At 70.2% G+C, this 55,925-nt stretch carries 53 protein-coding genes, 1 tRNA gene and 1 pseudogene (2 of these 55 cut by a window edge); 27 read left to right on the top strand and 28 right to left on the bottom strand.

Annotation, left to right across the window (positions count from 1 at the left end; all coding sequences use genetic code 11):
• Positions 1–122 carry the 3' end of an alpha/beta hydrolase family protein gene (locus tag IEW13_RS04470; RefSeq protein WP_229744930.1) on the top strand. It extends 1,111 nt beyond the left edge of the window, so only the last 122 of its 1,233 coding nucleotides appear in the window; its start codon lies off the left edge, out of view; its stop codon occupies positions 120–122.
• Between the two features lie 11 nt (positions 123–133).
• Positions 134–748, top strand: coding sequence for an NAD(P)-dependent oxidoreductase (locus IEW13_RS04475; protein ID WP_188549733.1), 615 nt, complete (start codon positions 134–136; stop codon positions 746–748).
• 22 nt (positions 749–770) lie between these two features.
• Here the strand turns inward: IEW13_RS04475 and IEW13_RS04480 are convergent, their stop codons facing one another.
• From IEW13_RS04480 to IEW13_RS04520, 9 genes and pseudogenes are all read right to left on the bottom strand, one after another.
• The gene (locus IEW13_RS04480; protein WP_188549734.1) at positions 771–1,394 is read right to left on the bottom strand and encodes a dihydrofolate reductase family protein; all 624 of its coding nucleotides are present in this window, start codon (positions 1,392–1,394) and stop codon (positions 771–773) included.
• Complete coding sequence (locus IEW13_RS04485; protein WP_188549735.1) at positions 1,378–2,196, bottom strand: L,D-transpeptidase family protein; 819 nt, start codon at positions 2,194–2,196, stop codon at positions 1,378–1,380. The genes IEW13_RS04480 and IEW13_RS04485 overlap by 17 nt, the downstream gene beginning before the upstream one ends.
• A 150-nt stretch (positions 2,197–2,346) precedes the next feature.
• The gene (locus tag IEW13_RS04490; RefSeq protein ID WP_188549736.1) at positions 2,347–2,769 is read right to left on the bottom strand and encodes a RidA family protein; all 423 of its coding nucleotides are present in this window, start codon (positions 2,767–2,769) and stop codon (positions 2,347–2,349) included.
• On the bottom strand, positions 2,766–3,125 hold the full coding sequence (locus tag IEW13_RS04495) for a MerR family transcriptional regulator (RefSeq protein ID WP_188549737.1): 360 nt from the start codon (positions 3,123–3,125) through the stop codon (positions 2,766–2,768). The genes IEW13_RS04490 and IEW13_RS04495 overlap by 4 nt, the downstream gene beginning before the upstream one ends.
• Before the next feature lie 62 nt (positions 3,126–3,187).
• Positions 3,188–5,323, bottom strand: coding sequence for a heavy metal translocating P-type ATPase (locus IEW13_RS04500; protein ID WP_188549738.1), 2,136 nt, complete (start codon positions 5,321–5,323; stop codon positions 3,188–3,190).
• A 59-nt stretch (positions 5,324–5,382) separates the two neighbouring features.
• Positions 5,383–5,978 (bottom strand): annotated as a pseudogene (locus tag IEW13_RS04505) (YdhK family protein).
• Between the two features lie 28 nt (positions 5,979–6,006).
• The gene (locus tag IEW13_RS04510; protein ID WP_188549740.1) at positions 6,007–6,282 is read right to left on the bottom strand and encodes a hypothetical protein; all 276 of its coding nucleotides are present in this window, start codon (positions 6,280–6,282) and stop codon (positions 6,007–6,009) included.
• Positions 6,283–6,327: 45 nt separating this feature from the next.
• Complete coding sequence (locus tag IEW13_RS04515; protein ID WP_229744945.1) at positions 6,328–8,607, bottom strand: heavy metal translocating P-type ATPase; 2,280 nt, start codon at positions 8,605–8,607, stop codon at positions 6,328–6,330.
• 100 nt (positions 8,608–8,707) lie between these two features.
• On the bottom strand, positions 8,708–8,944 hold the full coding sequence (locus IEW13_RS04520; protein ID WP_188549742.1) for a hypothetical protein: 237 nt from the start codon (positions 8,942–8,944) through the stop codon (positions 8,708–8,710).
• Between the two features lie 256 nt (positions 8,945–9,200).
• On the opposite strand from IEW13_RS04520, the gene IEW13_RS17755 reads away from it, so the two are divergent.
• The gene (locus IEW13_RS17755) at positions 9,201–9,461 is read left to right on the top strand and encodes a sigma factor-like helix-turn-helix DNA-binding protein (RefSeq protein WP_272905542.1); all 261 of its coding nucleotides are present in this window, start codon (positions 9,201–9,203) and stop codon (positions 9,459–9,461) included.
• 46 nt (positions 9,462–9,507) lie between these two features.
• Here the strand turns inward: IEW13_RS17755 and IEW13_RS04530 are convergent, their stop codons facing one another.
• Both IEW13_RS04530 and IEW13_RS04535 read right to left on the bottom strand, forming a co-directional pair.
• On the bottom strand, positions 9,508–10,143 hold the full coding sequence (locus tag IEW13_RS04530) for an alpha/beta fold hydrolase (protein WP_188549744.1): 636 nt from the start codon (positions 10,141–10,143) through the stop codon (positions 9,508–9,510).
• Between the two features lie 117 nt (positions 10,144–10,260).
• Positions 10,261–11,262, bottom strand: coding sequence for a redoxin family protein (locus IEW13_RS04535; RefSeq protein WP_188549745.1), 1,002 nt, complete (start codon positions 11,260–11,262; stop codon positions 10,261–10,263).
• 70 nt (positions 11,263–11,332) lie between these two features.
• Here IEW13_RS04535 and IEW13_RS04540 point away from each other — a divergent pair, with 70 nt between their 5' ends.
• Positions 11,333–12,580, top strand: a complete 1,248-nt coding sequence (locus IEW13_RS04540) for a glycosyltransferase (protein ID WP_229744931.1) — start codon at positions 11,333–11,335, stop codon at positions 12,578–12,580.
• Positions 12,581–12,651: 71 nt separating this feature from the next.
• On the opposite strand, the gene IEW13_RS04545 is transcribed toward IEW13_RS04540, so the two are convergent.
• Entirely contained in the window at positions 12,652–13,470 is an 819-nt protein-coding gene (locus tag IEW13_RS04545; protein ID WP_188549746.1) for an SDR family oxidoreductase, read from the bottom strand.
• Between the two features lie 213 nt (positions 13,471–13,683).
• Here IEW13_RS04545 and IEW13_RS04550 point away from each other — a divergent pair, with 213 nt between their 5' ends.
• From IEW13_RS04550 to IEW13_RS04560, 3 genes are read left to right on the top strand one after another with little or no spacing between them, the layout of a single operon-like run.
• Entirely contained in the window at positions 13,684–13,827 is a 144-nt protein-coding gene (locus tag IEW13_RS04550; protein WP_188549747.1) for a hypothetical protein, read from the top strand.
• A complete protein-coding gene (locus IEW13_RS04555; protein WP_188549748.1) occupies positions 13,824–15,191 on the top strand; it encodes a hemolysin family protein in 1,368 nt (455 codons plus the stop codon). The genes IEW13_RS04550 and IEW13_RS04555 overlap by 4 nt, the downstream gene beginning before the upstream one ends.
• Positions 15,188–16,216: a CNNM domain-containing protein gene (locus tag IEW13_RS04560; RefSeq protein ID WP_188549749.1), complete on the top strand. Its 1,029-nt coding sequence runs from the start codon at positions 15,188–15,190 to the stop codon at positions 16,214–16,216. Before IEW13_RS04555 ends, IEW13_RS04560 begins: the two co-directional genes overlap by 4 nt.
• Before the next feature lie 43 nt (positions 16,217–16,259).
• Here the strand turns inward: IEW13_RS04560 and IEW13_RS04565 are convergent, their stop codons facing one another.
• Positions 16,260–16,859: a class I SAM-dependent methyltransferase gene (locus IEW13_RS04565; RefSeq protein ID WP_188549750.1), complete on the bottom strand. Its 600-nt coding sequence runs from the start codon at positions 16,857–16,859 to the stop codon at positions 16,260–16,262.
• Positions 16,860–16,913: 54 nt separating this feature from the next.
• Here IEW13_RS04565 and IEW13_RS04570 point away from each other — a divergent pair, with 54 nt between their 5' ends.
• The 4 genes from IEW13_RS04570 to IEW13_RS04585 all read left to right on the top strand — a co-directional run bounded on the left by IEW13_RS04570 (position 16,914) and on the right by IEW13_RS04585 (position 21,448).
• Positions 16,914–17,963: a DUF6479 family protein gene (locus IEW13_RS04570; protein ID WP_188549751.1), complete on the top strand. Its 1,050-nt coding sequence runs from the start codon at positions 16,914–16,916 to the stop codon at positions 17,961–17,963.
• Positions 17,964–18,112: 149 nt separating this feature from the next.
• On the top strand, positions 18,113–19,885 hold the full coding sequence (gene leuA / locus IEW13_RS04575) for a 2-isopropylmalate synthase (RefSeq protein ID WP_188549752.1): 1,773 nt from the start codon (positions 18,113–18,115) through the stop codon (positions 19,883–19,885).
• A gap of 22 nt (positions 19,886–19,907) precedes the next feature.
• Positions 19,908–20,663 carry a DNA repair protein RecO gene (gene recO / locus IEW13_RS04580; RefSeq protein ID WP_188549753.1) on the top strand — a complete coding sequence of 252 codons (756 nt, stop codon included), beginning with the start codon at positions 19,908–19,910 and terminating at the stop codon, positions 20,661–20,663.
• Positions 20,660–21,448 (top strand): isoprenyl transferase, encoded by a 789-nt coding sequence (locus IEW13_RS04585; protein ID WP_188549754.1) that lies wholly within the window; start codon positions 20,660–20,662, stop codon positions 21,446–21,448. The genes recO and IEW13_RS04585 overlap by 4 nt, the downstream gene beginning before the upstream one ends.
• Before the next feature lie 73 nt (positions 21,449–21,521).
• Here IEW13_RS04585 and IEW13_RS04590 read toward each other — a convergent pair whose 3' ends face one another.
• On the bottom strand, positions 21,522–23,315 hold the full coding sequence (locus IEW13_RS04590) for a DEAD/DEAH box helicase (RefSeq protein WP_188549755.1): 1,794 nt from the start codon (positions 23,313–23,315) through the stop codon (positions 21,522–21,524).
• 296 nt (positions 23,316–23,611) lie between these two features.
• Between IEW13_RS04590 and IEW13_RS04595 the strand changes: the two genes are divergently transcribed.
• The 7 genes from IEW13_RS04595 to metX all read left to right on the top strand — a co-directional run bounded on the left by IEW13_RS04595 (position 23,612) and on the right by metX (position 33,326).
• Positions 23,612–24,991, top strand: coding sequence for a glycine--tRNA ligase (locus IEW13_RS04595; RefSeq protein WP_188549756.1), 1,380 nt, complete (start codon positions 23,612–23,614; stop codon positions 24,989–24,991).
• Between the two features lie 44 nt (positions 24,992–25,035).
• Positions 25,036–26,310, top strand: coding sequence for a YibE/F family protein (locus IEW13_RS04600; RefSeq protein ID WP_188549757.1), 1,275 nt, complete (start codon positions 25,036–25,038; stop codon positions 26,308–26,310).
• Between the two features lie 49 nt (positions 26,311–26,359).
• Complete coding sequence (dusB, locus tag IEW13_RS04605; protein WP_373283544.1) at positions 26,360–27,550, top strand: tRNA dihydrouridine synthase DusB; 1,191 nt, start codon at positions 26,360–26,362, stop codon at positions 27,548–27,550.
• A gap of 4 nt (positions 27,551–27,554) precedes the next feature.
• Positions 27,555–28,838 (top strand): deoxyguanosinetriphosphate triphosphohydrolase, encoded by a 1,284-nt coding sequence (locus IEW13_RS04610; RefSeq protein WP_188549759.1) that lies wholly within the window; start codon positions 27,555–27,557, stop codon positions 28,836–28,838.
• 12 nt (positions 28,839–28,850) lie between these two features.
• Positions 28,851–30,758, top strand: a complete 1,908-nt coding sequence (gene dnaG / locus IEW13_RS04615) for a DNA primase (RefSeq protein ID WP_188549760.1) — start codon at positions 28,851–28,853, stop codon at positions 30,756–30,758.
• Between the two features lie 146 nt (positions 30,759–30,904).
• The gene (locus IEW13_RS04620) at positions 30,905–32,218 is read left to right on the top strand and encodes a bifunctional o-acetylhomoserine/o-acetylserine sulfhydrylase (RefSeq protein ID WP_188549761.1); all 1,314 of its coding nucleotides are present in this window, start codon (positions 30,905–30,907) and stop codon (positions 32,216–32,218) included.
• Positions 32,219–32,234: 16 nt separating this feature from the next.
• Positions 32,235–33,326, top strand: a complete 1,092-nt coding sequence (gene metX / locus IEW13_RS04625; RefSeq protein WP_229744933.1) for a homoserine O-acetyltransferase MetX — start codon at positions 32,235–32,237, stop codon at positions 33,324–33,326.
• A gap of 33 nt (positions 33,327–33,359) precedes the next feature.
• Here metX and IEW13_RS04630 read toward each other — a convergent pair whose 3' ends face one another.
• Entirely contained in the window at positions 33,360–35,372 is a 2,013-nt protein-coding gene (locus IEW13_RS04630) for an acyl-CoA dehydrogenase family protein (RefSeq protein ID WP_188549762.1), read from the bottom strand.
• Positions 35,369–36,091: a TetR/AcrR family transcriptional regulator gene (locus IEW13_RS04635; RefSeq protein ID WP_188549763.1), complete on the bottom strand. Its 723-nt coding sequence runs from the start codon at positions 36,089–36,091 to the stop codon at positions 35,369–35,371. The genes IEW13_RS04630 and IEW13_RS04635 overlap by 4 nt, the downstream gene beginning before the upstream one ends.
• 95 nt (positions 36,092–36,186) lie before the next feature.
• On the opposite strand from IEW13_RS04635, the gene IEW13_RS04640 reads away from it, so the two are divergent.
• From IEW13_RS04640 to IEW13_RS04650, 3 genes are read left to right on the top strand one after another with little or no spacing between them, the layout of a single operon-like run.
• Positions 36,187–37,497 carry an acetyl-CoA C-acetyltransferase gene (locus IEW13_RS04640; protein WP_188549764.1) on the top strand — a complete coding sequence of 437 codons (1,311 nt, stop codon included), beginning with the start codon at positions 36,187–36,189 and terminating at the stop codon, positions 37,495–37,497.
• A complete protein-coding gene (locus IEW13_RS04645; RefSeq protein ID WP_188549765.1) occupies positions 37,494–38,825 on the top strand; it encodes a 3-oxoacyl-ACP reductase in 1,332 nt (443 codons plus the stop codon). The genes IEW13_RS04640 and IEW13_RS04645 overlap by 4 nt, the downstream gene beginning before the upstream one ends.
• Before the next feature lie 5 nt (positions 38,826–38,830).
• Positions 38,831–39,796, top strand: a complete 966-nt coding sequence (locus tag IEW13_RS04650) for a MaoC family dehydratase (protein WP_229744946.1) — start codon at positions 38,831–38,833, stop codon at positions 39,794–39,796.
• Between the two features lie 78 nt (positions 39,797–39,874).
• Here IEW13_RS04650 and IEW13_RS04655 read toward each other — a convergent pair whose 3' ends face one another.
• From IEW13_RS04655 to IEW13_RS04675, 5 genes are all read right to left on the bottom strand, one after another.
• Complete coding sequence (locus IEW13_RS04655; protein WP_188549767.1) at positions 39,875–40,429, bottom strand: phospholipase A2 family protein; 555 nt, start codon at positions 40,427–40,429, stop codon at positions 39,875–39,877.
• Positions 40,430–40,576: 147 nt separating this feature from the next.
• Positions 40,577–41,659, bottom strand: coding sequence for a helix-turn-helix domain-containing protein (locus IEW13_RS04660; RefSeq protein WP_188549768.1), 1,083 nt, complete (start codon positions 41,657–41,659; stop codon positions 40,577–40,579).
• Between the two features lie 116 nt (positions 41,660–41,775).
• A complete protein-coding gene (locus IEW13_RS04665) occupies positions 41,776–42,756 on the bottom strand; it encodes an alpha/beta hydrolase (protein WP_229744934.1) in 981 nt (326 codons plus the stop codon).
• Between the two features lie 500 nt (positions 42,757–43,256).
• Positions 43,257–43,342, bottom strand: a tRNA-Leu gene (locus IEW13_RS04670).
• 130 nt (positions 43,343–43,472) lie between these two features.
• Positions 43,473–43,775, bottom strand: coding sequence for a hypothetical protein (locus IEW13_RS04675; protein WP_188549769.1), 303 nt, complete (start codon positions 43,773–43,775; stop codon positions 43,473–43,475).
• Between the two features lie 230 nt (positions 43,776–44,005).
• Here IEW13_RS04675 and IEW13_RS04680 point away from each other — a divergent pair, with 230 nt between their 5' ends.
• Positions 44,006–47,461 carry a VWA domain-containing protein gene (locus IEW13_RS04680; protein ID WP_188549770.1) on the top strand — a complete coding sequence of 1,152 codons (3,456 nt, stop codon included), beginning with the start codon at positions 44,006–44,008 and terminating at the stop codon, positions 47,459–47,461.
• A gap of 3 nt (positions 47,462–47,464) precedes the next feature.
• On the opposite strand, the gene IEW13_RS04685 is transcribed toward IEW13_RS04680, so the two are convergent.
• From IEW13_RS04685 to IEW13_RS04705, 5 genes are all read right to left on the bottom strand, one after another.
• A complete protein-coding gene (locus IEW13_RS04685; RefSeq protein WP_188549771.1) occupies positions 47,465–48,151 on the bottom strand; it encodes an HAD family hydrolase in 687 nt (228 codons plus the stop codon).
• Positions 48,148–48,474 carry a divalent-cation tolerance protein CutA gene (cutA, locus tag IEW13_RS04690; protein WP_188549772.1) on the bottom strand — a complete coding sequence of 109 codons (327 nt, stop codon included), beginning with the start codon at positions 48,472–48,474 and terminating at the stop codon, positions 48,148–48,150. The genes IEW13_RS04685 and cutA overlap by 4 nt, the downstream gene beginning before the upstream one ends.
• 103 nt (positions 48,475–48,577) lie before the next feature.
• Positions 48,578–49,390 (bottom strand): siderophore-interacting protein, encoded by an 813-nt coding sequence (locus tag IEW13_RS04695; RefSeq protein ID WP_188549773.1) that lies wholly within the window; start codon positions 49,388–49,390, stop codon positions 48,578–48,580.
• 83 nt (positions 49,391–49,473) lie between these two features.
• Positions 49,474–50,454 carry a DMT family transporter gene (locus IEW13_RS04700; protein WP_188549774.1) on the bottom strand — a complete coding sequence of 327 codons (981 nt, stop codon included), beginning with the start codon at positions 50,452–50,454 and terminating at the stop codon, positions 49,474–49,476.
• Positions 50,451–50,648 carry a DUF5703 family protein gene (locus tag IEW13_RS04705; protein ID WP_229744935.1) on the bottom strand — a complete coding sequence of 66 codons (198 nt, stop codon included), beginning with the start codon at positions 50,646–50,648 and terminating at the stop codon, positions 50,451–50,453. Before IEW13_RS04705 ends, IEW13_RS04700 begins: the two co-directional genes overlap by 4 nt.
• 84 nt (positions 50,649–50,732) lie before the next feature.
• On the opposite strand from IEW13_RS04705, the gene IEW13_RS04710 reads away from it, so the two are divergent.
• The gene (locus IEW13_RS04710) at positions 50,733–51,089 is read left to right on the top strand and encodes a hypothetical protein (RefSeq protein WP_188549776.1); all 357 of its coding nucleotides are present in this window, start codon (positions 50,733–50,735) and stop codon (positions 51,087–51,089) included.
• 69 nt (positions 51,090–51,158) lie between these two features.
• Here the strand turns inward: IEW13_RS04710 and IEW13_RS04715 are convergent, their stop codons facing one another.
• The gene (locus tag IEW13_RS04715; protein ID WP_188549777.1) at positions 51,159–52,091 is read right to left on the bottom strand and encodes an aldo/keto reductase; all 933 of its coding nucleotides are present in this window, start codon (positions 52,089–52,091) and stop codon (positions 51,159–51,161) included.
• Positions 52,092–52,212: 121 nt separating this feature from the next.
• Here IEW13_RS04715 and IEW13_RS04720 point away from each other — a divergent pair, with 121 nt between their 5' ends.
• Positions 52,213–53,040, top strand: a complete 828-nt coding sequence (locus IEW13_RS04720; RefSeq protein ID WP_188549778.1) for an undecaprenyl-diphosphate phosphatase — start codon at positions 52,213–52,215, stop codon at positions 53,038–53,040.
• A 21-nt stretch (positions 53,041–53,061) separates the two neighbouring features.
• Here the strand turns inward: IEW13_RS04720 and IEW13_RS04725 are convergent, their stop codons facing one another.
• Positions 53,062–53,736, bottom strand: coding sequence for a histidine phosphatase family protein (locus tag IEW13_RS04725; RefSeq protein WP_188549779.1), 675 nt, complete (start codon positions 53,734–53,736; stop codon positions 53,062–53,064).
• A 40-nt stretch (positions 53,737–53,776) separates the two neighbouring features.
• Here IEW13_RS04725 and IEW13_RS04730 point away from each other — a divergent pair, with 40 nt between their 5' ends.
• The 3 genes in view from IEW13_RS04730 to mshC are tightly spaced (at most 10 nt apart) and all read left to right on the top strand, a layout consistent with a single transcriptional unit that may run on beyond the window.
• Complete coding sequence (locus IEW13_RS04730; protein ID WP_188549780.1) at positions 53,777–54,346, top strand: DUF3090 domain-containing protein; 570 nt, start codon at positions 53,777–53,779, stop codon at positions 54,344–54,346.
• A 7-nt stretch (positions 54,347–54,353) separates the two neighbouring features.
• Positions 54,354–55,250 carry an SCO1664 family protein gene (locus IEW13_RS04735; protein ID WP_188549781.1) on the top strand — a complete coding sequence of 299 codons (897 nt, stop codon included), beginning with the start codon at positions 54,354–54,356 and terminating at the stop codon, positions 55,248–55,250.
• Positions 55,251–55,260: 10 nt separating this feature from the next.
• Positions 55,261–55,925: the 5' portion of a cysteine--1-D-myo-inosityl 2-amino-2-deoxy-alpha-D-glucopyranoside ligase gene (gene mshC, locus IEW13_RS04740; RefSeq protein WP_188549782.1), read on the top strand. It continues 571 nt past the right edge of the window; the window shows 665 of its 1,236 coding nt (coding positions 1–665); it begins with the start codon at positions 55,261–55,263; the stop codon falls past the right edge of the window.

The following is a 55,925-nucleotide window of genomic DNA, read 5'->3' on the forward strand; positions in this document are numbered from 1 at the left end:
TCACGATGCCCGAGTACGACCGGGCGATGCACACCAAGGAGTGGAACGTCGACCCCGAGCGGTGGTCCGATGACGTGGCCAACTTCCTGGAGAGCAAGATCCTCCGCCGGCAGGACGGCTAGGCCGGTACCTCATGGTCCTCGTGCTGTTCGGTGCCTCCGGGCACGTCGGGCGGGCGCTCACCGAGCTGCTGTCGGACCGGTACGAGGTGGTCGGCGTCTCCCGGGCCGAGTATGGCGACTGGACCGCTGAGCCCGGGCCGCTGCTGGACGCGCTGGCGGGCCGGGAGGTGCATGGCGCCGTCGCGGCACTGGGCGGCTGGTTCGTCGGCGCGCCGCTGCTGGACGCCGGGCCGCGCAGCCTGGATCACGAGTACGGCAGCCACCTGGCCTCGCACGCCGCCGCCTGCTGGGTGAGCCGAGAGCTGGCGCGCAGACAGGACCGCGGGACGCCGCTCGTGCACATCGCCCTCGGGGGGATCGCCGGGATCGAACCGTGCGTGGGATCCGGCGCCATCTCGGTGTTCGGCGCCGCGCAGGAGATGCTCATCCGGGTGACGGAGGCCGAGGCCCGCGCCGCGGGGGAGCCGGTGGCGTTCCGCGAGCTGAAGATCCTCGCCCCGGTGCGGGGAGACGAGCGCAATGATGTCGCCGCAGGCCAGCGCGTGGTCGAGCCGGAGGAGATCGCAGGCCGGGTGCGGGCGCTGCTGCAGGAGCCGGGCGGCGACTGGTCGAGCGTCCTGGAGTGAGGCGAACGCCGGCAGGCAGGGCTCAGCGGTGCCGGTAGCGCAGGATCATCTGGTTGCCCCGGCGTTCCGTTCCGGTCAGCCGCAGCGGGATGCGCGCCTGGAGGCTGCTGGCCTGGGTGCCGGGTCCGTGCAGGTACAGCGGGCTGATGCTCAGATGGAGTTCGGCACCGGGGTAGGCGGCGAGCAGGCGGTACGCCAGGTGGGGCCCGGCCTCGCACAGGAGCGGTGCCGCCGGGTCCTTCCGGGCGAGGGCGGGGACGACCGCCCGGATCCGTTCGGGTTCGCGTCCCTGTGCGCCGCCGATGCCGTGGGCGCGGTAGCCGAGCCCGGTACGGTCGAGTTCGGCCTGCAACCGGGCGGGGTCGGTCCGGCTCAGGACGTGCACGGGGGTGCGCTCAAGCGCTTTCCCCGGCGCGTTGATGCGTGGCAGCTGGGGGTTCAGGGCGGTCCGGCGATCGATGATGACGGCGCCGGCCGCGCGGCGGAGTTCGCGGAAGTAGCCGAAGTCGTCGTCATTGGAGATGGCGGTGGTCCACCCGTCGGCGGCATAGCTGCCGTTGAGGGACTGGACGAGCGAGATCAGCAGCGGTGGCTGGTCCGCGGCGCCGCTGCTGGCCGGCCCGGGCTGCTCAGCGGGCGAGGTCATCGAAGGACCCCATGACCATGAGGGGGTGCTGCTCGGGATCGAGTTCCCGCAGCAGGAACTCCATGCCCTCCTGCGGGATGGTCACGCAGCCGCGGGTGCCCTTGCCGTGGTCCACATGCAGCCAGATGCCGCCGCCGCGCTCCCAGCCTTCGGGCCGTTCGCTGTCGGTGGGCGGGGTGCCCTCGACACGGTTGTAGTTGATGGCGATGACGTAGTTGAAGACGTTCTCCATGTCGTCGCCGTACACGGTCGTGGCCGCCTCACGGTAGCCGCTCTCCTGGGTGTAGGGCAGCTTGGCGCCGGGGTCCTCCAGGTATCCGCCGGCGTCGGTCAGGGCGAACACGCCCACGGGCGTCGTCCGGTCTCCCTCGCGCCGGTCCTCCAGCCACCCGGCGGAACCGTTGTGGCCGCGCCAGTGCGCGCGCTGGACCCAGCCGTCCTCATGACGCTCGTAATAGGTGGTGGAGGCGTTGTCGCTGTGCTGCTCGGCGGAGGAGGAGACCAGGACCTGGCGGGTCTCCTCGCCGATCTGCCCCAGGGTCTCCGGACCCAGGCCCGGGATCGTGCTCAGGACCTGACCGTCGGCGCCCAGCTGGGCGGGGGCGCTCAGCGAAGCGCCCGCCTGGGCGGGCGCGCCGGTGCCATCCTGTCCCGCGGAACCCTGCGGTGCCGTCGTGGGCACCGGCGCCGGGGTCAGCGGCGTGGCCTCCGCCTCCGCGGTGCCGCAGCCGGCCAGCCCAGCCAGCGTGGCGAGGAGGAGGGCGGCCAGGGTACCTCCGCTGTTCCGTGTGAAGCCAGTCATGGTCTTTCCCACTTTTCCAGTTCACCCGGGCTTTGTCATGCCGACAGGCGCGTGCACCGCCGGCTGATCTGAGCTGCCGCCTTCAGCCGTCACCATCGTCACAGCTGCACAGCCGCACAGCCGCACAGCCGCACAGCCGCACAGCTGTCGTTATTCGCGGAGTGCGGCGACCGCCTCGATCTCGACGAGCTGATCGTCGTACCCGAGTGCGGCGACTCCCAGCAGGGTGCTCGGCGGGCGGTGCGGAGCGAGGGCATCGCGGATGACCTCCCACGCCGCCACCAGATCGGCCTGATCCGAGGAGGCGACGTACACCGTGGTCTTGACCAGGTCCGCCAGCGTGGCGCCGGCGGCGAGCAGGGATTGCTCGAGATTCTGAACGCACAGAGCGGCCTGGCCGCAGACGTCTCCGATGGGAGTCGTGGCCCCGTCCGGGTCGAGCGGGCATGCGCCGGCGGCGTGGATGAGCGTCGTGCCTGGCGGGGTGATGGCGGCGTAGGCGTATTCGGCGGCATCGGACAGCGGGGGACGGGAGCCGATGGCGGTCTCGGCGGCTTCGAGGAAACGGGTCATGCCTCCACGGTAGGCGACTGCCTGTACGCGCCGATGACCTGGTCGAGGATGCGGACCGTCTCCTGCTGCCGGCGGATCTCGCGTTCGAGCCGGTCCCGGTGCGCACGCAGATCCTCGATCAGCAGCGGCGTGCGGAGGGAGGCGTCCACCATGCACGGCAGCATCGGCGCGATGGTGCGGCTGCTGAGCCCGGCGGCGAAGAGGTGCTGGATGAGGATGACGCGCTCGGCGGATCCGGGTGCGAAGCGCCGGTGCCCGGCCGCGCTCCGCTCGGATTCCAGCAGGCCCTGCTGCTCGTAGTAGCGGAGCGAGCGCACGCTCACCCCGGTGGCGGCGGCCAGAGCGCCGATGCTCATCGCCGCCGGGCGATCCTCCGGCGCGTTCGTACCGGGCCCTCCGGTTGCCTCAGCGGCGCCCGTCATCGCCGGCCCCGGAGGAACGTGCCGGTGCTGGTCTCAGGCCGCAGGTCGAGGCGGCGTAGCAGCTGGGCGTTGAGCGCGACGACGACGGTGGAGGCCGACATCAGGATCGCGCCGACGCTCATCGGCAGCACGAATCCGACCGGCGCGAGGATGCCCGCGGCCAGGGGTACGGACACCAGGTTGTACCCGGCGGCCCACCACAGGTTCTGCTTCATCTTGCGATAGCTGGCGCGGGAGAGGTCGATGACCGAGAGCACCGAACGCGGATCGGAGGAGGCGAGGATGACCCCGGCCGAGCCGATGGCGACATCGGTGCCGGCGCCGATGGCGATGCCGACATCTGCCTGCGCGAGGGCGGGAGCGTCGTTGACGCCGTCACCGACCATGGCGACCTTCTTCCCTTCGTGCTGGAGTTCGGCAACCTTCGCGGCCTTGTCCTCGGGGCGGACTCCGGCGAACACGCGGTCGATGCCGAGCTCGGCAGCGACGGTGTCGGCGACGGCCCGGGCGTCGCCGGTGATCATCACGACCTGCGCGCCGGCGGCGTGGAGCGCATCGACGGCGTCCCTGGACTCCGGGCGGATCTCATCGGCCAGCCGCAGGGCGCCGATGACCTCGCCGTCGGCGAGGACATGCAGGATGATCGCTCCCTCGGATCGCCACTGCTCGGCAACCGGCAGCTCGCCGAGCTGGTGCTGCTCCAGCAGGTAGGGGCCGCCGACCTCAACCGCGGTGTCTCCGTGTTCATCGGTGACGGTTGCCTTGACTCCCACGGCGGGAGACGAGGAGAAGTCGCGGGCATGGGGGACGGCGAGGCCGCGTTCCTTCGCGGCCCCGGTGATGGCGCGAGCCAGGGGGTGCTCGCTGCCGGCCTCGGCGGCCGCGGCCAGCGCCAGCACCTCGTCGTCGGTCCGGCCAGCGACCGGGTCGGTGCTGGTGACGGTGGGCTCGCCCTTGGTGAGAGTGCCGGTCTTGTCGAACAGCACCGCGTCGACGGTGCGCATCGACTCCAGGGCGAGGCGGTCCTTGATGAGTACGCCGCCGCGGGCGGCGCGCTCGGTCGCGATGGAGACCACCAGCGGGATCGCCAGCCCCAGCGCGTGGGGGCAGGCGATGACCAGCACCGTGATGGTGCGCACCACCGCGGTGTCCGGCAGGCCGAGGATGGACCAGACCACGGCGGTGATCGCGGCGGCGCCGAGCGCGAACCAGAACAGCCACGCCGCGGCGACGTCGGCGATCCGCTGCGCGCGGGAGGAGGATGCCTGGGCATCGGCGACCAGCTTCTGAATGCCCGCCAGAGCGGTGTCGTCACCGGTCGCGGTGACCTCGACCCGTAGTCCCGAGTCGGTGGCGACAGTGCCGGCGACCACCGAGTCACCCACCTCACGGCGCACGGTCTTGGATTCGCCGGTGACCATCGACTCGTCCATCGAGGCTGACCCGTCGACGATCCGTCCATCGGCGGGCACCGCCGATCCGGGACGCACGATGATGAGATCGCCGACGGCGAGGTGGGCGGGAGCGATTTTCACGACGTCGTCGCCGGTGATTTTCTCGGCCTCATCGGGCAGCAGGGCAGCCAGGGAGTCCAGGGCTGAGGTCGTCTGGGCCAGCGATCGCATCTCGACCCAGTGACCGAGCAGCATGATCACCACCAGCAGGGCCAGTTCCCACCAGAAGTTCAGCTCATGGTCCAGCAGGCGCAGGCTCGCACCCCAGGAGGCGAGGAACGCCACCGTGATGGCCAGCCCGATGAGCAGCATCATGCCGGGCTTGCCGGAGCGGATCTCGCCGAGCGCGCCGGTCAGGAACGGCCAGCCTCCCCAGGCGTAGATCACGGTCCCCAGGACGGGCGAGATCCACCAGATCCATCCCGCCTCGGGCAGGTGGTAGCCGATGAGGTGGGCGAACATGTCGTTGAAGCCGACCACCGGCACCGCCAAGGCGAGCATGATCCAGAACAGCCGCCGGAACTGCCCGACGTGATCGCCATGACCCGCATGGCCGTCATGGCCGCCGTGGTGGTCGTGACCGTGAGGTGTGCCCTCGGCTCCGCGGTGATCCGCGTGATCCGCGTGATGGGCGTGGCCGGTGTGGTCCCCGCCGTGGCGGGTGGCGTGTTCGTTCATGTTCGTCTCTCCGATGTGCCGGCGCTTGGCGGCGGCGCTGGTGGCGTGGCTGCCGCGTCTCAGGGCGCGGGCTGTATCTCGCTCTCGACGACCCACTTGTGGTTGGTCATGGTCATGCCGCCGGCTTCGACGTCGACGACGTAGACGGTCTCCTCGGTCGAGGAGACGATCGTGGCCCTCGCCCCGTCCATGCCCTCCATGTGCGCGGCGGCAAGGGTGACCTCGGTGCCATCGGGCAGGCGGCCGTCGCCAGCATCGGCGAGTTCTTCCTGGACGACCCAGCGATGATCGGTAATGGGGTCGCCACCGGTGGTGGGGGTGTAGTCAACCGCGTACGTGTAGGTGTCGTAAGCGCCCGCGATCGTCGCCGCCGCCCCGTCCATGCCCGCCATGTGGTCCGCGGTCAGGGTGACCTCGGTGCCGATGGGGTAGGTGGGGTCTGTGGCCTCGGTCATGCCCTCGGGCACCGGGCCGCCGTCGGCCGGGTGATCCATCCCGCCATGCTCGCCGTGATCCTGGGAGGTGCCTGGGGCGAGTCCTCGTCGGCGTCGTCAGCAACACAGCCGGTGAGCAGAACGGTGATGCTGAGCAGTCCTGCGCCCACGACGGCACCCAGACGCCTGGGCGAGCGCTGGTCAGTTCGTCGTGTCATCATGTGTGTCCTTCCACCCTGCGACCCGGTCTCAGGCCGCGTTCGCATAGCGGTCGGGATCGGCGTCGAACAGGGGCCCGCAGGAGGCGCAGCAGAGCCAGTAGCGCTGTCCGTTGTGGTCGCGGACCAGGCCGGCGGCTTCCGCCTCGGCTTTGACGACCGGGCTGCCGGCCATGACGGGGCACTCGGCCATCTCGGCCGCGGGCGTCTGGGCGAGTGCCTCGGCGCTTGGACCGTGGCCGCTGCATCCGCCTCCGGACGCGGAAGTGCTCCCGGTGCCGGTGTGGTGGTGGTCGTGTGCGGTCATCGGAGGTGTCCTCTCGGTAGCGGTGATGACGATGAGGTGGCCGGGTCAGGCGTTCACCGGTTCGCGTGCCGGTGCAGGAGCGTCACCGGCGGGCGCGGCCTCGTCGTCGGCTTTGGCCTTGAAGGTCCGCAGCCTGAGGCTGTTGGTGACGACGAATACGCTGGACAGGGCCATCGCGGCCCCGGCGAGCATCGGGTTCAGCAGCCCGAACGCCGCCAGCGGGATGGCCGCGGTGTTGTAGGCGAAGGCCCAGAACAGATTCGTCTTGATCGTGCCCAGGGTGCGTCTCGACAGCCTGATGGCGTCCGCGGCCGCGCGCAGGTCCCCGCGCACGAGGGTGATGTCGGCAGCTTCGATGGCGACGTCGGTGCCAGTGCCCATCGCCAGGCCGAGGTCGGCCTGGGCCAGGGCGGGGGCGTCGTTGACGCCGTCACCGACCATCGCGACCGCCTTGCCCTCGGCTTGCAGCCGGGTGATCACGTCCACCTTGTCCTTGGGCAGGACCTCTGCGATCACCTGCTCGATGCCGGCCTCGGCGGCGACCTGCTCGGCCACCGCCTGGTTGTCACCGGTCAGCAGCACCGGCGTCAGGCCGAGCTCCCTGAACTGGCGAATCGCTTCGGCGGACGTGAGCTTGATCTGGTCGGAGACCACAAGCACGCCACACGCGGCGCCGTCCCAGCCGACAGCGATCGCGGTCTTGCCCTGTGACTCGGCAGCCTGCTTGGCAGTCTTGAGGTCGTCATCGAGGCACTGGGACCACTCGGCCAGCAGCGACTCACGCCCGGCGAGCACGGTGTGACCGTCGACGACCCCTGTGACGCCCTTGCCCTCGATGTTCTCGAACGACTCCGGGGTGGGCAGTTCGCCGACCTCGGCGGTGGCGCCAGTGGCGATGGCCTGGGCGATCGGGTGCTCGGAGTAGTCCTCCAGGCCCCCGGCGAGGCGCAGCAGCTCAGCCCGGTCCACCCCAGCAGCGGGGATCACGTCGGTGAGGGTCATCTTGCCGGTGGTGACGGTGCCGGTCTTGTCCAGCACGATCGTGTCCACGCGCCTGGTGGATTCCAGGACCTCCGGCCCCTTGATGAGCACGCCCATCTGCGCGCCGCGGCCGGTGCCGACCAACAGCGCCGTCGGGGTGGCGAGCCCCAGGGCGCAGGGGCAGGCGATGATCAGCACCGCCACGGCGGCGGTGAACCCGGCGGAGAGCGGGAATCCGGCGCCGATCCACGCCCCGAGCGCCGCGACGGCGATGGCGATCGCGATCGGTACGAACACTCCGGACACGCGGTCCGCCAGACGCTGGATCTCCGCTTTCCCGGACTGCGCGTCCTCGACCATCCTGGCCATCTGCGCCAGCTGCGTGTCCGCGCCGATCCGGGTGGCCCGGACCACCAGACGCCCGCCGGCATTGACGGTCGCACCGGTGACGGCGTCACCCTCGCCGACGTCGGCCGGCATCGATTCACCGGTCAGCATGGAAGCGTCGACGGCGCTGCTGCCGGCGACGACGACGCCGTCGGCCGCGATCTTCTCCCCGGGGCGGACGACGAACTTATCACCGACCTGAAGATCCTCCACGGGGACGCGTTCTTCCAGCTGTTCCCTGCCGGGTCCCCTCCGCAGCAGTGAGACCTCCTTGGCGCCGAGCTCCAGGAGCGCGCGCAGCGCAGCGCCGGCCCGGCGCTTGGAGCGCTTCTCGATGTAGCGGCCGAGCAGGATGAAGGTGATCACGCCCGCCGCGACTTCGAGGTAGATGTGCCCGAGCCCGTCGGACCGGGAAATGGTCAGCTCGAAGGGATGGACTACGCCGGGCTGGCCGGCGGTTCCGAAGAACAACGCGACGATGGACCAGAGCAGCGCGGAGACGGTGCCCACGGAGATCAGGGTGTCCATGCTGGCGGCGCCGTGCCGGAGATTCGTCCAGGCGGCCCGGTGGAACGGCCAGCCGGCCCACACCACGACCGGGGCGGCCAGGACGAGGGAGGCGAAGCCCCAGTAGTCGAACTGCAGGGCGGGAACCATCGCCATCGCGATCACCGGCACCGACAGCAGCGCTGAGACCAGCAGCCGCTGCCGCAGCGCCTCCAGCTCGGGATCGCTGTCTCGGTCGGCCTCCTGTCCGCGATTCTCGGCGATGGCTGGGGGAGCGGGCAGCTGCGCGGTGTATCCGGCCTTCTGGACTTCGGTGATGAGCGTCTGCGGATCGATGTCCGGGGGAGCCAGGACTCGCGCCTTCTCGGTCGCGTAGTTCACGCTGGCGCTGACGCCGAGGAGTTTGTTCAGTTTCTTCTCCACGCGCATCGCGCAGGAGGCGCAGGTCATCCCGCCGATGAGGAGCTCGATGGCGGTGTTCTCCTGCGCGGCCGTGTTCTCCTGCGCGGCGGCGTTGCCGGCCGGGCGGGCTGGACTGCCGTGCTGGGGCTCAGTGCTGGTCATGATCGTCCTCTCCGGCCGGGTGGGGCCGTGCCGGGGAGTGGTCGTCGCCGCCGTCCGGTTCCGCACTGGGATCTGCGGGTCCGCTCGGGTGGGCCGGCACGTCCTCGTCCATCCAGTCACGCACGGCCTCCGGCGGCACGACGGCCCCGGCGACGGCGTAGCTGCAGACGAAGACGACGACCAGGCCGGCGAAGTACAGCGCGAGCTTCACGGGTGCGCGCATCGCCGGCGGAGTTCCGCCTGTCCGGTCACCCTGACGCCGCCCCTGCGGGCGCCGGCCGTTGGCCATCGCTGTGCCCCTCTCCCGTGTCCGGAATGTCGATGTGTACCCCCTGGGGGTATCAATGCAGTCGACGATACCCCCGGTGGGTAGGCATGTCAACGATGCCCGGAAAGGGCGGGGTGGGGCCGAGCCCTGCTGGCAAGGCGTCGGCGGTGGAGCCAAGGGTGCAGATGTCAGCGTCAGGCGCGCCACCGCGATGTCACGGCTGTGCCTGGATCGGCTCCGGGCCAGGGGACGCCGTGAGGAGATCGCCCTGCAGGACGAGGAGGTTCCGGATGCCCGGCTGATGCCGGGGGAGGAGCTGCTCAGGCGTGAGGAGCTTTCACGCGCTCTGCTCGTGGTCCTGTCGCAGCTGACGCCTCCGCAACGGGTGGCATTCGTGCTCCATGACGTCTTCGCTGTGCCGTCCGACGATATCGGGCGAGTTCTGGGCGTCTCCGCCGCCGCGGCGAAGTAGCAGGCCAGCCGTGCACGCCGGTGGACCCACGGGCTTCCGGTACGTCTCACGCCGGGGCGGTGCGCTCCAGGAGCGTGCGGACCGCATCGGCGACGTCATCGGGTGCGTCCGCGGCGAGATCGTGTCCGCCCCCGGGCACGATCCGCAGGGCGGCATCGGGCAAGGTCGCGGCAAGCGCACGCGCGGCGGGGAGATTCGCGCGGTCCTTGCTGCCGCACAGCACGAGCGCCGGCGCATGGATGCGGGGCACATCGGCACGCAGATCGACTCCGGCGGCCGCGTCGAGGAGGGACAGGAACGTCGTCTTGTCCAGGCCCGCCGGCAGCGGCAGCGCCCGTCCGGGAATCGCCCGGAGCACGGCGCGCTGGACGCGCATCAGCGCCGCGTTCGGGCGGATCTGGCTGCCGCTGAGCAGCAGCCCGGTGACGCGGTCCGGATTCGCGGCGGCGTAGCGGGTGGCGATCATCCCGCCGATCGACAGTCCGATCAGGGTGACTGAACTCGCTCCGGCTGCGCGGATCCGCTCGTCCAGGCCGCCGAGCGCCGCCTCGAAGGAGAACGGGGTGGCCAGATCGCTGGGCGCCACCGCCAGCACCGGACGCCCGTGCAGGCGGGCCACCTGCTCGTCCCATGCACGGGAATCCTGCCCGGCACCGGCGATGAAGACCACGAGATGCGTCATAGGCATCATCATCACACGGCTACGGGCGCGCCTCGCCCCGCACGCGCCTGCGCACGGTACCGCCGACCCCGCGTTGCTGGCGAGGACGTCGACCATGCGAAAGGGGAGCCGTCGTGTTCATGCCCCGGCCTCCCGTGCAACGTCTGGCGCGGAGGCGTGCGCCGGATTGGCGTTCAGCCACTCCAGTACCACGCGGGCGTGCCCGTCGGGAGGGAAGACAGGGTAGAACACATGACTGATCACGCCCTCGTCAACCACGAGCGCCAGTCTGCGGTAGACCGTCAGGGTGCCGGCCGTGAAGACCGGGAGGCCGGGATCGGCAGCCAGGACGAGGGATTCGTCGGTGAGCAGGGGATAGGGGAGCCGCAGTGCCCGGACCAGGGCCTGCTGGTACTCCGCGCGCTGGCTGGAGAGGCCGAATACGTGCCGGACGCCGCTGCGCACCAGATCCGCATAATGGTTGCGCATATCGCAGTTGTGCGGACTGCAGCCGCGCGCCCCAGGAATCGAGTCCCATCCCTCCGGCATATCGTGCTCGGGCGAGCCGGTCGTCGGGAAGACGTAGATCAGGACCCGTCCGTTCCCCAGCTCATTCAGGCTGATGCTGCCCCCGTCGGTGGACGGCAGGGCCACGGCTGGTAGCGGCATGCCCACCAGATGTGCTGCTGCGCCGTCGTCCACCGGAGCCTCGAGGTCGTCCGGGAGCGGAGCGAGATTCGGATTCGCGGCATCGAGCTCCCTCAGCTCGTTCATCATCCGGCGGCTGGCCACCGTCAGGTTTTCCACCAGCGCCTCCCGCTGCCGGCTGAGCGTCGTGACCGCCGCGTCGATCCTCTCGATGGCGCGCCGGTATTCGGTCAGGGTGGAGGGGCACGCATCGGCGTGCGGGCTGCCCGCGTTAAGGCAGTCCACGAATGGCGCCATGTCCTTCAGCGGAATGCCCAGCGAGTTCAGGCGATGGACCTGCGAGATCACCCGGAGCTGACGCTCGTCGTAGAGCCGATACCCGTTCTCTGCGCGATGAGGTACGACGAGGCCGAGAGCCTCGTAACCGCGGAGTGCCTTGAGGGACACCCCGGTCTCTGCGGAGGCCTCGCCGGACCGACGTAGTGTTGTCATGCCACGACCGTAAACCCGTGCCCTGAGGGCAGGGTCAAGACGGCGATGCCGGGCATGGGAAGGAGGACCGGTGACCCGTACCGTGCTGTTCGCCCCGGAGACGTTCAATCTGGCCGAGGTGACGCGGGGCGTGGAGATCGCCCGCAGCTTGTCCAGGCTGGCCGGGGACGTCGTTTGCGTCTTCGCCGGGTATTCGCGCCGCTACGCTCACATCGTCAAGGAGGCGGGGTTCGCCTTCCGTCCCCTGGAACCGGAGCTCACCGACCGGCAGGCGGACCAGCTGATCGCCGTGGATCAGGGACGCGGGCTCAGGCATCCGTTCACCACCCGGATGCTGGCCGAGCGGGTATCGAACGAGCGCGCCCTGATCCGTGAGCTGGCTGCTGATGCGGTGGTGATCGGCACCACCCTGAGCCAGTTCGTCTCCGCCCGGGCCGAGGGCGTGCCGCTGGTCTACGCCAAGCCGTTCGCCTACTCGCTGCCGCATGTGCGCCATATGCGCTCCACCGGCGTCCTCGGCCGGCGCACCGTGGCAGCGCGCATCCTCGACGGTGCCGCGGCGACGGCAGTCCGGACGGTGCTTCCGCGGATCCCGGTACTGCCCCGGGCATTCCCGCGGGTGGCGCGCGCCCACGGCGTATCGCTGCCGCCGACGGCGCTCGAAGCGCTGGACGCCGATCTGAACCTGATCACCACCGCCCCGCATCTTCTCCCGGCGGGAGTGCCCTTGCCGGAGAGCTATCGCGTGGTCGGCCCGGTGTTCGCCTCCCTGCCCGGTCCGGTTCCGCCGCTGGTGGCAGAACTCGCTTCACGCCCGGAGCCGCTGATCTACGTCGCCACCGGTTCATCCGGGAACAGGGAGCTCGTCCGCGCGCTGCTGATGAGGCTCGGGGCGGCCCGCTGCCAGGTGCTCGCCCCGGTCCGCCAGTACCTCAGCTCCGACGATGTGCACGCCTTGCCCGGCAACGTCCACGTGACCGGCTGGCTGCCGGCCGACCGGCTGGGCGGTGCGATCGACCTGGCCATCACCCACGGCGGCGAGGGCACCGTGCAGACCAGCAGCGTGCGGGGCTGGCCGTTCATCGGGATCCCGCTGCAGGCGGAACAGCGGTTCAACATCCAGCGTTGCGTCGAATTCGGTTCCGCGCGGATGGTGATGCCGCGCGAGCTGCGCAGGACCGACTGGCCGGCGCTGGTGGAGGACGCCCTCGCCGACGGGTACCTCCGGCGGCAGGCAGGCCGGATGGCGCATCGGCTCCACGGCGTCGACGGCGCAGCCGCCGCGGCCCGTCATATCGCGGCGCTCATCGGCGCCTGACCGGCGGGCCGGCCGTTCCGCCGGGGAGCACATCCGCCGGGACGCCGGGGACCGGAGTCTCGCCCGGGCTCTCAGAACCGGCGGAAGCCGCCCTCGGTGTGGAGGACCTGACCGGTCATCCAGCGTCCCTCGTCCGAGACCAGCCAGGCGATCAGCCGGGCGGGATCGTCCGGCTCGCCGAAGCGGCCCGCGGGGAACCGGGCGCGCAGGTCCTCCAGGACGTCGTCGGGGATGCCCATACCGGGGGAGAGGTACCCGGTGTTCACCGGGCCCGGGTTGACGGTGTTGAGCAGGATTCCCTGGTCGGCGAGCTCATCGGCGACCGTGGCCGTCACTCCCGCCAGCGCGGCCTTGGCCGCCGCGTAGGCGACCTCGCCGCGCATGGGGCCGTGCTGCTGGCCGGAGGTCATCCAGATCACCCGGCCGCCGTCCCTGCCGTCATGCTGCGCGGCGAAGGCTTTCGTCAGCAGCAGGGTCGAGCGGGCATCCACCGCCCAGTGCCCGTCCAGGGCCTCGGCGCCGATGTCGGCCAGTGTGCCGTCCCCGCCGGAGCGGGCGTGATTGCACACCAGGATGTCCAGATGCCCGGCAAGGCCGCCGGCGCGTTCGATCACCCCCGCCGGCGCCTGAGGGTCAGCCAGGTCGGCGCCGATGTCGAACAGCCGTGCGCCCGGCGCGAGCCGCTCCTGGATGCCGGCCCGGACGTCCTCGAGAGGATCCTCGCCCCAGGGCTGGTCCGCGTCGTGCGCCCGATGGTGGTGCAGCACGAGCGAGGCCCCCATCGAGGCGAGGCGGGCCGCGACGGCGTAGCCGATCCCGGCGCGCCTGCTGGTGCCGGTGACCAGCGCCGTGCGTCCATGCAGAGAGCGTTCGTCCTTCACCCGCCCCATAGTAGTGCTGTAGTGCTGCGGCGCACGGGACCGCGGCCGGGCGCCCGATCGCTGGTGGTCGATGCGGTGGACGGCGGGCTCGGCTAGACGCCAACCCCGCAGCGACTCTCCAAGCGGCCCCGGCCCGTGCGATGTGCTCTACCAGACGGAGCTCGTTCAGCACGTCCCGCGTCGGACCTGCGCCGCGCCCGCCGGCTGCGGTAGCATCTCCGCATGGACAGTGACAGTTCCGGCCGGCTAGATGCCGGCGCCTCCGTCTTACCGTTCCTCTCCCATCCCTATCAGGTCCTTTTCCTCTCCACCCGCCCGATCGCGGCCCAGGCGGCGCTTTCGCGGCCCGGCGGTGAGGCCAGGTGACCGCTGTTCTCCTGTTTCTCCTTGGCTGCCTCCTCATCCTGCTGATCATCGCCGCGAACGGTTACTTCGTCGCGCAGGAGTTCGCCTACATGTCGGTGGACCGCAACCGGCTGCGTGCGCTGGCAGCGGGCGGCGACCGGCAGGCCCAGCACGCCCTCGACGTGACCCGGCGGACGTCGTTCATGCTCTCCGGCGCGCAGCTGGGCATCACGGTCACCGGCCTGCTGGTCGGTTATGTCGCCGAGCCACTCGTCGGCGAGGCCCTCGGCACCTTTCTCGGTGGTGCCGGGGTGCCCGCCGCAGTCAGCATCACCGTCGGGACCGTCCTGGCACTGGCGGTCTCCACCGTGGTCCAGATGATCTTCGGCGAGCTGTTCCCCAAGAACTACGCCATCGCCAATCCCGTCCCGCTCGCGCGTGGTCTCGCTCGCTCCACGAAGGCCTACCTGACGGTGTTCGGCTGGCTGATCTCCGTCTTCGACCACGCCGCCAACGCCCTGCTGCGGCTGCTGCGCATCGAACCGGTGCACGATGTCGAGTCCAGCGCCACGGCCAAGGACCTGGAGCGGATCGTCTCCACCTCGAGGGACAGCGGGGACTTGCCAGACGAGTTCTTCCTCGCCTTCGACCGGGTGCTGGACTTCCCCGATCACGATGTCGAGCACGCCATGGTGCCCCGCTCGCGCACCGGTTTCGTCCAGCCCCAGACCACCATCGGCGAATTGCGCTGCCTGATGGCGGAAGAGCACACCCGCTACCCGGTCGTCGGTCACGAGGACGAACCCGTCGGGGTGGTGCATCTCATCGATGTGCTGGGCACCGCCGCCGGCGACGACGAGCCGGTGACGACGATCATGCGTGACCCCGTGATCGTCCCCACCTTGATGCCCCTTCCCGAAGCGGTCCGCAGGCTCCGGCAGGAGCAGGCGCAGCTGGCCTGCGTCATCGACGAGTATGGCGGGTTCGCCGGCATCGTCACGATGGAGGATCTGGCGGAGGAAGTGCTCGGGGAGATCACCGATGAGCACGACGATGAGGAACCCGCCGGGATCGAGCCGGCGGGCGAACGCCAGTGGCGGGTGGACGGTGACCTTCATCTGGACGAGGTCGAGCGGGTCATCGGGCTCAGCATCCCGACCGGTGACTACGAGACCCTCTCCGGTCTGCTCATCGCGCAGCAGGGCGGCCTCCTGGAGGAGGGGCAGACGGTGCGCATCGAGCTCCCGGCCGATCCCGCCGATTATGTGCAGGACTCGCCCTCCCGGCGCTGGCTGGACCTGACGGTGCTGAGCATCGACAAGCACGTTCCCCATTCCGTCCTCCTCACCGTCACGGAAGAACCCGCCGAGGGGGAGGACCGATGACCGGCTGGATGATCCCCGTGACCGCGACGGTGGCGATCATCGCCCTGTCGGCGTTCTTCGTCATCCTGGAGTTCTCCCTGCTGGCCGCGCGTCAGCACCGGCTAGAGGAGTCGGCGGAACACAGCCGGAGTTCGCGTGCGGCGCTGCGCAGCCTCAACGAGCTCACCGTCATGCTGGCGGGTGCCCAGCTCGGCATCACCGCGTGCACGTTCGCGCTCGGCGCGGTCAGCAAGCCCGCCGTCCACTACGCGCTGACGCCGGTGTTCCTCTCCTGGTCCATGCCCGCCTGGCTCGCGGACGCGGTCGCCTTCACCCTGGCGCTCCTCGTGATGACGTTCCTCCACCTGGTGGTGGGTGAGATGGCACCGAAGTCCTGGGCCATCGCCCATCCGGAGCGCGCGGCGCGGGCAGTGGCGATCGCCGCGCGGGCGTTCCTGTGGTGCTTCCGTCCGCTGCTCCTGTGGATCAACTCCCTCGCCAATCGCCTGGTCGCCGCAACCGGCGTGGAGCCGGTGGACCGGGCCGCGGCGGGAGGTTACGACACCGAGACCATCGGGCAGCTGGTCGAGCATTCCACCCGCGCCGGCGTCCTGGACGAGGCGTCCGGATCCCAGATCTCCCGCATCATCGAACTGGAATCCCTCACGGTGCAGGACGTGATCGGGGCCAAGCAGGAACAGGGGATGACCGCGGTTCCGCCGGAGGCCACGGTCGCCGACGTCCAGCAGCTCGCCCTGCGGACGGGACATCTTCGGGTCCTCATTCACCCGCCCTCGGGGTCGCCGCCGAGCATCGTCCATGTCCGCGACACCTTGCAGGCACCGGGTGATCGCCGTGCCGTGACCCTCAGCCGGCCGGCACTGGTCGTCCCGGCGGAGGACTCGGTGTACCAGACGTTCCAGCGGATGCGGGAGGCCGGCGAGCAGCTCGCCGTGGTGCGCACCGGGCGCGAGTTCACCGGGGTGATCACCTGGTCCGACATCCTGGGCCGCATCTGGCCGAACGTCGAGGAGCAGTGGCGGTAGCCTGTGCCGCTACGGCTGCCCGCCGGCGTCGCCGCCGAGGAAGTCACGACCTCCTGGCGGTGATGCTGGCGTGCGGCCGGTGCCCCGGGTCGGTACGGGTGAGCATCTGCTCCACCGCGAATCCGGCGTCCAGAAGCGCCCGGCGCATCGAGGGCAGTGACCAGAAGTACGCCGGGGCGACGGCATGGTCGAAGGCTTCCCCGGCGCGTCCGGCGAAGAACCCGAGGAGAAGACGCCCGCCGGGGCGCAGGCAGCGGGCGAACTCCGCCAGCGCCGCCGGCAGCCTCTCCGGCGGGAGGTGTATGAGCGAGTACCACGCCAGGATCCCGCCCAGTGCGGCATCGGGCACACCGAGGTCTCCGAGCGAGGCGCACCGGAACGGGACGTGCGGGAAGCGCGCGGCGGCGCTGGTGAGGAACTCCGGGACCAGATCGACCCCGGTGACGTCCACACCGCGATCCCGCAGGTACGCGGTCCAGTGGCCGGGCCCGCAGCCGGCGTCGACGACGGGCCCGCTCAGGTCCGCGCCCCAGGCGGCGATCTTCCGGGCATCGGCGGGGTGCATGGACGCGACCGACCCCAGCGCCGCGATGTACTCCCCGGCGCGTGCCGCGTAGGCCTCCCGGACCTGGTCGTTGCGCATCCTCCCACGGTAGGCCACGGGCGGCACTCAGTCTGCTCGATTAGAATCGCCGGCATGACCACACCACCCTCCGGCCCGCAGGACCCGGCGGAGAGCGGCCCGCAGCGCGGCGAGGAGCCCCAGCCGCACGGGCAGGTCGACCCCTCGTTGACGACCGAGCTGTTCGTGGACGGCGTCCGGAAGGGCGGCTCCGGCGACCCGGCCGGGCAGTCCGAGGAATCCGCCGAAGGGACGGCGCTGCTGAGCCTGGAGGAACTGCGCCAGATCGCCAAGGAGACGCACATCCCTCAGCTGGACGAGACCCGGCAGACCTCCCATGCGCGCCCCGAGGTGCCGGTGGCATCGCAACCGGCGCGGCCGGTCACCTGGCCCATGAATCAGGGCGCCGGCATCCCGCCGCGTCCGCCGCAGCCTCCGCACGTGGCCCCGCAGCACAGCAGCCGCCCGGTACTGGCACCCGGGATGCCCGCCGCGGTTCCGCCGGCCTGGAACGCGCCCGCTCCCGCCGGCCCGCCGCCGGCGCAGCCGCCCACGCCCGCTGCGCCCGGACGCCGGCGCCGCGGCGCCTGGTGGATCGTCCTGGCCATTCTGGCGGTGCTGCTGCTGGTGGCCGCCGTGGTCTTCGGCGCCATGTACCTGGGATCGCGCGAGGCGCAGTCGCAGCCTGCGCCCCCGGTCCCGGCCGAACAGCAGGAGGACCCGACCGCAGGCAGCGAAGGCACCGGGGAGGGCGACAGCCAGGACGCCGGCGGGACATCGCTGGAAGGAGAATGGTTCACCTCCCCGAGCGGCAACATCACCTGCGTGCTGAACGAGGACGCCGCGAGCTGCCAGATCGGCGAGTTCAGCTACCAGCCGCCCAGCCAGCCGGACGACTGCGACTGGAACGGCTACGGCTCCGTGGTCACCGTCGGCGGGGAACGGGCGGAGTACGGCTGTTTCCCCGTCGTCGGCGGTACCACCGGAGCCCCGGCGCTGGACTACGGCGAAGAGGTCACGGCCGGCGATCTCACCTGCACCAGCACGGAGCAGGGCATGCGCTGTGAGCACGCCGGCGGCCACGGCTTCCAGATCGCCCGTGCCGCGGCGAGCTTCTTTCCCTGAGCGGAATGTGCGTTAGCATGGGCACGTGACCACGGAGCTCCTCCTCCTTATCCGCCGCGGCGAGGCCTAGTTCATCTTCAGGCCGCCCTCGCCGCGGAGTGAAGCCTGCTCAAAGGCCGCGCAAGCATCACACGAGGACGAGGACAGACATGACGAACGGTCGCCCCAATCTGCAACAGCCCAGCCCGATGCCCTTCGGGAAGTACAAGTCGTTCTACGACCGCATCCCCCTGCAGCTGCCGGACCGCACCTGGCCGGACAAGCGCCTCACCAAGGCGCCGCGCTGGCTCAGTACGGATCTGCGTGACGGCAACCAGGCCCTGATCGACCCGATGTCCCCCGAGCGCAAGCGCAGGATGTTCGATCTGCTGGTCAAGCTCGGGTTCAAGGAGATCGAGGTCGGCTTCCCGGCGGCCAGCCAGGTGGACTACGACTTCGTGCGGCAGATCATCGAAGAGGACGCGATCCCCGACGATGTGCGCATCTCGGTGCTGACCCAGGCCCGTGAGGACCTGATCGAGCGCACCGTCGAGTCGCTGCGCGGCGCCGCCAAACCCACCGTGCACATGTACAACGCGACCGCGCCGGTGTTCCGGAAGGTCGTCTTCGGCTTCGACGGCGACGGCCGGGCCCAGACGCAGGACATCGCGGTCCGCGGTACCCAGGCGGTGATGAAGCACGCCGAGTCGATGCTCTCCGGCGCCGACTTCGGCTATCAGTACTCCCCGGAGATCTTCGTGGACACCGAGCCCGACTTCGCCCTGGAGATCGTCGGCGCCGTGATGGACCAGTGGGGGCCGGAAGCCGGCCGGGAGACCGTGGTGAACCTGCCGGCCACCGTCGAACGGGGCACGCCCAACGCCTATGCGGATCAGATCGAGTGGTTCATCCGCCATCTGCCGGACCGGGAGCACATCGCCGTGTCCCTGCATCCGCACAACGACCGGGGGACCGGCGTCGCCGCGGCCGAGCTGGGCCTGCTGGCCGGCGCGGACCGCGTGGAGGGCTGCCTGTTCGGCAACGGCGAGCGGACCGGCAACCTCGATCTGGTGACCGTGGCGCTGAACCTGTACACCCAGGGCGTCGATCCCGAGCTGGATCTCTCGGACATCGACGAGGTGATCCGCACGGTCGAGCACTGCAACCAGATCGGGGTGCACGAGCGCCATCCCTACGGCGGCGATCTGGTGTTCACCTCGTTCTCCGGTTCGCACCAGGACGCCATCAATAAGGCCTTCGCCGATCGCGAGAAGCGTGCCGAGGAGGCCGGCATCCCGGTCAGCCGGATGGAATGGGACATGCCCTATCTGCCGGTCGACCCGCAGGACGTGGGCCGCAGCTACGAGGCGGTCATCCGGGTGAACTCCCAGTCCGGCAAGGGCGGGGTGGCCTATCTGCTCAAGACCGAGTACCAGCTGGATCTGCCCCGGCGGATGCAGGTGGAGTTCTCCCAGGTGGTCCAGCGGCGCACCGAGGCCTCCGGCGGCGAGGTCTCCGCGCCGGTGCTGTGGGAGATCTTCGCCGATGAGTACCTGCCGGCCGAGACGACGGATGCCGCCTGGGGCCGGTTCCGGGTGGAGGGACTGCGCACCGAGTCCGCCGCGGACGAGGAAGGGCTGGTGAAGTCCGAGCGGATCGAGGTGGACATGGTCGTGGACGGCCAGGAGCGTACCTATGAGGGCCGCGGCACCGGGCCGCTCGACGCGCTGGTGAACATCCTCTCCGAGCATTTCGACCTGGACCTGCGCGTGCAGGACTATGTGGAGCACGCGATCGGCGCCGGGGCGGAGGTCAATGCGGCCGCCTATGTCGAGTGCGCCATCGGCGATCGCGTGCTGTGGGGAGCCGGCCTGCACCCGAACATCACCCGCGCCACGCTGAAAGCGGTCGTGTCGGCGGTGAATCGCGCGCATCGCAGCTGAAGGCCGTGCCAGAATAGTCCCTGTGGCACAGGCATGGCGCACCCAGCAGGCGAGGCAGTTCAGGGACGAGGGCATCGTCCTGGGCACGCACAAGCTGGGCGAGGCCGACCGCATCGTCACCCTGCTGACCCGTGAGCACGGCCAGGTCCGTGCCGTCGCCAAGGGCGTGCGCCGCACCAAGTCGCGGTTCGGCTCGCGGCTGGAGCCGTTCATGGTGGTGGACGTCCAGCTGCACCGGGGCCGCAGCCTCGACGTGGTCACCCAGGTGGAGCTGCTCGAGCCCTTCGGCGGGCAGCTGGCCGCCGACTATCTCGGCTACACCGCCGCCTCCGCGATGGCGGAGGCGGCGCAGCGCCTGACGGAGGAGGACACCTCCACCCGGCAGCACTATCTGCTGCTGCTCTCCGCGCTGCGCTCGCTCGCCGGGCGGCAGCACCATCCGCGCCTGGCGCTGGACGCCTATCTGCTGCGCGCCCTGTCCCTGGCCGGCTGGGCGCCCTCGCTGTACGACTGCGCGCAGTGCGGGGCGCCCGGCCCGCAGCGCTCCTTCCAGCCGCCGCTGGGCGGGGCGGTGTGCGCCAGCTGCCGGACGCCCGGCGCGCTGGCACCGGCACCGGAGACGATGCGGGTGCTCACGGCGCTGCTCACCGGCGACTGGCCGGTCGCCGACACCGCCGATGAGCGGACCCGGCGTGAGGTCGCGGCCATGGTGGACGCCTACCTGCAGTGGCATCTGGAGCGCGGCCTGCGGTCGATGCGGCTGGTGGACTCGGCATGAGCTATCCGGCTCCGCCGCCGCATCCCTCCGGCGCGCGGCCGCCGGAGCTCCCGGCGAAGTTCAAGCCCAGCCACATCGCCGTGGTGATGGACGGCAACGGCCGCTGGGCCAACCAGCGCGGACTGCCGCGGACGGAAGGCCACAAGGCCGGCGAGGCGGCGCTCCTGGATGTGGTGTACGGCGCCATCGAAGCCGGCATCCCGTACCTGTCGGCCTACGCCTTCTCCACCGAGAACTGGAAGCGCAGCCCCGAGGAGGTGCGCTTCCTGATGGGGTTCAACCGCGATGTGATCCGCCGCCGCAGGGACGAACTCGATGCGCTCGGCGTGCGGATCGTCTGGTCGGGCCGGCGCGGCAGGCTCTGGCGCAGCGTCATCGCCGAGCTGGAGGACGCCCAGGAACGTACCCGGCACAACACCGGCCTGACGCTGCAGTTCTGCGTCAACTACGGCGGCCGGGCCGAGCTCGTCGACGCCGTCAACGAGATCGCCGAGGCCGCCGCGCGCGGGGAGATCCGGCCCGGGAAGCTCACCGAGCGGTCCATCCGGGCCCGCCTCTACGCCCCCGAGATCCCCGATGTCGATCTGTTCCTGCGTTCCTCGGGGGAGCAGCGGACCTCGAACTTCCTGCTCTGGCAGTCCGCCTACGCCGAACTCGTCTTCCAGGACGTGCTGTGGCCGGATGTGGACCGGCGGACGCTGTGGCGCGCCATCGAGGAATACGCCTCCCGGGACCGCCGCTACGGCGGCGCGGTCGACAAACCCGGCACCCCGGGCACGCAGTAAGGTCGCAGGCCCTGGGCGGTGGTGATCACCGCCCGTCCCTGACCGCTCACAGCGGCCAGGGACGGGCGAGCGGTCAGAACTTGCCGGGCTTGAAGTCCTTGCGCTTCCGGTCGCCCGCCGGGCGCGTGGCGTGGCGGTGCGCGCCGCGCTTGAACGGACGGCCCGGCCTGCCGGTGTCCGGCCGCAGCTCGATCCGGCGGCCGCCGATGCGGGTGCCGGACAGCCGGTCCAGCGTCTCCCGGGACAGGTTCTCCGGTAGATCCACCAGGGTGTGGTCGGCGCGGATGTCGATATTGCCGATCTGCGCGCTGGGGATTCCGCCCTCATTGGCCAGGGCGCCGACGACGGATCCCGGCTGCAGGCGCTGCTGGCGGCCCACCGCGATGCGGTAGGTGGCCATGCCCTCCTCCCGGCGGCGTTCCCGGCCGCCGGGGTGGCCGTCCCGCTTGTCCCGTCCCTCGCGGTCCTTGCGGACCACGGGCTCGGGCAGCGGCTGCGCGGTGAGGGACTCGCCGTCGAGCAGCAACGCGGCCAGGGCAGCGGCGATCTCCGTAGCGGGGACGTCGTGCGCAGACTCGTACAGTTCGACCACCTGGACGAACTCCGTGAGGTCCGTCGTCGTGCGGGCCTTCGTGATCCGGTCCATGAACCGTTCGATGCGCGAGTTCGTGAGCTCCTCCACGGTCGGCAGCTCCAGCTGCGCGACCCGCTGGCGGGTGGCCCGTTCGATGGCGCGGAGCAGATGCCGCTCGCGCGGGGTGACGAACAGGATCGCCTCACCGGAGCGGCCCGCCCGGCCGGTGCGGCCGATTCGGTGCACATAGGACTCGGTGTCGTGCGGGATGTCGTAGTTGACCACCAGCTCGATGCGTTCCACATCGAGGCCGCGGGCAGCGACATCGGTGGCCACCAGGATGTCGATGCTGCCGCTCTTGAGCTGCTCCACCGTGCGTTCCCGGGCCTGCTGCGGGATGTCGCCGTTGATGGCGGCCGCGGACAGCCCGCGGGCGCGCAGCTTGTCGGCGAGCTCTTCGGTCGCCTGCTTGGTGCGCACGAAGATGATGATCCCGTCGTACTGCTCCACCTCGAGGATGCGGGTGAGCGCGTCGAGCTTGTGCGCATGGTTCACGTGCAGGAACCGCTGCCGGATGTTCGCTCCGGTGGTGGTCTTGGACTTCACCGTCACCGAGAGCGGGTCGTTGAGGTACTTCCCCGCGATCTTCGAGATCGAGGCGGGCATCGTCGCGGAGAACAGCGCCACCTGGCGGTCCGCCGGGGTGGTGGAGAAGATCTCCTCGATGTCCTCCGCGAAACCCATCTTGAGCATCTCATCGGCTTCGTCCAGCACCAGGTGCTGAAGCGAGTCGAGCTTCAGGGACCCCTTCTTCAGATGGTCGATCACACGGCCGGGAGTGCCCACGACGACGGGCGCGCCGCGGCGCAGGCCGGCCAGCTGGGGCCCGTAGGACTGGCCGCCGTAGATCGGCAGGATGGAGAAGCCGGGCAGCTGCGCGGCGTAGCTGGAGAAAGCCTCCGCCACCTGCAGGGCCAGTTCGCGGGTCGGAGTGAGCACCAGGACCGCGGGACCCTCCGGTCTGGGGCCCACCTGGCCGGCGTCGGCGAGGCGGCTGAGCACCGGGAGGGCGAACGCCGCCGTCTTACCGGTGCCGGTCTGGGCCAGGCCGACGACGTCGCGGCCCTCCAGCAGCGGCGGGATGGTCTGCGCCTGGATGGGGGAGGGACGCTCGTAGCCGACGGCGGTCAGGGCGTCGAGGATGCGGGGATTCAGGGAGAAGGAGCTGAACGGGGGCAGCTCGTCGGGACCGGCTCCGCTGGCGGGGGCCGTGGTGGGGTGGGTGTCGTTCATGGATTCGCTTCCGGTTTCGCACACGCGGCCATACGCCCAGAGTGGAGACGCAGGGAGAGGTCGGCGTGAGCGTACTGCGGGATCGGGATCGAGAAGATCACTCCGGCGCGCGGCCAGGGGCACAGCGCGCGGGCACGACAAAGCCGATTGAATGTGTGGTGTACCCCCATCCTACCGCATCGCGCGGGCTCACAGCCACCGGTCGCGCACCGGTGGATCGGTTAGGCTGGACTGCGGCTGTACATCGCACGTACAGGTCGTTATCCGTCCTTCGCACCCGAGGAGTCTCACGCACTGTGGCACCTTCCACGCTCGATTCCGTCATCGCCCTGGCAAAGCGGCGCGGCTTCGTCTATCAGGCCGGTGAGATCTACGGCGGCTCGCGTTCCGCCTGGGACTACGGGCCCCTGGGTGTGGAGCTGAAAGAGAACATCAAGCAGCAGTGGTGGCGCACCTTCGTGCGCTCGCGCGGCGACATGGTCGGCCTGGACTCCTCCATCATCCTGCCCAAACGGGTCTGGGAGGCCTCCGGCCACGTGGCGACGTTCGTGGACCCGCTGGTGGAATGCACCAGCTGCCACAAGCGGCACCGCCAGGACCACCTTCAGGAGGGCTTCGCGGACAAGCACGGCCGGCCCGCGCAGGATATGACGGAGATCGTGTGCCCGGACTGCGGCACGCGTGGCCAGTGGACCGAGCCGCAGAACTTCTCCGGTCTGGTCAAGACCTATCTGGGCCCGGTGGACAACGAAGAGGGCCTGCACTACCTGCGTCCGGAGACCGCGCAGGGCATCTTCGTGAACTTCACCAATGTGCTCACCACCGCCCGGAAGAAGCCGCCGTTCGGCATCGGCCAGATCGGTAAGGCGTTCCGGAACGAGATCACGCCCGGCAACTTCATCTTCCGGACCCGCGAGTTCGAGCAGATGGAGATCGAGTTCTTCACCCATCCGGACGACGCCGCCGCCTGGTTCGACCGCTGGGTGGAGGACTGCTGGAACTGGTTCACGGATCTGGGTATCGACGAGAGCCACATGCGGCGCCTGGACGTGCCCGAGGAGGAGCGCGCCCACTACTCGGCCGGCACCATCGACATCGAGTACGAGTTCGGCTTCCAGGGCAAGCCCTGGGGGGAGCTGATGGGCGTGGCGAACCGCACCGACTACGACTTGAGCCAGCACTCGGAGGCCTCCGGCGCCAAGCTGCAGTACTTCGACCAGGCCTCGGGCGAGCGCTACACGCCCTACGTGATCGAGCCCTCCTTCGGCCTGACCCGCTCCATGATGGCGTTCCTGATCGACGCCTACACCGAGGACGAGGCGCCCAACGCCAAGGGCGGCGTCGACACCCGCACCGTGCTGAAACTGGACCCGCGCCTGGCCCCGGTCAAGGCAGCGGTCCTGCCGCTGAGCCGCAACGAGAGGCTCACGCCCAAGGCCAAGGCTCTCGCCGAGGAGCTGCGCGGCAGCTGGAACGTGGACTTCGACGACGCCGGCGCCATCGGCCGCCGGTACCGCCGCCAGGACGAGATCGGCACGCCGTTCTGCATCACGGTGGACTTCGACTCCCTCGACGACGACGCCGTGACCATCCGGCGCCGCGACGACATGTCGCAGGAGCGCGTCGCGCTCTCCCAGGTGGCCGATTACCTGGCGCCCGGGCTCAAGGGCGCCTGAGCCGGCAGCCGGTGAGAAGGTCGGCGAGGTGAGGCGGCTCAGTCATGGGCGCAGGGCATAGTCACGCGCCGCGGTCCCTGACCAGGCGCCAGCGTTCGTCCCGCCGCCGGGCGGTGTGGGCGATGCTGTGCATCCTGGTCCCGCTGGGCCTGGCCGCCGTACTGGGCATGATCCTGCTGTGGCCCTCGGGCAGCCAGGCCGGCGGCGGGGCCTCCGGCGATGCTGCCTTCGGCGGCAGCGACTTCCTCCGCGGTCAGGTGGTCGCAGCGGATCTGAGCGACTGCCAGCCGCAGGACCCGATGCCGGCCGATGGCTGCGCCCGGGTGGAAGTCCAGGTCGGCGAGCGCACCGGCAGTCTCTACCTGCCGCCCGAGGCGGTGGCGGCGGGGGTCGAGGCCGGCGACGCCGTCCGGGTGATCGACCTGTCCGAAGATCCCGATCTCTTCGCCGACGACCCTCAGCTGGCAGCCGAGGATCCGGGCGCGTTCGGAGTGACGACGGATTTCGTCTTCGTCGACTACGACCGCACGGTGCCGCTGGGGCTGCTGGCGGCGCTCTATGCCCTGGTCGTCGTCGCGGTGGCCGGCTGGCGCGGTCTGCGGGCGCTCATCGGCCTCGGCCTCGCCTTCGGCATCATGCTCGGCTTCATGCTGCCGGCGCTCGTGGCCGGGCACCCGCCGCTGCTGGTGGCCCTCATCGCCTCGACCGTGATCATGTACCTGGTGCTGTATCTGGCGCACGGACTGACCGCCCGCACCTCGACGGCACTGCTGGGCACCATCGCCGGCATCGTCATCACGACCCTGCTGGGTGCCTGGATGACCGACTGGTCGAATCTCGCCGGGGTCTACAGCGAGGATGCCTACGTCCTTGACTCCCTGGCCAGCATCGATCCGCGCGGCTTGATCATGTGCGGCATGGTGATCGCCGGCCTCGGCGTGCTCAACGACGTCACCATCACCCAGGCGTCCGCCGTCTGGGAACTGCGCGAATCGAGTCCCGCGCTGGGGCCCAGGGGCGTGTTCGCCCGGGCCATGCGCATCGGCCGGGACCATATCGCCTCGACCGTCTACACCATCGCCTTCGCCTACGCCGGCGCCGCCCTGGCGACGTTGCTGCTGATCACCGTGCTCGACCGCTCCCTGATCGACGCGCTGACGATGGGGGACATCGCGGTCGAGGTGGCCCGGACCCTGGTGGGCTCGATCGGCCTGGTGCTGGCGATCCCGATGACGACGGCGATCGCGGTGCTCATCTCCTTCGCCACCCAGGCACCCGAGGAAGCACCCGGCGAGGCACCCGCGGAGGCGACGGCATAGGGCACGCGATTTGGGGCGGTTTGAGACAATGGATGGCGTGAACACCACCATCACCACTGCCGCCGTGCCCGCCGGCGCCGAGCCGGCCGTGCCCGGGCGCGCTCCGCTGCGCATCGGGAACCTGGTCCTGGACAGCCCCGTCGTCCTGGCCCCCATGGCGGGCATCACCAACACTGCGTTCCGCCGCATGTGCCGCGAGTACGGCGCCGGGCTGTACGTCACCGAGATGGTCACCTCGCGTGCGCTCGTGGAGCGCACGCCCACCAGCATGCGCATCATCCATCACGAGCCGTACGAGACACCGCGTTCGGTGCAGCTGTACGGCGTGGACCCGGTCACGGTCGGGCAGGCGGTGCGGATGCTGGTGGAGGAGGACCGCGCCGACCACATCGATCTGAACTTCGGCTGCCCCGTGCCGAAGGTGACCCGCAAGGGCGGCGGCGCGGCACTGCCCTGGAAGCTCGACCTGTTCACCGCCATCGTGCGCACGGCGGTCGCAGAGGCATCCCGGGGGGACATCCCGCTGACCGTCAAGATGCGCAAGGGCATCGACGCCGATCACCTGACCTATCTGGAGGCCGGGCGGATCGCCAGGGACGCGGGCGTCGCCTCCGTGGCGCTGCATGCCCGCACCGCCGCGGACTTCTACTCCGGCAGGGCCGACTGGGATGCCATCGCCCGGCTGAAGGACGAGCTGGGGGACACCGTGCCGGTGCTCGGCAACGGGGACATCTTCGCCGCGGAGGACGCGCTGGAGATGATGCGCACCACCGGCTGCGACGGCGTCGTGATCGGGCGGGGCTGCCAGGGACGGCCCTGGCTCTTCGGCGACCTCGCCGCGGCCCTGAACGGCTTGGACTTCCGGCACCGCCCGTCCCTGGGTGAGGTGGCCGACGCGGTCTACCGGCATGGCACCTACCTGGTGGAGCACTTCGAGGAGGAGTTCCGCGGGGTCCGGGACCTGCGCAAGCACATGGCCTGGTACTTCAAGGGATACGCCATCGGCGGCGATGCCCGCCGGGCGCTGGCGATGGTCTCCTCCCTGGCCGAACTGCGGGAGATCCTCTCCGGCTTGGACCGCGAGGCCCCCTACCCGGGCGCCGATGCCGAGGGCACCCGCGGCCGAGCCGGGCGTCCCAAGCGTCCCGTGCTGCCCGAACGCTGGCTGGAGTCCAGGCGCGTGGACGAGCAGCGCTCACGCGAGCTGCACGAGGCCGAGCTTGACGTCTCGGGAGGCTGAGCGGATGGACATCCTGACCGGCCAGGTGGCCGGGTACTCCGCCGAGGACCGGGAGCGCTGGGTCACCGAGCGCGCGAAGAACCCGCGCCGCTCCGCCTTCCAGCGTGACCGGGCACGGGTGCTGCACTCTTCCGGGCTGCGGCGGCTGGGGGCAAAGACCCAGGTGGTCTCGCCCGGCAGCGACGACTTCGTCCGGAACCGGCTGACCCATTCGCTGGAGGTCGCCCAGGTCGGGCGCGAGCTCGCCCGGTACTTGGGCTGCGATCCCGATATCGTGGACGCCGCCTGCCTGAGCCACGACCTCGGGCATCCGCCGTTCGGGCACAACGGGGAGACCGCGCTGGCGCGTATCGCCGCGGACATCGGCGGGTTCGAGGGGAATGCGCAGACCCTGCGCCTGCTCACCCGGCTCGAGCCGAAAGTCGCCTGGCCCTCCGGCCGCCCCGCCGGGCTGAACCTCACCCGGGCCACGCTGGACGCGGTGATCAAGTATCCGTGGCCGCTGGAGGAGGCGCCGCCCGTGACCGGGGAGTCGTCCCGGCTGCAGAAGTTCGGCGTTTACGCCGACGATCTGGAGGTGTTCCGCTGGTGCCGCAACGGCCGGGCGGACGGTCAGCGATGCCTGGAGGCCCAGCTGATGGACCTGGCCGATGACATCTCCTATTCGGTGCACGATATGGAGGATGCCGTGGTCGGCGGCCACCTGGACCTGTCGAGCCTCGGCCGGGACGAGGTGCGCGCCGGCCTGGTGGACATCACCCGGCGGTGGTACCTGCCGGAGGTCTCCGCCGAGGACATCACCGGCGCCCTGGACCGGCTGACGGCCTGCTCGTACTGGCAGCACGACTACGACGGCAGCCGCCGCGCGCAGGCGAGCCTGAAGCATATGACGAGCCAGCTCATCGGCCGGTTCGCCGCCGCCGCGGAGGCGGCCACGCGGGAGGAGTACGGCTACGAGCCGCTGGCCCGCTACGAGGGACGCCTGATGGTCCCGGAGGCCACGGCGGTGGAGATCGCCGTGCTCAAGGGACTCTCCACGCTGACCGTCATGGTGGCCGAGGACCGGCTGCGGCTGCAGGAGATCCAGCAGCAGGTGCTCTTCGACCTCGCCGACTACTTCCAGGCCAAGCCTGAGGCCCTGGAGCCGATGTTCGCCGCCGATCACCGGGAGGCGGAGACGGACGCGGAGCGGCTGCGGGTCGTGATCGATCAGATCGCCTCCCTGACGGACCATTCGGCCTGGAGCGTCTACCATTCGATCCATGCGGGTGCCCATGACAGGTTCTGACCGGGAGCGGCGATGGCCGGCCTGATCCGCAGGGAGGACATCGACGAGGTGCGCGCCCGCACCCGCATCGACGAGGTGGTGTCCGCCCACGTCACCTTGAAGAACGCCGGCGTGGACTCGATGAAGGGACTGTGCCCCTTCCACGACGAGCGCACCCCCTCGTTCCACGTGCGGCCGCAGGCCGGGATGTACCACTGCTTCGGCTGCGGCGAGAGCGGCGATGTGTTCACCTTCCTGCAGAAGATGGACCACGTCACCTTCGCCGAGGCGGTCGAGCGCCTCGCCGCGCAGGCCGGCGTCCAGCTGCGCTACGAGGAGGGCGCAGGACCGGACCGCGAGCAGATGGGCAAGCGCCAGCGCCTGGTCGATATGCACGCCGTGGCGCTGCAGTTCTTCCGCGAGCAGCTGGAGAGCCCGGAAGCGGCGATCGCCCGTGGCTTCCTGTCCGAGCGGGGTTTCGACCGGCAGGCGGCCGAGCACTTCGGGGTGGGATTCGCCCCGCGCAGCTGGGACGCCCTGGGCAAGCATCTGCGCGGCCGCGGCTACACGACGGAGGAGATCCTCGCCGGCGGGCTGGCGAGCCAGGGGAACCGGGGCGGGTACGACCGGTTCCGCGGCCGGCTGATGTGGCCGATCCGCGATGTCGCCGGCAATACGATCGGCTTCGGGGCCCGCCGGCTGTACGAGGACGATCAGGGGCCGAAGTACCTCAACACCCCGGACACGCAGCTCTATCACAAGAACCAGGTGCTCTACGGGATCGATCTGGCTAAGCGGGCGATCGCCAAGACGAAGCAGATCGTCGTGGTCGAGGGCTACACCGATGTGATGGCCTGCCATCTGGCCGGCATCGAGACGGCGGTGGCGACCTGTGGCACCGCCTTCGGGCCCGAGCACATCCGGGTGGTGCGCCGGATGCTCTCCGACGACGCGGCGCACTCCGGCGAGGTCATCTTCACCTTCGACGGCGACGAGGCCGGCCGGAAAGCGGCGCTGAAGGCGTTCGAGCTGGATCAGCGCTTCGTCGCCCAGACCTTCGTGGCGGTGGAGCCCGGCGGCCTGGACCCCTGCGACTTACGGCAGCAGCGCGGCGACGAGGCCGTGCGCGAGCTGGTCTCCGGCCGCCGTCCGCTGTTCGAGTTCGCGCTCACCTCGACGCTGGCCGGCATCGACCTGAGCACCGTGGAGGGGCGGGTGCGCGCCGTCCGCGCCGTGGCGCCGGTCGTTGCCGGCATCCGCGACCGCTCGCTGCAGCCGCACTACGCCCGGTTCGTCGCCGGGCGCATCGGCGTCGAGGTCGAGGAGGTCACCGCCGCGGTGCGCAGCGCCGCGCGGCGGGCCGGCGCGCCGGCGGCCGAGGGGCCCCGCGGCCGCCTGGATGCGGGTGCGCCCGGCAGCGGGGAGCAACTGCCGCCGCCGGCGGTCGGACCGCATAACCACTGGGGTGCGGACCCGGCCGATCCCAAGGCGCAGGTGCAGCGGCAGGCGCTCCAGGTCGTGCTGCAGCAACCAGGATTCGTCAACGCGAGGCTGTTCGACCGGCTGGACGGCTCGGTGTTCACGGTCCCGGCGTTCCGGCACGTGCATGAGGCGATGCGCGCCGCCGGGGGAGTGGCCGCGGCAGCGAAGACGCCTCAGGGCTGGCCGGAGAGGGTGCGGCAGAACGCGCTGCCGGAGGTGGCGCCGCTGGTCGGCGAACTCGCGGTGGCGCCGCTGCCGGCCCAGCCAGGGGCCGCGCTGGAACGGTACTGCAAGGCCGTGGTGGCGCGGTTGTTCGATCTGGACATGCTGCGCATCGCCGGGGACATGCACGCCCGGCTCCAGCAGATCGGGGACTCCAACCCGCAGGAGCAGCAGCACATCCTCCGCCAGCTGCAGGTGCTCGAGGCCAACCGCGCCCGGCTGCGCGCGACCTTCTAGGGCCCGCGCCCTTCTATCGCCTGCCCCTTCGTGACGGCATGTGACAGTCCCCGCGCTGATCACGGCGGCGCGCGGGACACACTGGGCACGAACATGCGAGGATCCGGGCAGCGTCGCCCGCCAGCAGCGATTCCCAGGAGGACGTCATGAGCGAGTGGTCATTCGAGACGCGGCAGATCCATGCCGGGCAGGTACCGGACCCCACGACCGGTGCGCGCGCCGTGCCCATCTACCAGACGACGTCCTTCGTCTTCGACAGCGTCAAGACCGCCGCCGACCGCTTCGCGCTTGCTGAGCTGGGCCCCATCTACACGCGAATCGGCGGCCCCACCAATGAGGTCGTGGAGCAGCGGCTGGCTGATCTGGAGGGCGGGGTGGGTGCCGTCGCGCTCGGCTCGGGCCAGGCGGCCGAATCCCTGGCGCTGTTCAACGTGGCGCAGGCCGGAGATCACATCGTCGCCAGCCCGAGCCTCTACGGGGGCACCTACAACCTGCTCGACCAGACTCTGCCGAAGTTCGGCATCGAGGTCACCTTCGTCACCGATCCGGATGACCTGGACCAGTGGCGCGCGGCGGCGCGTCCCAATACCAAGGCGTTCTTCGCCGAGACCATCTCCAATCCCCGGCAGGACGTGCTGGACATCGAGGCGGTCGCCGATGTCGCCCATCAGTCCGGGGTCCCGCTCATCGTCGACAACACCCTCGCCACGCCGTACCTCGTCCGGCCGCTGGAGCACGGCGCGGACGTCGTCGTGCACTCGGCCACCAAGTACCTGGGCGGCCACGGCACGGCGATCGCCGGCGTGGTCGTCGACGGCGGCAGTTTCGACTTCAGCCAGGACCCGGAACGGTTCCCCGGCTTCAACCAGCCAGACCCGTCCTACAACGGGCTCGTCTTCGCCCGCGACCTTGGCCCGGACTCGCCGTTCGGCGCGAACGTGTCCTTCGGCATCAAACTGCGCGTGCAGCTGCTGCGCGATCTGGGCCCGGCGCTGGCGCCGTTCAACTCGTTCCTCCTGCTACAGGGCCTGGAGACGCTGAGCCTGCGCATCGAACGGCACGTGGCCAACGCCCAGCGCGTGGCCGAGTGGCTCGAGGCGCACGAGCAGGTGCAGTCGGTCGCCTACGCCGGGCTGCCGTCCAGCCCGTGGTACGAGCGCGGCAAGCGCTACGCCCCGCGCGGCGTCGGCTCCGTGCTGGCCTTCGAGATCGCCGGCGGCTACGACGCCGCGGTGGCGTTCGTCAACGCGCTGGAGCTGCACTCCCTGGTGGCCAATATCGGCGATGTCCGCTCGCTCGTGATCCACCCGGCCTCCACGACACACTCCCAGCTGAACGAGGAGCAGCAGCGTTCGGCGGGCGTCGCCCCCGGCCTGGTCCGGCTCTCCGTCGGCCTGGAACACATCGACGATATCCTGGCCGATCTGAGAAAGGGTTTCGACGCTGCCCGCCTCCCGTGACTCCCTGTCCGATTCCGTGATCCTGCATGCGCCCGCCTCCAGGCTGCAGTTCCTCGACACGGGGGAGCTGCAGCTGGAGTCGGGACGCGTGCTGGAGCGCGTCACGCTCGCCTACGAGACCTACGGCACGCTGGCGCCGGACGGCTCCAACGCAGTCCTGATCCAGCACGCGCTGACCGCCAACAGCCATGTCGCCGCGCACGACGACGCGGACGAGGCCGGCTGGTGGGGTCCGATGGTGGGCCCGGGCGCCGCCATCGACACGGACCGGTACTTCGTCGTCTGCGCCAATATGCTCGGCGGCTGCGGGGGCACGACGGGCCCGGCCAGCGCCTCTCCGGGCGACGGGCTGCCCTACGGGTCCCGGTTCCCCGGCGTCACACTGCGTGACGGGGTCACCCTGGAGGCCCGGCTGGCCGATCATCTGGGGATCGCCGCCTGGCACACCGTCATCGGCGGGTCGATGGGCGGAGCCCGCGCCCTGGAGTGGGCCATCATGCACCCGGAGCGGGTGGAGCGCCTGGTGGTGCTGGCCGCCCCGGCGTACTCCAATGCGGACCAGATCGCCTGGGCCCACACCCAGCTGATCGCGATCGAATCGGATCCCGAGTACTGCGGCGGCGACTACCTGGCCCTGGGCCGGAGCCCGGAGAACGGGCTGGGCCTGGCCCGGCGCATCGCGCATCTGACCTACCGGCACGGCAGCGAGCTGGACACGCGGTTCGGCCGCGCGCGGCAGCGGACCAGCCGGCCGGGCGAACGGCCCGAGTACTACCAGGTGGACAGCTACCTGGACCATCAGGCCCGGAAGCTCGTGAACCGGTTCGACGCCGGTTCCTACGCGGTGCTCACGCGTGCGCTGCGGGACCACGACGTCACCCGCGGGCGCGGCGGGCTGCAGGAGGCGCTCGGGCGGATCCAGGCCGGCGTCACGCTCATCGCCATCGACACCGACCGGCTGTACCCACCCGCGCAGCTGGAGGAGATCGACCGGGCACTGCCCTCACCGCCGGGAGTGCACACCATCCGCAGCCTGCGCGGGCATGACGGGTTCCTCATGGAGCACGATCAGCTGGCCGCCATCCTCGCCGCGACGGTGTTCGCTTAAGCGGACTCCGCCCGGAACCGTGCCCGGCGTTCCTCACCGGCGCAGGTGCTTCTCCTCGCGCGGCTGGTCCCGGGAGGCACGCCGGCGGCGCTGCCACTCCCAGGCCTCGCGCTGCCGGACACTCTCGGCGTCGGTGGCGATCGGCGCCCGGCGGTGCCCGGGCCCGTAGCCGAACGCCTCGACCAGATCGAGCGCATGCGGCCGCAGCTTGACCAGGAGCCGTTCGATCGTGGGCCCGACCTCCCGGGCCCGCTTCATCGAGAGCCGGCCGTACATCAGGTGCCAGCCGATGTGCTCCTCGATGAGCGTGAGCCCGAACAGATCGCGCAGACGTGCCAGCACCTTACGGGTGCCCGGATCCTGGACCCGTTCCACGGCGTCGCAGAACAGCCGCCACTGCCGCAGTTCCACATGCGCGCGGGCGGTCTCGATCAGCTCGTGCTGGTTCCGGTCGAACAGCGCGGCCGCCTCGGCGCGGGGGAGTTTGGCGGCCGGCCGCAGATTCCGCGCCAGTTCCGCCACCATGGTCTGGGCGCGGCTGGCGATCAGCTCGGTCTGAGCCTCCACCGCGCGCAGCCGCAGTCCGATCGGCGCGGTAGGGATCGCATCGGCGACGGATTCGCCGAGGTTCCGCAGGCCGCTGCGGTGCAGGGTGAACTCCGCGGCCTGCGTGGCGATGAACCGTGCCACGCCGCCGGCGTCGATGTTGCGGAACTCCTTGGAGTAGTCGGCCAGCAGGCGCTTGGCGACCAGTTGGAGCAGGACGGTGTTGTCCCCCTCGAAGGTGGCGTAGACGTCGAGGTCAGCACGCAGGCCGGTGATCCGGTTCTCGGCCAGGAACCCCTGGCCGCCGCATGCCTCCCGGCACTCTTGCAGGGTGTCCAGCGCCTGCCAGGTCGACAGCGCTTTGAAGCCGGCGGCCTCGGTCTCCAGCAGCTGACGGGCTTCGTCCGAGTCGTCGGTGCCGGAGAAGACGCGGTCGAACTCGGTCAGCAGCTGCTCGTGGGCGAACTGCGCGGCGTAGGTCTTCGCCAGCAGCGGGAAGAGCCTGCGCTGATGCCGCTGGTAGTCCAGCAGGACTGTCTCGCGGTGCTCGTCGGAACCGGAGAACTGGCGCCGCTGGAGACCGTAGCGGATCGCGATGTCCAGGCCGAGTTTCGCGGCGGTCACGGCGGCTCCGTCCAGCGAGACCCTGCCTTGCACCAGGGTGCCCAGCATGGTGAAGAAGCGCCGTCCGGGGCTGGCGATGGGGGAGCTGTAGGTGCCGTCGGGTGCCACATCGCCGTACCGGTTGAGCAGATTGGTCCGGGGGACGCGGACGTGATCGAAGTGCAGCCGCCCGTTGTCGACGCCGTTCAGGCCGCCCTTGGGGCCGTCGTCCTCGCCGCCGATACCTGGCAGGAAAGCGCCGTTGTCATCCCGGATCGGCACGAAGAACGCGTGCACGCCGTGCCGGACCCCCAGCGTCTCCAGCTGGGCGAAGACGACGGCGGCGCGGGCGTCCTGCGCGGCATTGCCGAGGTAATCCTTCCAGGCGGCCCGGAAGGGCGTCGTGATCTCGAACTCCTCCGTCTGCGGGTCGTACTTCGCGATGGTGGCCAGGCTGGCCACATCCGAGCCGTGCCCGGTCTCCGTCATGGCGAAGGCGCCGGGGATCTCCAGGCTGATCGCGCCGGGCAGCCACCGGCGGTGATGCTCGGCCGTGCCCAGATGCAGGATCGCGCCGCCGAACAGACCCCATTGGACTCCGCCCTTGATCTGCAGGCTCGGGTCGGCGGCGACGAGTTCCTCGAATCCGGCCAGATTGCCGCCGTTGTCGTCGTGCCCGCCGAATTCCGCGGGGAAGGCCCGGGCGGCGGTGCCGTGCTCGACCAGCGCATGCAGCCGACCGAGCGTCCACGCCCGCTTGTCCGCGACGGTGCCGTCCAGCGGTGGATGGAACTCCTGTCCGGCCAGTACCTCGCGTGTCTGCCGGCGCACGTCCTTCCAGGTGCCGTCCAGCAGATCGCCGACGGCGCGGATGTCGATCCGCGGTTCCTCGCTCATCTGTGCTCCTCGGGGCCGTGTGCTTCTTCGGTGACGTTCCTCGTTCGCCAGAGCCAGCCGGCGATGCGGTCGGCCAGCTGCCGCGCCTCGTGCTCGCCCCGGGTCCCGCCTCCGGCGGCGTCCCGGCCGGCGAGCCATTCGTCCATGCATCCGCGGACGAAGCCCATCGCGCCGGCGGCCCACTGCCGCTGCCCTGCCGGGTCCAGGCCGTCCAAGTCCACGGCACCGAGCAGCAGCTCGGCGACGCCCTCGTAGAAGCTGCCGGGACGGAGCTGGTGCGGGCCGACGACGTCGCTGCGGGCCGCGAAGGCGTAGACGGCGGGGGAGCGGGCGCCGAGTTCGGCGTACGCGCGGATCATGGCGCGCAGCCGTTCCCGGGAGGGTTCAGCCGTGGTGGCGGGACCGGTTCCGCTCTCCGCCGTGTCTTCTTCCGTGCCGGGCGCCCGGTACGCGTCGGCGAGCTTGCGGGCGATCACGCTCATCGCCCATTCGCCGACGGCGTCCTGGAGGCCGTTGCGGTCGCCGAAGTACCGGTAGAAGACGGTCTTGGAGGTTCCGGTCTGCTGCGCGATGGTGTCCATCGAGACCTCGGGGCCCTCCTCGTGCACGACGTGGCGCACGGCGCGCAGGAGTTCCAGGCGGCGTTCCTCGCGGTGCTTGTTCCATCGGGTCGAGCGCCCGTCGGGAAGCTGGGGGCGGGGGGCTGTGACTCGGTTCACGATACTGACAGTATCATGTACTGTCAGTACTGTTCGTAAGTACGGCTGCCCGCGCGTGAGCGCGCCCCGCCGGCGATCCACGAGAGGAGATCCACATGGCATCACAGTCCACGGATACGCAGGGGAAGGTCCGGCCGGCGGCGATCCTCGGCGGCAACCGCATTCCCTTCGCCAAGGCCAACGGGAAGTACGCGGAGGTGAGCAACAAGGACATGCTCACGAGCGCGCTCGACGGCCTCATCGCCCGGTTCGGTCTTCAGGGCGTGCGACTCGGCGAGGTTGCCGGCGGCGCCGTGCTGAAGCACTCGAAGGACTTCAATCTCACGCGCGAGTCGGTGCTGGGATCCGCTCTTGATCCCGCCACGCCCGCGTTCGACGTCGGCCAGGCCTGCGCGACCGGTCTGGAAACCGTGGCGTCGATCGCGCAGAAGATCCGGCTCGGGCAGATCGACTCCGGTGTCGCCGCCGGGGTCGACTCGGCCTCGGATGCGCCGATCGTCGTCACGGAGGGGCTGCGGCGGGCACTGCTGGCCGCCAGCCGGGCGAAGAAGCCGGCGGACCGGGTACGGGCGCTCGCGCGTATCCGGCCGGCCGATCTGGTGCCGCAGGCACCCGGCACGGCCGAACCGCGCACCGGCCTGTCGATGGGTGAGCATCAGGCGCTCACCACCGCTCAGTGGGGCATCAGCCGCGAGGCGCAGGACGAGCTCGCCGCGCGGAGCCACCGCAATCTGGCGGCGGCCTGGGACCGCGGCTTCTTCGACGATCTGGTGACGTCGTATCGCGGCGTGTACCGCGACACCACGCTGCGCCCCGATACGAGCGTGGACAAGCTCGCGAAGCTCTCACCGGTATTCGGCAAGAGCCTGAGCACTCCGGCGACGATGACGGCGGGAAACTCCACGCCGCTGACCGATGGCGCCGCCACCGTCCTGCTCGGCAGCCGGGAGTGGGCGGCGGAGCAGGGCATCGAGGTGCTGGCGCATCTGGTCGATGTCGAGGCGGCCGCCGTCGACTTCGTCAGCGGCAGGGACGGGCTGCTGATGGCGCCCGCCTACGCGGTCCCGCGGTTGCTGGAACGCAACGGGCTGTCCCTGCAGGACTTCGACTTCTACGAGATCCACGAGGCGTTCGCCGCGACGGTGCTGTGCCATCTGGCGGCCTGGGAGGACGAGTCCTTCTGCCGCGAGCGGCTCGGCTTGGACGCGCCGCTGGGATCGATCGATCCCGGCAAGCTGAACGTCACCGGCTCGTCGCTCGCCGCCGGGCACCCCTTCGCCGCGACGGGCGGCCGGATCGTGGCACAGACCGCCAAACATCTTAAGGAGACCGGCGCGAAGCGGGCGCTGATCTCGATCTGCGCCGCCGGCGGCCAGGGACTCGCAGCGATCGTGGAGGCAGCATGAGCGACAAGTATCTCGACCTCGTTTCGGCCGGACCGCTCAAGCGGGTGGCCGGCACCCTGGGGCTTCCTCGGCCGGTACGGCTGAAGCGGTACTCGCAGGGACACGATCTGCCGGCCTCGCCGGTGCTGGTCCTGGGGGAGAGCGCCGTGGCCGACGGCACCGCCGAGACTCTGCTGGACTGGGGCCTGGAAGTGCGCCGCCACGCTGTGCCGGGTGAGAGACTCGGCGGCATCGTCGCCGTCTTCGATCAGGTGGAGAAGCCGGCGGATCTCGGGGATGTCATGCTCGCCGTCGGCGGGGCGCTGCGGGCACTGGAGCCCAGCGGCCGGGTGATCACGGTCTTCCGGGACGCCGATGCGTCCGCCTCGCCTGCGCAGGCCGCCGCCCGCCGCGGGGTGGACGGCGCCACCCGTTCCCTGGCCCACGAGATGCGGGCCGGCGCCACCGCGAACGGCATCGTGCTGGCTGAGGGAGTGGCTCCCGTGGCGCCCTCGGTCCTGGGCGCCCTGCGTTTCCTGCTGTCCGGTCGCTCCGCCTACGTCTCGGGGCAGTTCCTCCACATCGGCTCGGAGGCCGGCGGGCTGCCTGCGGATCCCTCGCGGCCGCTGGAGGGACGCACGGCCGTGGTGACCGGCGCTGCCCGCGGGATCGGCGCGGAGATCGCCCGGGTGCTGCACCGCGACGGCGCGCGGATCATCGGCGTGGACGTGGTCCCGGCCTCGGAGTCGCTTGCCGCCGTCATGAACGAGGTCCAGGGCACCGCGGTGCAGCTGGACATCACCGCGGAGGACGCGGCGGCGAAGATCGCCAAGGCGGCCAGGGGCCCGGTGGACATCCTGGTCAACAACGCGGGCATCACCCGGGACAAGCTGCTGGCGAACATGAAGCCGGAGCAGTGGCACCAGGTCCTCGACGTCAACGTCCAGGCGCAGCTGCAGCTGAATGCCGGCCTGCTGGAGGCCGGTGCCTTCGGGCCGGAGCCGCGCATCATCGGGCTCGCCTCCACATCCGGCATCGCCGGGAACCGGGGGCAGACGAACTACGCGGCCTCCAAAGCCGGTGTCATCGGATTGACCCGCGCGAGCGCGCCGGAGCTGGCCGGCGCCGGCGGGACGATCAACGCCGTGGCGCCGGGGTTCATCGAGACCGAGATGACGGCGAAGATGCCGCCGGTCACCCGCGAGGTGGCCAGGCGGCTGAGCAGCCTGCAGCAGGGCGGCCTGCCGGTGGACGTCGCCGAGGCCATCGCCTTCCTGGCGGCGCCGCAGGCCGGCGGGATCAACGGGACGGTGCTGCGGGTGTGCGGCCAGAACATGGTCGGGGCGTGAACGAGATGGCTCCCGCGCATCAGCCCGGTCCTCAGCACAGCACCCAGGTCCTGGACGGCACACCCGCGCTGCGGCGGCTGTTCGGCCGTGCGGCCGTGGCCTCCGTCGCCAAGCGCCGCGCCCAGGACAAGCGGCTGCCCGCCTCCAGCGCCGATGCGGCAGCTCTCGTGCCGCCGGCGCGGTTCGCTCTGCGGCAGGTCACGGCCGACGCCGGTGAGCTGACGCGTTTCCAGCACCATGTGGGGGAGAGCGCCACGGACCGGCTCCCGGTCAGCTACGTACATGTCCTCGGCTTCCCGCTGACGCTGAAAGTCATGACGGACGCGGACTTCCCGCTGCCACCGCTGGGGATGGTGCATACGGCCAACCGGGTACAGGTGCACCGTCTGCCGAGTCTCGATGAGCCGCTGGATCTGACGGCATTCACCAGGACGCTCGCACCGCACCGCCGGGGCACCGTCGCGGAGATCGGCCTGACGGTGCACTCGGGCCGCGAACTGCTGGTGGAGGAGACCTCCGTTTACCTGGCCAAGGGCGTGCGCCTGTTCAGCGATGGCGGGGAACAGGAGGCGCAGGCGGAACAGAAGGCGAACGCCCGCGGCCAGAGCGGCCGGGATGAGTTCGAGCCGCCGGAACCGGCCGCGCTCTGGCGCTTCAGCCCGGTTGATGTGCGCCGCTACGCCGCTCTCTCCGGTGACGCCAATCCGATCCACACCAATCCGCTGGCCGCCCGTGCCTTCGGCTTCCCGCGCACCATCGCGCACGGCATGTACACCGCGGCGCGGGCACTGGCGCTGCAGGCGCCCGGCGGCGCAGGCTGGCAGTGGGCGGTCCGCTTCGCCGCGCCCGTGGTGCTCCCCGCCACGGTCGCGGCCGGTTTCGCCGAGCCCGGCGATCGCAGCGGCCTGGTGGCCTGGCACCGCCGCTCCGGGAAGCCGCATCTCTGGTCGAACATCACGCCGCTGGACTGAGCGGCACCCCGGCCGGCCACCATCGTGCTCTGGGGCCGGCCGGGGCGCTGATTCAGCGGCCCTGAGCAGTGCCCTGGTTCAGCGGCACGGCTGGATGGTGAAGTACACCGAGATGGCAGCGGCCATGGCGCGTTCACCGGTGCCCATGCTGCTGGCGGAGCGACTGATCCCGGCGCGGAGCCGCGCATCGCACTCGCAGTCGAAGTAGCCGCGCGCCGCGTAGCAGTTGTCGTGCTCCATGCAGAGCCGGTCGAGAGTGTCGCGCGGAGTGCCGCCACCGTGGCCGGGACCGCACCAGTTGCCCCAGACCGGGATCCCGTTATAGGCGCGCGGGCCGTCCGGGGCGTTCTGGTGGGCCTCGTAGCTGCGTGCGAGCTGTTCCAGTCGCGCGCCGGCGTCGAGAACTTCCTGGGGCTCACCGGCGGCGAGCGCCGCGGCGCGGTCGAAGCGGACGGTACCGGAGTCATCGACGCTGACGTAGGAGCGTACGTCGTCGATGGTCTCTTGCAGTTCCTCGGACGAGGCGTCGGTCGTGGTGGCTCCGGCGGGGACGGCACCGGCGGTGGTGATGAGCGCGAGGGCGATCAGCACGGCGAGCAAGGGGACGGCGATGGGGACGGGAAGGGGTCTCATGGGGGATCCTTCGGGGAGTTCGGGGAGTTCGGGGATGGGGTCGATGCCGGTGCGCTGGAGGGGGATGCACCCGCGCTTCCGAGCCTAGCGGCCAGCATCGCAGCGCGGTAGGCCTGAGAGGTTCCGCAGGGCGCGGCGCGCCGACGCTCATCCTTGACTGTCGAGCTGCGCGTGCGTGAGTCGGTGCAGCATGAGAGCCACGCCGAGCCTGGTTTGCCCGAGCGGGCGCGAAGGATCGAAGCCGAGAAGCTCCGGGAGCTTGCTCAAGCGGGCTTCCATGGTGGAGTGATGCACTCCGGCGAGCGTAGCGAGTCCTCGGCGGCTGGAGCCCTGTGCGACTGCTTGAAGGAGAAGTTCCGTCCACCAGGTGGAAGCGAGCGCGCGTCCCACAGCGATCACGTCTGGGTGGGGATTCGCCTCCGTGTGGGTGAGTTCGGCGAGGTGAAGAAGTGCGCCAAGCTCATCTGCGTATACCGGCTTAGAGGTGTTTCCGGCGAGCCGCAGCGCGGTGAGCGCTGAGGACCACGAATCCGGGATGTCTCCTGCCGTTCTCGCCAGAGTGCCGATGCCCGCGCGCCCGACACGTTCACGGTATTCATCGCTCAGCGGCGGTGCGCTGCTTAGGCGCTGCGCACCGCCGGGACCGGGAGCCTCGCTCGCCAGTATCGCCCGCGCCATGCCGAACCTCGTCACCACGACCGCGTCCGGGGCATGCGGTAGTACGCCACCTGTCGCGGAGACTGGTACCGCAATCGCCCGGAAGCTGGATCGCGCCGGAAAAGGGAGCCGGAGCAGAGCTTCTTCCCGCTCGTCGGCGCTGGTGCCGGCGGTGACGAGGATCTCGACGGCGCGCCTGGCAGGGGCATGCTGGTCGAAGCGCTGTGTGGAGACCGAGACCGCGATCGCAAGACGTTCGAGGATCATCGCATCGTTCGCATGATGTGACCCCTCGCGTTCGAGCCAGACTGTGGAGCCAGCTCCGAAGGAGAGGGAGGGCCAGGATCCCGGATCCTTTGGATCTAAGGCTTCACCGTCCGAACTGTAGCGCCGGGTTGTCTGCCGTTCGCCAGGCTGGTATCCCACGGCGGTACCGCTCAGCACCGCTGCCCCGCGCAGGATCCCGTCGATGCTGACGCGCCCGTCGACGAGCGTGTCGAAGTAGGCGATGACCTTCAGCGTCTCGGTCGCCTCTGGGTCGAGGGCGCTCAACTTGCCGGCGAGTTCTCTCATCTCGACCTCCTCGTCGCTTACGCCCTCTCCATCGTATTGGGATCGCGTCGAGATCTGCAGGGAATGAAGGGGCGCAAGCGACGGCGTGGATGAGATGCGTGGATGAACAGTGGAGGTTAGGAATCGAGCATGCGCGTGATCCACTTGTTTCGCGTTTCGACCATCGCCGCCGACAGCCATGCATGGGGCGCAAAATTGTCGAAACCGTGGAAGCCTCCCGGCCAGACATGCAGTTCGCAGTCACCGCCGGCCGCCCAGATGCGGGAGGCATAGCTGACGTTCTCATCGCGGAACACTTCCGCGCTGCCCACGTCGATGAAGGTGGGCGGGAGGCCGGAAAGATCCTCGGCACGCGCCGGGGCCGCGTAGATCGAGACGTCATCGGTGCCTCGGCGATCCCCTAGCAACGCGGTCCAGCCGGTCTCATTGCTGGTGCGATCCCAGACGCCGATGCCGTCGATCTGGTGAGCTGAGATGGTTTCGTTGCGATCGTCGAGCATCGGGTAGATGAGCAGCGACGCGCGAAGGTCAGGGCCCTTCCGGTCTCTCGCGAGCAGGGTGACACCCGCGGAGAGCCCGCCGCCAGCGCTCGCGCCGCCGACGAGGATGCGAGCCGGGTCGATGCCGAGTTCTTCGGCGTGTTCCGCCGTCCAGACGAGGCCCGCGTAGCAGTCCTCGACGGGCACGGGATCCGGGAACTCCGGTGCGAGCCGGTACTCAACGGAGACGATGCTGGCCCCGTGGCTCTTGATGAAGGGGAGGAAGCCGGCAACGCCCATCAAGCGATTCCCTGTGATCATCCCGCCGCCGTGGATGTGATAAATTCCTGGCCCCGCAGTGCTCCGGCTCGGGTCGCGGAAGATGGAGACGAGGATCTCGCCGCCCTCGAAGCCTTCGATGGTGCGTTCCTCGTGGGTCGCGCCGACCGCCGCGATCTGTTCGTGGAGTGTCGGATCATCGGGCATCTGCCGCAAGGCGGGAATCATCTCCGGCGTGAGCGTTGGCGGCAGTTCCTGACCTATTGCTCCGAGCGCGGCCGCGAGTTCGGGGTCGAATGCGGGTACGGGATGCTTCGTGTGCGTCATGTCGATCTCCATTGGTCGAATGAGGCCGCAGGCGTGCGGTTGTAGGGAATTCTTCTCGCACGGGATCACCTGGACAACCGACACCTGGCCCTGTTTCAGTTCTCGGGAACCGACATATGGCGGGTCGGGCAGTTGCGCCTGCTCCGGCAACCTGATGCTTGGACTGGTCCACACCAAGCGGCCATGCGCAGAACAAATCGAGCGCTCAGAAGGAGCCGAAGCGGGCGGCGTTCGGGTCTACGATTACGTCGAGTGGCACCGGGCACTGAAGCTATACGCGCTCAGGGGTCCCGCGGACAGATCATGGCCATCGGGAGGATCGTTGATCCCCAGCGGTGGGTGAGCCAGGCTTCGGCGACTGGTGAGTGGGCGTCGCGCCCGGAGAATCCCGTTGAGCCTCTGAAAGAAATCGGGGAGAGGCCGACTCCTACACCGCAGCTGGCCAGTCTCCAAGAAGCTTAAGCCGCTGAACCAGCCATCGCTCGCCGCCGCAGGCGTAGGCTCTAGATCTGTGTCCGAGGGGGGACTTGAACCCCCACGCCCTAAAGCGGGCACTAGCACCTCAAGCTAGCGCGTCTACCAATTCCGCCACCCGGACCTGCCGCCTTCTTCGGCGGAAGCGAAGTTCACTCTAGCAGAGGTTCAGCGCCCCGCGCGAATCCGGCCGGCTGGTGTTTGACCACTCCTCACCGACGCCCTCATCCGCCCCTAGCCGCCCGTCAGGAGGCTCAGGCGCCGAAGAACGGGACGGGCATGAACAGGCCCAGCAGGAGCGCTCCGGGAATGGCGACGCAGGCCCAGAGCAAGTACGGCGGACGGGTACCGGAGTCCTTGGATCCACGGCCGCTGTCCGTGCGCAGCCGGTACGCTAAGGCGGCGAGCGCCAGGAGCAGCGCCGGCACGAGCAGATAGGGCTGCCAGGGCACCGGCAGGAATGCGGTCCCCATGACGGCGACGGCGCACACGACTCCCACCACGAGTCCGAGAAGATCGGTGCGGCGACTGTCCGGGGCTCCTGCTGAATGCGGCATGTCTTCATCGTAGGCGTCGGCGCGCGGCAACCAGTACACGGCAGTCACTACACGCGCGGCTGAGTCGCGATGGCCGCGGGAGCGCCGCTGGTCACGGACACATAACAACCGTCCCGGGGTGCGCCTGACACCATTCCCGGCCGTGGGCACCCTGCCGTAGGGTGCCGGTAACGCACGCGTTGACGCGGCGCGACCATCCCCGGGAATCGTAGATGCCTTGCGGAGGGCCCATGACGGCGGACACCCGACCCCGATTCGGTCAGGCGCGGGCTTCCGTGCTGGCAATCCTGATGGTGCTCGCGCTGACCGCATGGCCGGCGCTGATGGGCACCGATGCTGAGGCAGCCGTACCGGAGCCGGGACCGGGGGAAGCCGTCGTCCAGCTGTACGCCGGGGATGCGCGCACCGGCCCTTCGTCGATCGGCCCGGCCCCGGCGGGGGTCACCTTCGGGTTGTTCACCAGCAACCCCTCGGCATCCATCGACGACAACGACGGGTTCGTCGACACCACGCCTCCGGGGCCGCAACCGCTGTTCACCTGCAGCTCGGACGCCGACGGCGACTGCTCGTTCGTGGTGCCGATCCGGCCGGGAAGCCCGGGAACCGATGGCGTCCCGCAGGGCACGAGGTTGTGGGCCGCGCCGCTCTCCGCGCCCGGCGGCAGCTACTACGCCAACCCCTACTGGCAGACGGCGCCGTTGACCAATACCAATCAGCAGTCTCTCCGGCATGTCTTCCAGACCCCGGCGCTCGTCGCCGGCCAGGTGTACCGCTCCGGCTCGCAGTGGATCACGGATCCGGGCCTGCAGACCAGCCCGCAGCAGGCGATCCCGGAGTTCACCCGCCGGACCGCATCCGGCGGCGTGTGGCCGCTCTCCCGGGTCAACCCCGAGCTGCCGCCCCAGTGCGGCCTGGATGTCGCGCTGGTGGTGGACCTGTCCAGTTCCGTGGCCGCGGCGGACGCCATCGAGGATCTCAAGGCGTCGATGTCCGCCTTCGTCGACGCCCTGCACGGCACCCCCTCGCAGGTGGCGGTCTTCACCTTCGGCACTGACTCGCCCGCCAGCGGATACGGTCCCAACACCCCGCTCATGTCGGTGGCGACCACCTCCGAGGCCGAGCAGGTCAAGTCCCTCTACGAGGATTGGGACAACCCGCCGACCAACTACACCAACTGGGACCGGGGGCTCGCGGCGGTGGCCGAGTCGAACTCCGCCGATCCGGGCAGCGAGGAGCACTTCGACATGGCCGTCCTGATCACCGATGGCAATCCGACGGTGTACGGCCCGAATCCGCTCAGCGCGTCCGGGCAGCCGCGCGACCGCGGAAGCGGGTACACCCGGTTCCGCGAACTCGGTAACGGCAACGCCTCGGCGAATCTGCTCAAAAGCCAGGGGACGCGTGTGCTGGCCCTCGGCGTGGGCACCGGCGTCTCCGGCACGGGCTCTGCATACAACCTCCGGACCGTCTCCGGCCGGGACGCCTACGACGGCACCAATATCCTCGACGCGGACTACTTCCAGACCCCGGACTACGAGGAGGCGGCGCAGGCGCTGCACGACGTGGTGATGGCCAGCTGCGCGCCGTCCGTCTCCGTGATCAAACGGATCCTGCCGCCTGGAGCTGAAGACACCTCGGAGGCGTTCGTTCCCTCCGATCCATGGCGCTTCAGCGTCGACCCGGACGATCCCGAGGTCTCTGTGACCCCGGAGTCGGCGCTGACCGGGACCGCGACCGGAGGCGCGTCGTTCGATCTGTCCTTCGACCAGCCCACGGCCGGCGTCACCGTCGCCGAGGACCTGACCGGTCCGGTGTGGTCCGCCTATGAGCCCAGACCCGAGTTCACGGAATGCGTGAACAAGTCCGAGGACAACGCCCCGGTGCCGTTCACCCCCGAGGTCACCGACGATGCGTTCTCCCTGGGCCTTGAGCTCGGGCTCGAAGACGCGGTCTCCTGCATCGTCTACAACGAAGCGCCTCCGGAGACGCTGCCGGCTGCGGCGCAGGTGCATAAGCGCTGGCGGATCTCCAGCGGCGGCGAGGTCGTGGACATGCCGCACGGCTCGCAGCCTGCCGGCCTGGAGTCACGGCTGAGCATGTCGGGCCCCACGGAGAGCGCGTTGACGCCGCAGAGCTGGTCGGTGGAGCGCGCCGGGTATGACGCGGCGCCCGGGGCGCCTGAGGCGGCGCGTACCCTGACCGTCAGCGAGCAGCTCGGGATCGCGAATATGCCGGGCTGCCGTATCACCGGAGTCAGCGTGGAGGACGGCGCGCCGGCGGAGTCGGAGCCGGGCAGCGGCGAGAGTCTTTACGATGCCGGGGACAGCCAGGACCAGGTGCCGCCCGTGGACCCGGTCTCGCCGCAGCTCGAGCTGGAAGCGGGACTGAACGAGTGGACCTTCACGAACGAGGTCGACTGCGTCAGCTATCTGACCCTGGACAAGCAGGTCGCCAGCGGCGACGGTCAGACGGATTGGTGGAATCTGGACGCCATCGGTCCCGAAGGCGCTCTGCCAGGACCGAACGGCGTCGCCGGGAGCGCCGGGGTGACTCGTGTGGAGGTGACGCCCGGTACGGCGTATCAGCTCGCTGAACAGGTCGTCGATGGAGCACCGCACGAGGCGTTGCACTACGTTCAGAACGATCTGCGCAGCGAGCCGCTGCAGTTCCCCGAGTCGACGGGTTCGTGGGTCTGCGGACCGGATCCGTCGATCGGCGCCGAGGGTGCCGTCGTGGTGCCGCTGGGCATGGAGTACACCTGCGTGGCGGTGAACCAGACCGCGTTCGTCACGGTGGAGAAGATCGTGGAGGGCGGGGACGCCGCACCGGAGGACTTCGGCTTCCTGCTGACGCCGCTGCCACCGGTGATCCCCGGTGGGCACGATCACGAGCTTGTACCCGGGCAAGCGCAGAGCGTGGTGCCGGGCCAGCTGTACGAACTGACGGAATCGTCCGGACCTGAGGGTTACACGCTCGAAGACCTCGTCTGCACCTCAGGCGGGGAAGAACTCGACCCTGCGGAGTTCTCGCTGCTCGCTGGTGCATCCGCCACCTGCGAGGCGACCAACGTCGCCGATGAACCGACCCCGACGCCGGACCCGAGCACAGACCCCACGACAGACCCGACAACCGATCCCACGACGGACCCGACTACGGATCCCACGACGGACCCAACTACGGATCCGACGACTGATCCGACAACGGACCCAACAACCGATCCCACCACCGACCCGACGACAGATCCGACTACGGACCCGACCACCGATCCGACCACAGACCCCACCACGGACCCGACCACGGATCCAACCACCGATCCGACCACAGACCCCACCACGGACCCGACCATCGACCCCACGACCGAGCCCACCACCGATCCGACCACAGACCCCACCACAGATCCCACCACGGACCCGACCATCGACCCCACCACAGATCCGACCACAGACCCCACGACGGCCCCGACGATCGTGCCGCCGACTGATCCGTCCGGCACCCAGGAACCGCCGCCGGGGGAGCGGCCAGGACCGCCCCCGGGTGATCAGCCCGATCTGCCGCGCACCGGCATGCCGGTACCCGTAAGCCTGCTCACCGTCGCGGCGGTGCTCCTGATGGCCGGTGCGATCGCCCTGACTCGCGCGCGCCGCAGCGGCCAGGCATCCGGGACCGGCGATCGCCCCGGGGCCTAACGGCTAGGTGAGGACCTGCTTTTGGAAGTGGTCCGGCAGCGTCAGCAGGTCCGGCAGTTCCGCGTACGGCTGGTAGGCCTCGCTGCCGCGCAGGCCGTAGCGGTTGATCCACACCCGCCGGATGCCGTACTTCTTGGTGGGCATGATGTCGTAGTCCCAGCCCTGCGCGACGTGCGTGATCAGCGCGGGGTCCCGGTCGAGCACGGAGAACAGGTGCTCGAAGGCACCCGCGCGCGGTTTGTACCACCCGGCGTCCTCGGCGGTGACGACGTAGTCGAAATCGACGCCGATCGTCTCGATGTGGTGTGGGATGAAGTCGCGGTCCGAGTTGGAGATGATGGCCAGCTGGACCCCGAGGGCCCTCCGCTGCCGCAGCGCCTCAGGTACTTCCGGGAAGACGGGAAACTGCCGGGCGTCCTCGACGAGCTGGTCGCCGTATTCGGGCCGGTACTCGGCGCCGTGCAGCAGCATGCACACCTCCAGGGTCTCCCGGATCAGGCCCTGGTAGCGCCGGTAGGGGCCCTGTGCGACGGCGTGGAAGCGCATCACCCGCAGATTGTCCAGGAACTCCGCGTGGTCGATCCCGACCTCGTCGAGACGCTCCCGGACGATCGGCAACGTCGCCCGGTTCAGATCGAAATCGATCAGCGTGCGATAGCAATCGAACGTGGCGACATGGCCGGCGGTCATGAGGTGCCAGTGCTCTCATCGATCCACCGCAGGTAAGAGTCGCTGCCCTCGATGACCGGCAGTACCAGGAACTCGGGCTCGTCGTAGGGATGTTCCTGTTCCAGGAACGCCCGAAGTCCGCGTACCTGCGAGGCGGTGGTCTTAAGGCTCAGCAGGAACTCTGCTTCCCGCTGCACGCCATCCTTCCAGCGGTAGACGCTGGTGACGGGAGTGATCTGCACGCAGGCCGCCAGGCGCCGCTCCACGGCATCGGTGGCCAGTCGCTCGGCGAGCTCGGAACTGTCCACGGTGGTCTGCGCGACGACGTGGCGGGAGGAAGGCATGCCTCCAGTCTGCCGTCCCTTGAGCGCATGGTCGAGGCCCGCCGGTGCAGCTCCGGCGGCGGAGCCTCCTGTGGCAGCGGCCACGAGCACGTCACGGCCCCGCCTAGAGGATCTTCCCGATGGGCTGGCGTTTCTCCGCCTGGAACTGGTCCTCGGCGCGGCCGTGCGCCCAGTACGCGGACAGCGAAAGGCGTTCCCGGGGGATCTCACGCGGCGCCAGGACGTCGCGGATCGCCTTCATGGCGCCCCGCTCGCCATGGGCGAAGACCTGCACGTCCCCGCCGGGCCACGGCAGCGCGGCCAATGCCTCCGGCAGCAGCGTGGTGGTACCGGCTTCCGCCCCGGCGCGGTGCAGCCAGCGCACCTCGATGCCGTCCGGCACCTCCAGGGGCACTTCGTCCTCGGGGCCGTTCACCTCGATGAGGGCGTGCCCGCGGCCTCCGGGGGCCAACGCCTCCAGGGCCGAGGCGATGGCGGGCAGCGCCGATTCGTCGCCGGCGAAAAGATGCCACTCCGCCGCTGGATCCGGTGCGTAGCCGCCACCGGGCTCGCTGACCACCAGTTGATCGCCCGGCCGCACGCCCGCGGCCCAGGGGCCCGCGCGGCCATGATCGCCATGGGAGACGAACTCGATGGCCAGCTCGCCGCGCTCGGCGTCGTAACCGCGCAGCGTGTAGGTGCGCCGGGCCGGAGCGGCCTCGGGCGGCAGCGTCGCCCGGAGTTCCTGGATATCGATCGGCGGCGCCGGCAGCGGAGCGGTGCCGGGGACGAAGATCTTGAAGTACGCGTCCGTGTGGGGCCGGTCGCCGAAAACGTCCGCCGGAGCGCCGGAGAGCCACAGACGGACCAGGCTACGGCTGAGCCATTCCTGACGGGTGACGGTGAGCTGATGCTGGGGCCGGATGTGCCGGGCCATGGAACCTCGCTGTTCTCCGGGGATGGGTGGTTAGTAATGCCTACCCTATGTGAGATCCGCGCCGTGTCGCGGTGACGACCGTCTCATTCGTCCAGCGGCAGCATCCGGCGCCCGCCGCCCCTGCGCCGGCCGCCCGGCAGTGAGGCGATGACCATGCCCACCAGGGCGAGGAGCACCCCTGCCACGGTCCACCAGGTCACCGTCGCGCCGACATGCGGGATCACGGCGTCCATCGCCAGGGAGGCGAACAGCTGGCCGAAAACGTTGCCGAGCCCCATCAGGAGCACGCCCAGTTGCGCGACGATCGCAGCGGCGACCGCGATGAATCCCACGCCGAGCGCGCCGCCGGTGAGCATCCACCAGTCGGCCAGCCCCGGCAAGTCCCCGCTAGGCCTGTGCCCGGCCAGCAGCATGATCCCCACCAGCCCGGCGAGGGCCGCCGTGCCGACGAAGAAGTTGTTGAACGTCGTCGTCATGGCGTCCCCGCAGAAGGCGCGCACCCGGCCGTTGGCGGCTTGCTGGAACGCCATCGCGAACCCGGCTGCGAAGGGCAGCGCCGCGAGCCAGAGACCTCCTTCGCCGTCGCCGAGGCGGTGGCCGCTGGACACCACGACGGCGGCGATGATCAGGACGCTACCGGCAAGGCGGCCGGCGGCGGGACGCCTGGCCCGGCCGGGACCGAAACCGATCCAGTCCACGACGTTCGCGGCGGTCACATTGCCGGCGATGATGGCGATCGTGGAGAGCGCCACCCCGAGATGAGGCACCACGAACGCCTGCACTGCGACGAGGAACGCGCCGACCACGCCGCCCAGCGAGAGCACCAGCGAGAACTCCCGCCGCCATAGACCGCGGTACAGCCGCCCCATTGCCTGGCGCGAGCGGGCCGAGCACAGGACGATGACCGTGACGATGGCCAGGCCCGAACCGAACGACCACAGCGCGGCGATGGCAGGACTGCCCAGCACGGTTCCCAGCGCGCCGTTGGCGGCCGACTGGAGTGCCGTCGCCGCGCCCGCGACGGCGGACAGGACGAGCGGGAAGAGGAGGACCCTGCTGTTCATGCGGTGCGCTGCATCCGGATGATCTTCCGGCGCAGCCACACGGTGCGCTTGCCATCGACGCTCACCTGAGTGCGCGCCAGTTCCCAGCGCCCGTATTCCGCGGCGTCCGTGAGCTGCTCACGAGCGTCGTCGCGGTCGACGGTGCGCGAGAACGCCACCTTGCGGTACTGGTACTCGGACGGTCTCCGCTTCACGTGCTCACATCCTCCACATCGCATTCTGTCCCTGCCGTCTGGCGGCACTGTCTCCCGGGGGTCCGGTGCGCTAGATTTGATCCTATGAGCACCGATCCTCGAATCGCCCTCGACCAGCTGGTGGACGCGCTGCGTGAGCACCTCGCCGCCGCTGCGAACCGCCGGGGCGACGACGACCTGCGAGTCGAGCGCGCCTACATCGCCGTGGCCGATGCCTTCGAAGTCTACGAGGACGCCCTCTACACCGCCTACGAGGAGGTCACACCCTTCGAGCTCTTCGACGATGTCGAGGACGCCCGCGAGGACGGAGACGACTACTTCGACGACCTCGAGGACGATGAGGACGCGGAGGACGAGACGGACCTCGACGGGGACGACCTCGATGAAGAGGACGAAGAGGAAGACGAAGACCTCGACGACGTCGAGGACGACGAGGACTGACGGCTCCGGCCTCCGCCAGCCGGCCTGTTGAGCCCCGCCCGGGCCTCCGCCCGCGCGGGGCTCACTCGGTCAGATCGAGCGAGACTCGCCCGAGACCTCGTCGAGGGCCTGCAGGATCTCCTCCGGGAGCTCCGGCAGCTCGGCTGTCATGACCTCCTCCAGCTGCGCCACGTTCCGCGGTGCCACCAGCCGGCTGCTGATCCCCGGCTTCGCCGCTGACCACGCCAGCGCGATCTGCACCGGCGTGAGATTCAGCCCGTGCGCTGCGCGCAGTACGCCCTGGACCACGCGCTTCTCCCGCTCGCCCAGGCGCTGGGAGACGTACCTGCTCAGCGCGGCATCGGCGCCACGGGAGCCCTGCGGCACACCGGAGGCGTACTTCCCGGTGAGCACGCCCCGGCCCAGCGCCGCACCGGCGATCACGCCGATGCCGTAGTGGTCACACACCTGGAGGAGATCGGGCTCCGCGGCACGATGCACCAGGGAGTGCTCCGCCAGCACGGCCGTCACCGGCAGCTGGCCGGCCACTGCCGCGATCTGCCAGGCCGCGTAGTGGGACAGGCCCAGATAGCGCACGCGCCCCGACCGCCAGGCGGTCTCCATCGCCGACAGGGTCTCGTCCAGCGGTACCGAGGCATCCCAGACGTCGATCACCCAGAGGTCGACAGCGCTGCGCCCGAGGGTGGCCAGCACCGCGTCCAGCTGTCCGAGCAGCGTGCCGCGGGAGGCGTCGGCGACGGGACCGTCCGCTGCCATCCTGACACCTGAACGTGCGCATAGTATCGGCTGGGAATCGGCGCCGGTGTCCGGCAGCAACGAACCCAGGATCTCAGCGGCCGGCGAGACGGCCGACGGCAGTTCCACCAGGCTTCCGCCCAGGTCGAGATAGCGTTCCAGCAGTTCGCCAGCGGTGCGGGCATCCACCCGCCCGCCCCACTCCAGAGTGCCGAGACCGATGTCCGACACGCGCAGCCCAGATCTGCCCACCGGCGTTGTGTCCATAGTGCTCCCAGCCTAGCGGTTTTTCAGCCCTGATCGGCGTGTATGCTCGGGTGGCGGGTCCGGCCGCGGCCCCGTGCGAGCCCGCGGCGCAAGCGGCAGAGGTCAAACGGGAGGGGCGCCGATGGAATGGCTCACGGCCATCGTTCTGGGGATCGTGCAAGGGCTCACGGAGTTCCTTCCAGTCTCCTCATCGGCGCATGTGCGGATCGTCGGCGAGCTCATGCTGCCGGGCAACGATCCCGGCGCGTTCTTCACCGCGATCGTGCAGCTGGGCACCGAGACGGCCGTGCTCGTCTACTTCTGGAAGGACATCCGCAGGATCGTCACTGCCTGGTTCGGCTGGGTGGCGCGCAAGCGCCCGGCCAGTGACCCGGACGTGAGAATGGGCTGGTTCATCATCGTCGGCACCATTCCCATCGTGGTCCTGGGCCTGCTGTTCGAGGACAGCATCGACAGCGTCTTCCGCTCGCTGTGGATCGTGGCGACGATGCTGATCGTCTTCGGGCTGGCCCTGGGCCTGGCCGACAAGTTCAGCCGCAAGGAGCGCTCCTTGCAGCAGCTCACCTGGAAGCACGGCATCATCTACGGTTTCGGCCAGGCACTCGCCCTCGTCCCCGGCGTGTCCCGCTCCGGCGGCACCATCACCACGGGCCTCGTGCTGGGCTACACTCGCCAGTCGGCGGCCTACTACTCGTTCCTGCTGGCACTGCCGGCGGTCTTCGGTTCAGGGTTCTTCGGTCTGTACCGCAGCATCGGCGAGCCGATGGTGCTCGGCTGGGGCCCGACCATCGCCGCCACGGCGGTGTCCTTCGTGGTCGGCTACGTCGTGATCGTGGCGTTCCTGAAGTACATCTCCAGCCACAGCTACTGGATCTTCGTCTGGTACCGCGTCGGACTGGGCATCCTGCTCTTCATCCTGCTGGGCACCGGAGTGCTGCAGCCGCTCTGACCGCTGCGGCCCAAGGCCGCCTCAGGCGCCGCCGATGCGTGCCGGCCCGCCGGTGGGGTCCTGGGCCGCCGGGGTGCCGAACTCCGGGCGGGCGCCTATCAGGGTGACCAGCGGCTCCGGTCCGAGGTGCACCGTGCTGATCGATGCCGGAGGCACCGCGATCCGGCGGTAACGGCCTAGCGGCATACCGAGCGCCCAGGCGAGGACAGCCTGGATGATGTCACCGTGGCTGACGGCGACCCAGACGGCTTTCTCGCCCGATGACCGGCGAACCTGGTCGTCCAGGTCCTCCACCGCGGTCCGGGCGCGCGTAGCCATCTGCTCCACGGTCTCCCCGCCGGGAAAGGCGAACGCGGCCGGATCGGCGCGCAGCTGCTGCCACGCCGGCTCCGCGGTCAGGCTCTTCAGCGACGCCCCGGCCCACCGGCCGTAATCCACCTCCTGCAGGCCCGGTGCGGTGCGCAGCCGGTCATCGGGCCAGTCGAGTGTGCCTGCCAGGAGCCGTGCCGTCTCCTGGCAGCGCTGCAGCGGCGACACCGCGATCAGCGCCGGGTCCAGGCCCCTGACGAACTCCGCCAGCGCCCGGGTCTCCTGCTCGCCCCGCGAGGTCAGGCCGACGCCCGGGGTGCGGCCGGCGAGCGTCCCGGCGGCGTTCGACGTGCTCTGTCCGTGCCGGACCAGATGGAGGATGGGCATGCCACTACCGTAAACCCGCGCGTGAACTACGCTAGGAAACATGCCGGCCACAGTCTTCGACCACTCAGAGCCCGACCGCTTCATCGTCGGCACCGTCGGGCTGCCGGGTGAACGGACCTTCTACCTGCAGGCGAAGTCCGGCAGGCGCATCACCTCCGTGATCGTGGAGAAGGAACAGGCATCAGTCCTCGCTGAGCGGATGGACGCCCTGCTGGACCTCGTCCTGGCGAAACAGCCCGGCGGGGCGGGCGTGCCCGCCGAGCCGCTGCCGGAGCTGGTGGACAACGCCGAACTGAGCACCCCGATCGAACCCGAGTTCCGCGTGGGCACCATGAGCCTGGCCTGGGACACGGGCACGGATCGTCTTGTGCTGGAGTGCTTCGAGCTCAGCCAGGCCGACGCCGAGGCCGGCGAGAGCCTGAGCCCCGACGACGAGTCCGGCGTCGACCGGGACGTGCTGCGGGTGTCGCTGGACGGCGCCCGGGCACGCGAGTTCGTGCGCCGCGCCGAGCAGGTGGTCAGCGCCGGCCGGGGCGACTGCCCGCTGTGCTCACTGCCGCTCGACGCTGGCGGGCACCTGTGCCCCCGTGCCAACGGCATTCCCCGATGACGCCTCGATGAGCGGTAAGCCCCCGAAAGACACGACGGTCGCACAGCTCGAACGGGCCCCCGTCCAGGTACTCGGCCGGATCATGGAATCGAGCAACGCTGCGCTGCTGTGCACCGTGGAGGAGGCCGGCGGCGCGATGGGGCAGGCGGTGTTCAAGCCGCTGGCCAGTGAACGGCGACTGCACGACTTCCCGCCGGCGACGCTCGCTCTCCGCGAGGTGGCGGCGTGGCGGCTGAGCCGCCTGGCCGGGTTCGACGTCGTCCCGCCGACGGTGCTGCGAGAACTGCCCGGGTACGGCCTCGGCTCGCTGCAGGCATGGGTCGAGAACGCGCCGGGGGAGGGCGCCGGCATCGGCGTGCTGCCTGCCCGCGAGTTCGGCCCAGGGGCCAGTCCGGCGGCCGGTGCCAGAAGCGGCACGGGAATCGGCACGGCGGGCTGGATCCCGGTGGTCGCCGCGCAGGACGAGGACGGGGAGGACGTCGTCATCGCCCACCGCGACACGCCGGGGCTGCGCCGGATCGCCCTGTTTGACCTGCTCGCGAACAACGCCGACCGGAAAGGATCCCACCTGGTGTACGGCCACTGGGATCCCGTCTCCGGGGCACGGCCGGGGCTGTACGGCATCGATCAGGGCCTCTGCTTCCATCCGGAGGAGAAACTCCGCACCGTCCTGTGGGGCTTCTCGGGCCGGGCGTTCAGCGCCTGGGAGCGCGAACTCCTCGGCAACGCCGGTTCGGAGCACACACGGCAGGCGCTCGCACCACTGCTGGGCGCCGAGGAGATCGAGGCACTCGTCGAGCGTGCCGCCCGGCTGCTGGACGCCGGCGCCTTCCCGCGGCCGCCAGCGGACCGGATGGCATTGCCGTGGCCCCCGTTGTGGGGAATCGGGCGCGGAGTGTCCTAAGCTGGGTCAAGTGAAATCGTGGACCGCACCTGAGATCCCCCGGCTCGCCGGACGGGCCAAGCGACCCGAACTCTTCGACACGGTCGGGCGCGCCGCCGTCCCCACACCGAAGAAGGGCGACGAGGCCAGGCTGTACGTCTGCGGCATCACCCCGTACGACGCCACGCATCTGGGGCATGCCGCCACCTACGTCGCCTTCGATCTGCTGTGCCGCCTGTGGCGCGATGCCGGACTCGCGGTGACATACGTGCAGAACACCACCGATGTGGACGATCCGCTGCTGGAGCGTGCCGCAGCGACCGGTGAGGACTGGCAGGAGCTGGCCGAGCGTCAGACCGAGCTGTTCCGCCAGGACATGGAGGCCTTAAGGGTCATCCCGCCGGACCACTACATCGGCGCGGTGGAGAGCATCCCGCAGATCGTCCCGGCCGTGGAACGGCTGCTCAAGTCCGGCGCCGCCTACGCGGTCCGCAACGGCGACGTCTATTACGACCTGCGCACCCGCACCAAGCCGCCGTTCGGCACCGTCTCGGGGCTCGACCGCGAGGAGATGCTCAAGCTGTTCGCCGAGCGCGGCGGCGACCCCGGCACACCCGGGAAGCGTGATCCGCTCGACCCGCTGCTCTGGCGCGCCGCCCGCGAGGGCGAGCCGAGCTGGAACGGCGGCGAGCTCGG

It is taken from the genome of Sediminivirga luteola (assembly GCF_014639315.1).
Classification (GTDB): Bacteria; Actinomycetota; Actinomycetes; order Actinomycetales; family Brevibacteriaceae; genus Sediminivirga; species Sediminivirga luteola.

Bases quoted from the DNA above. Each gene is read 5' to 3' on its own strand.
- IEW13_RS04725 (WP_188549779.1), bottom strand. From the start codon at position 53,736: ATGCCCATCCTCCATCTGGTCCGGCACGGACAGAGCACGTCGAACGCC.
- IEW13_RS04535 (WP_188549745.1), bottom strand. From the start codon at position 11,262: ATGACAACACTACGTCGGTCCGGCGAGGCCTCCGCAGAGACCGGGGTG.
- IEW13_RS04710 (WP_188549776.1), top strand. From the start codon at position 50,733: ATGAGCACCGATCCTCGAATCGCCCTCGACCAGCTGGTGGACGCGCTG.
- IEW13_RS04500 (WP_188549738.1), bottom strand. From the start codon at position 5,323: ATGAACGAACACGCCACCCGCCACGGCGGGGACCACACCGGCCACGCC.
- IEW13_RS04585 (WP_188549754.1), top strand. From the start codon at position 20,660: ATGAGCTATCCGGCTCCGCCGCCGCATCCCTCCGGCGCGCGGCCGCCG.
- IEW13_RS04680 (WP_188549770.1), top strand. From the start codon at position 44,006: ATGACGGCGGACACCCGACCCCGATTCGGTCAGGCGCGGGCTTCCGTG.
- IEW13_RS04560 (WP_188549749.1), top strand. From the start codon at position 15,188: ATGACCGGCTGGATGATCCCCGTGACCGCGACGGTGGCGATCATCGCC.
- IEW13_RS04545 (WP_188549746.1), bottom strand. From the start codon at position 13,470: ATGGGGCGGGTGAAGGACGAACGCTCTCTGCATGGACGCACGGCGCTG.
- IEW13_RS04630 (WP_188549762.1), bottom strand. From the start codon at position 35,372: ATGAGCGAGGAACCGCGGATCGACATCCGCGCCGTCGGCGATCTGCTG.
- IEW13_RS04550 (WP_188549747.1), top strand. From the start codon at position 13,684: ATGGACAGTGACAGTTCCGGCCGGCTAGATGCCGGCGCCTCCGTCTTA.
- dnaG (WP_188549760.1), top strand. From the start codon at position 28,851: ATGGCCGGCCTGATCCGCAGGGAGGACATCGACGAGGTGCGCGCCCGC.
- IEW13_RS04650 (WP_229744946.1), top strand. From the start codon at position 38,831: ATGGCTCCCGCGCATCAGCCCGGTCCTCAGCACAGCACCCAGGTCCTG.
- IEW13_RS04610 (WP_188549759.1), top strand. From the start codon at position 27,555: ATGGACATCCTGACCGGCCAGGTGGCCGGGTACTCCGCCGAGGACCGG.
- IEW13_RS04495 (WP_188549737.1), bottom strand. From the start codon at position 3,125: ATGAGCATCGGCGCTCTGGCCGCCGCCACCGGGGTGAGCGTGCGCTCG.
- IEW13_RS04715 (WP_188549777.1), bottom strand. From the start codon at position 52,091: ATGGACACAACGCCGGTGGGCAGATCTGGGCTGCGCGTGTCGGACATC.
- IEW13_RS04665 (WP_229744934.1), bottom strand. From the start codon at position 42,756: ATGGAGATCGACATGACGCACACGAAGCATCCCGTACCCGCATTCGAC.
- IEW13_RS04645 (WP_188549765.1), top strand. From the start codon at position 37,494: ATGAGCGACAAGTATCTCGACCTCGTTTCGGCCGGACCGCTCAAGCGG.
- IEW13_RS04660 (WP_188549768.1), bottom strand. From the start codon at position 41,659: ATGAGAGAACTCGCCGGCAAGTTGAGCGCCCTCGACCCAGAGGCGACC.
- IEW13_RS04685 (WP_188549771.1), bottom strand. From the start codon at position 48,151: ATGACCGCCGGCCATGTCGCCACGTTCGATTGCTATCGCACGCTGATC.
- IEW13_RS04530 (WP_188549744.1), bottom strand. From the start codon at position 10,143: ATGACGCATCTCGTGGTCTTCATCGCCGGTGCCGGGCAGGATTCCCGT.
- IEW13_RS04480 (WP_188549734.1), bottom strand. From the start codon at position 1,394: ATGACCTCGCCCGCTGAGCAGCCCGGGCCGGCCAGCAGCGGCGCCGCG.
- IEW13_RS04570 (WP_188549751.1), top strand. From the start codon at position 16,914: ATGACCACACCACCCTCCGGCCCGCAGGACCCGGCGGAGAGCGGCCCG.
- IEW13_RS04520 (WP_188549742.1), bottom strand. From the start codon at position 8,944: ATGCGCGCACCCGTGAAGCTCGCGCTGTACTTCGCCGGCCTGGTCGTC.
- IEW13_RS04730 (WP_188549780.1), top strand. From the start codon at position 53,777: ATGCCGGCCACAGTCTTCGACCACTCAGAGCCCGACCGCTTCATCGTC.
- IEW13_RS17755 (WP_272905542.1), top strand. From the start codon at position 9,201: ATGTCACGGCTGTGCCTGGATCGGCTCCGGGCCAGGGGACGCCGTGAG.
- IEW13_RS04700 (WP_188549774.1), bottom strand. From the start codon at position 50,454: ATGAACAGCAGGGTCCTCCTCTTCCCGCTCGTCCTGTCCGCCGTCGCG.
- IEW13_RS04675 (WP_188549769.1), bottom strand. From the start codon at position 43,775: ATGCCGCATTCAGCAGGAGCCCCGGACAGTCGCCGCACCGATCTTCTC.
- IEW13_RS04600 (WP_188549757.1), top strand. From the start codon at position 25,036: ATGGGCGCAGGGCATAGTCACGCGCCGCGGTCCCTGACCAGGCGCCAG.
- IEW13_RS04655 (WP_188549767.1), bottom strand. From the start codon at position 40,429: ATGAGACCCCTTCCCGTCCCCATCGCCGTCCCCTTGCTCGCCGTGCTG.
- IEW13_RS04565 (WP_188549750.1), bottom strand. From the start codon at position 16,859: ATGCGCAACGACCAGGTCCGGGAGGCCTACGCGGCACGCGCCGGGGAG.
- IEW13_RS04695 (WP_188549773.1), bottom strand. From the start codon at position 49,390: ATGGCCCGGCACATCCGGCCCCAGCATCAGCTCACCGTCACCCGTCAG.
- IEW13_RS04640 (WP_188549764.1), top strand. From the start codon at position 36,187: ATGGCATCACAGTCCACGGATACGCAGGGGAAGGTCCGGCCGGCGGCG.
- IEW13_RS04510 (WP_188549740.1), bottom strand. From the start codon at position 6,282: ATGACCGCACACGACCACCACCACACCGGCACCGGGAGCACTTCCGCG.
- cutA (WP_188549772.1), bottom strand. From the start codon at position 48,474: ATGCCTTCCTCCCGCCACGTCGTCGCGCAGACCACCGTGGACAGTTCC.
- IEW13_RS04475 (WP_188549733.1), top strand. From the start codon at position 134: ATGGTCCTCGTGCTGTTCGGTGCCTCCGGGCACGTCGGGCGGGCGCTC.
- IEW13_RS04485 (WP_188549735.1), bottom strand. From the start codon at position 2,196: ATGACTGGCTTCACACGGAACAGCGGAGGTACCCTGGCCGCCCTCCTC.
- leuA (WP_188549752.1), top strand. From the start codon at position 18,113: ATGACGAACGGTCGCCCCAATCTGCAACAGCCCAGCCCGATGCCCTTC.
- IEW13_RS04490 (WP_188549736.1), bottom strand. From the start codon at position 2,769: ATGACCCGTTTCCTCGAAGCCGCCGAGACCGCCATCGGCTCCCGTCCC.
- IEW13_RS04515 (WP_229744945.1), bottom strand. From the start codon at position 8,607: ATGACCTGCGCCTCCTGCGCGATGCGCGTGGAGAAGAAACTGAACAAA.
- IEW13_RS04620 (WP_188549761.1), top strand. From the start codon at position 30,905: ATGAGCGAGTGGTCATTCGAGACGCGGCAGATCCATGCCGGGCAGGTA.
- IEW13_RS04720 (WP_188549778.1), top strand. From the start codon at position 52,213: ATGGAATGGCTCACGGCCATCGTTCTGGGGATCGTGCAAGGGCTCACG.
- IEW13_RS04590 (WP_188549755.1), bottom strand. From the start codon at position 23,315: ATGAACGACACCCACCCCACCACGGCCCCCGCCAGCGGAGCCGGTCCC.
- IEW13_RS04735 (WP_188549781.1), top strand. From the start codon at position 54,354: ATGAGCGGTAAGCCCCCGAAAGACACGACGGTCGCACAGCTCGAACGG.